The organism is Micromonospora sp. AMSO1212t, from assembly GCF_008868145.1.
Taxonomy (GTDB): Bacteria; Actinomycetota; Actinomycetes; order Mycobacteriales; family Micromonosporaceae; genus Micromonospora; species Micromonospora tulbaghiae.
This window is the reverse complement of record NZ_WBKS01000030.1, coordinates 1-49,703: the sequence shown is the minus strand read 5'-3', so window position 1 is coordinate 49,703 and position 49,703 is coordinate 1. Positions and strand designations below refer to the sequence as shown.

Sequence of the window (49,703 nt, the reverse complement as noted above, 5' to 3'; positions counted from 1 at the left end):
GGGGCGGGGTGTAGTGCTCCTCGTCCGACGCCTCGTCGGGCAGGTTGTTGCCGAACGTGTCCAGGCCGTCCAGCAGCGAGGGCTCGTCGTGCCGGTCCCGGCTCAGCGAGACGCCGGAGATGTCGGCCGCGTACGGCAGCCGGCGCACGTCGGTGGCGGTCGGGCCGGCCGGCTCCTCGGCGCGGCTGCCGGCGGCGGCGCCCGGCGCGGGCGGGTCGTCCACGTCCTCGGCGGCGGGCCAGGGGTGAGTGCCGGCGCTCGGCGCGGTGTGGAAACCGGCGACGATCTTCGCCCACTCGGCCTCGATGTCCGGCTCGTCGGAGCGCTGCTGGTCGCCGCCGCCCTCGTCGGCGAGCTGGGTCAGGTAGTCCCGGGCGGTGGTCAGGTGCGACCTGTCGACGTAGAGCCGATCGACCGGGCGGGCCGGGACGGTGGTGGTGCGGGTCACCGGGTTCAGGTCCGCCGAGGGCTGGAGGTAGGCCGCGATGCCACCGGCGGCGAGCACGTCGAGCAGGTGCTCGCCGACGCGTGGATCGACGTCGCCCGCGACCGCGTACTCGGCCGCGTCGAGCCCGTTGTCCCGTCGTCCCCGACGGGGCCCGCCCCCTGACAACGGACACCCCCTTCGCCGTTCGCTGCCCGTGCCCTGAATCGTGACACGCCGGAGCCCGGTTCCGGGAGTGCGTTGTGGCGTGCCGCTCGTCGTTCGTACCCTCTTCCCGGACTCCCGAGGGCGCCGCCGGCGTCCGCGGGGCCACGCGGCGACCCGTCCGCCGCCACCGACACGGGAAGGACGCCGGTGCTGTACTGGCTGCTGAAGTACGTCGTTCTCGGCCCACTGCTGAGGTTGATCTTCCGCCCGCGGGTCGAGGGACTGGAGCACGTTCCGGAGAGCGGCCCGGTGATCCTGGCCAGCAACCACCTCTCCTTCTCGGATTCGATTTTCACGCCGCTGATCGTCAAGCGAAAAGTCACCTTCATCGCGAAAGCCGAATACTTCACCGGTAAGGGCCTCAAAGGTCGGCTCACCAAGATGTTCTTCGTCGGCTCCGGCACGATCCCGGTCGACCGCTCCGGCGGGCGGGCCGCCCGGGCCGCCCTCGACACCCAGCTCTCGGTGCTGCGCGCCGGTGGCATCGCCGGGATCTACCCCGAGGGCACCCGGTCGCCGGACGGCCGGCTCTACCGGGGCAAGACCGGCGTGGCGCGACTGGCGCTGGAGAGCGGCGCCCCGGTCGTGCCGATGGCCATGCTCAACTCCGACGCGATCCAGCCCACCGGCCAGATCATCCCCAACCTGGGTCGGGTGCGGATCCGCTTCGGGCCGCCGCTCGACTTCTCCCGCTACGCCGGGATGGCCGGCGACCGGTTCGTCGAGCGGGCGGTCACCGACGAGATCATGTACGAGCTGATGGAGCTGTCCGGCCGCGAGTACGTCGACACGTACGCCCAGAAGGCCAAGAGCGCCCCGGCACGGCAGCCGCTCCCGGCCTGACCCTCAGCCCGCCCCGGCTATCCGCAGCAGCCCGCCGGCGGCGTGCCGGCCGGCGAACGCGCGTACCCGGTCCAGCGTCGCCGCCGCGGCCGCCGGGTCCGCCTCGGTCAGCGGCCCGACCGCCAGCGCGGCGGCGATCATCTGGTCGGTGACGTCGGTCATCTCCGCGTACCCCTCGGTTGCGGCGGTGAGCAGCCGGCCCGCCCGGGCGGGATCCCCGTCGTCCCGGGCCAGCGCCGCCTCGGCCGACCGCCCGGCCTCCCGCGCCCAGCGGGTCACCCGTGGCGCGTGGGCCAGCAGGTCGCGCACCAGTACCGCGGCGTCGCCGCCGAGCAGCGCCGCGACGTGACCGACCGCCGGCACCCACTCGGCGAACGGGATCATCGTGGTCTGCCGCCAGTCCTCGTCCAGCTCGGTCAGCAGCGCCACCGCCTCGTCCCGGCGGCCCTGCACCGCGCGGCAGAGCGCGGCGTGCGCCAGCGTGGAGCGCAGCACGCGCTGGAACCCGCTGCGCCGGGCCGCCACGAGCGCCTGGTCCACCAGGTCCTCGCCGGTGTCCGGGCCGGCCGGGTCGTCGCCGAGCGCCCGGATCCAGCCGGACACGGCCACGATGTGCAGGTCCCACTCGTCGGTCGGGCGCCGGGTCGACCCCTCGGCCATCCGCAGCGCCGCCGTCCAGTCCCCGCTGTAGTACGAGCGGGCCCACTGGTCGCTGAAGTTCACCGTCAGGGCGTGCTCGCCGGCCATGTCCAGCGAGCGCTGCTCGTCGACCAGGCGGGCCGAGCCGGTCAGGTCGCCCTCCTCCTGGAGCACCCAGGCCAGGTTGTGCACCGCGCGGCGGCGGCTGGTCAGCCGCTCCACCCGGCACTCCTCGGTCACGTCGGCCAGCTCGGCGTACGCCTCCTCGGCGCCGGCCTGGTAACGGACCACTGCGAGCGTGATCCGCGCGTTCGCCCGGGCCTCCCGCAGCCCCAGCCGCTCGGCCAGCTCGGCGGCGGTACGCGCGGCCACGCACGCCGGCTCGGTCTCCGCGTCGAGCATGTGCGCCCGGGCCAGCTCCAGCAGCACGCCCACCTTGTCCTCGCTGTCCGGCAGCGTGGCGTGCAGCCCGATCGCCCGGTCCAGGCAGCGCATCAACTCCGAGCGGTCGGCCCGCGCGAAGGCCGCCGTGGCCAGCAGCCGCCACGCCTTCGCCGCACCGGGGCGGTCGCCCGTGTCAGCCAGCCGGCCGGCCAGCGTGGTGAGCAGCGCCGTCCCGCCGCCGTCGAGGAAGCCGTCCCGGTCCCGGTAGAACGCCAGCTCGGCCTGGAACAGCTCGAGTGCCGGGTCCGGACCGCACTCCACGCTCAGCGCGCGGTCCACCAGCATGGCCGCCGTCTCCAGCGCGTGCAGGTCGTACGCCCGGCGTGCGGCCCGGTGCAGCGCGGACCGGGTCGCGGCGGCGTGCGGGGCCTGGTCCAGCCCGACCGTACGGGCGATCTCGTGCGCCGCCCAGCGATGGTTGGCCAGCACCTCGGCCAGGTCGTGCTGCCGGCCGTCGGCGAGCTGCTCCAGCCAGTCGGCGGTGCGCTGGTGCCGGGCGACCCGCTCGGCGCGGGGCAGCCGCTGATAGCAGACGTCCCGGACCAGCACGTGCCGGAACCGGTACTCCGCCTGACCGGGCATGGTCGAGACGGGCAGCTCGTAGACGAGGTCGCGGCGCTGGAGGTGGTGCAGTGCCCGCTCGACCCACTCCGTCGGGCGGCCGAGCGCCAGCGCCACCGGCGCCGCCCAGAACTGCACGCCGACCACCGAGGCGGCCTGGAGCACCGCGCGGTCGGCCGGGTCGAGCAGGTCCAGCCGGTTGGCGATGACCGCCTGCACGGTACGCGGCATCCCGGCTCCGCCGACCGGGTCGACGAGCGCGAGCGCGGCGGTCCGCTCGGCGAGGCCGCCGTCGAGCAGCATCCGCGCGTACTCCTGGGCGTAGAGCGGGTTGCCGTCGGCGAACTCGATCAGCGGCGCGCGCGACTCCTGCGGGAGCGTGGCCTGGCCGAGCAGCAGCGAGTAGAGCGTGTCGATGTCCCCGTCGTGCATCGGCGGCACCGAGATGGACATCGCCCCGCTGATCGTGCCGGTCCAGGCCGGGTGCCGCTCGCGCAGCTCCGGCCGGGCGGTCGCGACGACGAGCAGCGGCACGTTGCGGGCCGCCGCGCCGAGCTGCTCGACGAAGGACAGCATCGCCTCGTCGGCCCAGTGCATGTCCTCGAAGACGAGCACCGTGGGACCGGTCCCGGCCAGCGTGAGCAGGAAGCGCCGCCACGCCGCCTCGGTCTCGGCCGAGGTGAGCCGTTCGCCGGAGACGCCGACCAGCGGGCCCAGCGCCTCGGCCAGCCGTACCGCGTGCGGGTCGGCGAGGCGGCCGAGTCGCTCGCGCAGCCGGTCCCGGATGGTGGCCGGGTCGTCGGCGCCGGTCAGCCCGGCCCAGCTCCGGACGATGTCGGCCAGCGCCGCGTAGGTGACGTTCTCGCCGAACGGCGGGCACTGGCCGGTCAGCCAGGTGACCCGGTTGCCGGGCAGGCTGGCGGCGTGCCGGGCCAGCTCGCGCAGCAGCCGGCTCTTGCCGACCCCGGCCGGGCCGAAGACGGTGAGCAGCTGCGAGGTGCGCTCGGTCAGCGTGCGGTGCAACGCGCTGACCAGCAGGCCCCGCTCGTGGTCCCGGTCGACCATCGGGGTCAGCTCGGCGGTCTGCCCGTCGCGCCGGGGCCGCGCCCGTACGGCCAGCCAGATCCGGCTCACCGACGACCGGCCGCGCAACGTCACCGGCGGCTGGTCGTCGTACTCCATCTCGCGCCGGGTGGCCGCCCAGGTGCTCTCGTCGACCACCACGCCGCCGACCGGGGCCAGCCCCTGCAACCGGCTGGCGGTGTTCACCACGTCGCCGGTGACGAACGCCTGGCCGCCGTCGCGCGCCGCGGCCAGGTCGACCAGGGCCTCGCCGGTGGCGATGCCGACCCGGAACCCGAGCGGCGGGTGCGGTCCGGCCGGCTGCCGGGCCAGGCTGCGTTGCAGCTCCAGCCCGGCGCGTACGCAGCGCAGCGCGTCGTTGTCGGTGGCCACCGGCGCGCCGAACAATGCCATGACGGCGTCGCCGATGTACTTCTCCACCACGCCGCCGTACTGGTGCACCAGCCGGCGCACCGTGGCGAAGTAGACCTGTTGCAGGCTGCGGGCCTGCTCCGGGTCGGCCCGTTCGGCGTATGTCGTGAAGTCGACGATGTCGATGAAGAGCACGCTCACCTGGCGGCGGTCCTCCTGCACCGTTACCGCGTGGTCGCGCAGCGGCTGCCCGCAGTTGGTGCAGAAGTTGGCGCCGGTGTCGTTGGCGTGGCCGCAGCCTGGGCAGGCCGCCGCCAGCGGACGGCCGCACCCGCCGCAGAAACGGTCGTCCGGCCCGGCGGTCCGGGCGCAGTGTCCACAGGTGAGGTCGATGTCCGGCTCCGTACGCGTGAGGTCCCCAGTGTCCCGCGCGGCCGTGCAGTCGGGTACCCGACGGGTCGGCGGGACGTCACGGCTGTTCGGCCGGGTCTAGTGTCCCCTAGCAGGAAGTCCCGTCGACAGGGAGATTGCCGTGCACGTCCGGCTGTCCGCCTCATGGACCGATCCACGGGGGACGGTGTGGGCCGTCGGTGACACGGTCGACGTGGACGCTGTCACCCTCGCCGAACTGGAGGAAAAAGGCATGGTGGAGCAGCCCGCGGGTAGCGGATCGACCGAGACCACGACCACCACGACGACCCCGCCGAAGAAGACCGACCCGTCGAAGATCGGCCCGGGTCCGAGCGCGCCCCCGGCCGACACCAAGAGCGACTGACCGGGCGTACGACGAACGCGGCGGGGGCCGGCGGGACGACCGCCGGCCCCCGCCGTCGTCGTGTCAGCGGTCGTTCATGCCGGCCCGGCGGCGCAGCGCGGCCACGTCGGTGACCACGATGCGGCGTCCCTCGGTCCGCAGCCAGCCGCGGCTGGCGAACGAGCCGATGGCCTGGTTGACGCTCTGCCGGGAACCGCCGGCCATCTCGGCGAGCTGGCTCTGGTTCAGCTCGATGGTGATCATCGGGGCCTGGCTCTCGCCGGCCAGCCGGACCAGCGTCTTGGCCACGCGGCCGGGCAGGTCGAGGAAGACGTGATCGGCGTTCTGCTCGGTGAGCCGGCGGATCAGCTGACCCAGGGAGCGCATCACCGCGTCCAGGATGCGCGGGTTGGAGTGCACCAGTTCCATGAACGCGGGCCGGGACAGCGCCAGCGCGGCGCAGTCCTCGATCGCCTCGGCCGACGCCGAGCGGGTGGAGGCGTCCAACAGGGACACCTCGCCGAGCACGTCCGGGGGTCGGATCACCGACAGCACCGCGCGTTCACCGGTCGGCGCGGTGCGGAACACCGCCACCGCACCGCGGCGCAGCACGATCAGCGACTCGCCGGGGTCGTTCTCGACGAACAGCAGCTGGCCCTTGCGGTAGGTGCGCGGTACGGCTGCGGCGATGACACGCTGCCGCACCTCCGGCTCGAGCCCGGCGAACATCTCCACACCCGTGAGCGCGTCACCCGGCTCCGGCAGGCGAGACTCCACGGCTCAACCCCTCCCCGGTCAGAAGTCACGACTCGCACACCGGGTGAAGCTGTCACTCCCGGTACGAGGCAGCTCAACCGGTTCGGCGCCCGACGGCGGTACACATCAGATCATGACGGTCCCGTCGCGTGCTGTACACCCCCGGAAACACTTCCGTGACCATGCCCGGCCGTCGCCGGCACGCCCGCCGACCTCGGTGGACGCCCCGGCGACCGGCCCGTGCCGGTGATGGGCGAGGATGGGGGCGATGGTTTACCGCTATTTCTACGACTGCGAATTCATCGAGGACGGCCGCATCGTCGACCTGGTGTCGATCGGCGTCGTCGACGAGTACGGCCGCGAGTTCTACGCGGTCTCCACCGAGTTCGACGACTCCCGGGCGGTGCCCTGGGTGCGGCGCAACGTGCTGGACAAGCTGCCCTCGCCGGCCGACCGGGCCTGGCGCTCCCGGGAGCGCATCCGCGACGACCTGCACGAGTTCCTGCTGGAGCCGGTGCGGGACCGGCCGGGCGAGCAGCTGGAGCTGTGGGCCTGGTACGCCGCGTACGACCACGTCGTGCTGGCCCAGCTCTGGGGCGCGATGCCGGCGCTGCCCCGGGAGATCCCCCGCTTCACCAAGGAACTGCGCCAGCTCTGGGACGACCGGGGCCGCCCCCGGCTGCCGGACGCCGAGGCCGACCGGCACGACGCGCTCGTCGACGCCCGGCACAACCTGGCGCGGTGGCGGGCGATGACGGCGCGGGAGGTTTGACCGGTTCCGCCCAGGGCACGGGAGCGGCATCTGCGCCGATCCGAGACAGGAGTGCCCCATGAGCAATGAGCCGACCAACGCCGCGGACGCCCGCCGCCGGGTCACCGAGCTGATCCGGGACGCCCGGATCTGCCTGCTCACCACCACCGGCGTGGACGGGCGTCTGGTCAGCCGCCCGATGGGGCTGCAGGAGGCGGAGTGCGACGGCGACCTGTGGTTCTTCGCGTACGCCGACTCGGCGAAGGTGCGGCAGATCCGGGTGAACCCGCAGGTGAACGTCGGTTTCTCCGACCAGCGCCACCACGCCTGGGTGTCGGTCGCCGGCACCGCCACCGAGGAGTGGGACGCCGGCCGGGCGAAGGAGCTGTGGAACCCGCTGCTCAAGGCGTGGTTCCCGGACGGGCTGGACACGCCCGGGATCACGTTGATCAAGGTGCACGCCGGGTCGGCGGAGTACTGGGACTCGCCCGGCAGCACCGTGGTCAACCTGCTCGGCTTCGCCAAGGCGGCGGTGACCGGCAAGCCGCCGAAGGCGGGGGAGAACCACGAGGTCAGCTACTGACGGGTAGCCCGTCCGCCGTCCGGAACGGCCCGGGGTGCGGTGTCGGCGTACACCTGCGCCGACTACAGTGCGCAGTGACGGCCCGCCCCGGGCCGGCAACGGCGCCGATGGTCTGATCTGACACATATCCTGGGGCTTATCCGGGCTTCACCTGATGCTCCAGGAGGATGAGCAGATCATGCGTATCGGCGTGCTCACCGGCGGCGGCGACTGCCCAGGTCTCAATGCGGTGATTCGGGCGGTGGTCCGCAAGGGCGTCGCCACCTACGGTCACGAGTTCGTGGGCTTCCGGGACGGCTGGAAGGGCCCGCTCGAGGGCCTGACCAAGCCGCTCGGCATCGCCGAGGTGCGCGGCATCCTGCCCCGCGGCGGCACCATCCTCGGCTCGTCCCGCACCAACCCGTTCAAGATCGAGAACGGCGTGGAGCGGATCAAGGACAACCTTGCCGGCCAGGGCGTGGACGCGCTGATCGCGATCGGCGGCGAGGACACGCTCGGCGTCGCCACCAAGCTGCACGAGCTGGGCGTCAACGTCATCGGTGTGCCGAAGACGATCGACAACGACCTCGGTGCGACCGACTACACGTTCGGCTTCGACACCGCCGTCAACATCGCCATGGAGGCGATCGACCGGCTGCACACCACCGCGGAGAGCCACCACCGCACGCTCGTGGTCGAGGTCATGGGCCGGCACGCCGGCTGGATCGCGCTGCACGCCGGCCTCGCCGGCGGCGCCAACGTGATCCTGCTTCCGGAGCGGCAGTTCGACGTCGAGCAGGTCGCCGGCTACGTCGAGAAGCGCTTCCAGCACCAGTACGCCCCGATCGTCGTGGTCGCCGAGGGCGCGCAGCCGCTGGACGGCCAGATGGTCCTGCACAACCAGGAGCTGGACGCGTTCGGTCACGTCCGCCTCGGCGGCATCGGCCAGTGGCTGGCCGAGCAGCTGGAGGCGAAGACCGGCAAGGAGGCGCGCACCGTGGTGCTCGGCCACATCCAGCGCGGCGGCACCCCGACCGCGTTCGACCGGGTGCTGGCGACCCGGCTCGGCCTCCACGCGATCGACGCCGCGCACGAGGGCGACTGGGGCAAGATGGTCGCGATGCAGAGCACGGACATCGTCCGCGTCCCGCTCGCCGACGCCACCCGCGAGCTGAAGACCGTGCCGCTGGAGCGGTACGCCGAGGCCGAGGTCTTCTTCGGCAGCTGATCGACGGCGCACGGGCGTGGCGGGCCGGCGACCCGGCCCGCCACGCCGTGCCCACGTGACCCGGGAAGAGGGGTACGGCTGATGGCACGCCAGGTGCACACGGTCGCGGTGATCGGCGCCGGCAAGATCGGTGAGTTGATGCTCTCCGGGCTGCTGCGTTCCGGCTGGCCGGTGGAGCGGCTGCTCGCCACCGCCCGCCGGCCGGCGCGGGCTCGGGAGCTGGCCGACCGTTACGGCGTACGGGTGGTGGACAACCTCACCGCGGTGGCCGAGGCCGAGGTGCTCGCGGTGTCGGTCAAGCCGCAGGACGCCGCCGCGCTGCTGGACGAGATCGGCCCGAAGGTGCCGGCCGGCAAGCTGGTCATCTCGCTCTGCGCCGGCCTGCCGACCGCCTTCTTCAACCGCCGGCTGCCCGAGGGCACCCCGGTGGTCCGGGTCATGACGAACACCCCGGCGCTGGTCGACGAGGCGATGAGCGCGATCTCGGCGGGCGCGTACGCGACCGGTGAGCACCTGGCCCTGGCGGAGGAGATGTTCTCCCCGCTCGGCTCGACCGTCCGGGTGCCCGAGTCGCAGCAGGACGCGGTCACCGCGCTCTCCGGCTCCGGTCCGGCCTACTTCTACCTGCTGGTCGAGGCGATGATCGACGCGGGCATCCTGCTCGGCCTGCCGCGTCAGGTGGCGCACGAGCTGATCGTGCAGACCGCGATCGGTTCGGCGGTGATGCTGCGTGACTCCGGCGAGCACCCGGTGAAGCTGCGCGAGGCGGTCACCTCGCCTGCGGGCACCACCATCTCGGCGATCCGCGAGCTGGAGAACCACGGCGTACGCGCGGCCATGCTGGCAGCGCTGGAGGCGGCCCGGGACCGGGCCCGGCAACTCGCCGCCCAGGCCGACTGACGCTCAGCCGGGCCGCGACGCCGGTCCCGGCCGCCGGTGCCGGCGGAGAAGCAGGACCAGTACGGCCAGGGCGAGCGTCCCCCACAGCGGCACCCAGCGGGGCCGGTGCTGGGCGAGCGTGCCGACCGCGCCGCCGACGCTGTAGCTGACCAGGGCGAGCAGCCCGAGCAGGGTGCCCCGGCGGGCCCGGCCCCGGCCGGCGGTGGGGCCGAACAGCCAGCGGGCCGCCCGCTCACCGGTCTTCGTCGTGGTGTCCGACTGGTAGGTGATCGGCGTCGCGATGCCCGCGGTACGGGTCGCCACAGTGGTCAGGCTGCCCATGGCGATCGCGCCGGCCGCGGCGAGCAGCACCCGCGCGGCCGTGCCCTCCCGGCCGTACGCGAGCGTCAGGTTGAGCACCGTCCAGACGACCATGGCGGCCTCGGTGACCGCGATGTCGACGAGCGGCGCCGCCGTCGGCCGGGTCCGGCGGCGGAGCAGGTTCACCAGTCCGGCGGCGGTGGCGAACGCGACGATCGACGCCGCCGAGACCGGCCAGGTGGGATGCCCACCGGCCGGTCCCATGCCGAGGAAGATGGCGTTGCCGGACTGGTTGGCGACGAACGCGCCGTACCGCAGGAACGCGAACGCGTCCAGCGCGCCGGCGGTGACGACGGCGAGCACGAGCGCCGCGATCGGGTGGCGGAACTCGCGGTAGGAGTCCGCGGAGCCGTACGGCGCCGACCGGTTCACCCTTCCCCCGTCCGTGTGCAGGAGCGGCCGCGGAGTTTCGCCGTCGGGCCGCTGCGGCGAACCTACTATATGTCGCATATGTAGGTTTGCGACCGTTTCGCTGGGCGGTCGCCGACGGACGGGGTGACATGGCGGCGAGCGGACGCGCGGCCGACCGGCCGCCCCGCCACAACCTCGTGGCGATCCTGTCGATCGTCGTCCTCTCCGGCGCCTTCTTCGGCTACAACCAGGGCGTCATCAGCGGCGCGCTGCACGACATCCGGCGCACGTTCGACGTGGACACCTTCGAGGTGGAGGTGGCGGCGAGCTGGGTGACGCTCGGCGCACTGGCCGGCGCGCTCGCCGGCGGTCACCTCGCCGACCGGATCGGCCGGCGGGGCGCGCTGTGGGTGGCCGCCGGCGCGTACGTCGTCGGTACGATCGTGCAGGCGGCGGCCCCGACCATCGGCGCCCTGCTCGGCGCGCGGCTGCTCCTCGGGGTGGGCATCGGCGTGGCCTCGGTCGCCGGGCCGATGTTCGCGGCCGAGACGGCGCCGGAACGGATCCGCGGCGGCCTGCTCGCGGTCTACCAGTTCTCGACCACCTTCGCGATCTTCATCGGCTACCTGGCGGACGAGCTGTTCACCGGCGGCGAGTCGTGGCGGTACCTGCTCGGCGCCGCTGTCGTGCTGGGCGTGGCGCTGATCCTGGTCACCGTGGTGGTGCCGGACTCGGCGGTCTGGTACCTCAAGCGGGGCGACGGGCGCCGTGCCCGGGAGTCGTTGTGCCGGACAGTTCCCGAACACCGGGTGGGGCAGCGCCTGCACGAGATCGAGGAGAGCCTGCACGGTCGCAGGGCGAGCTGGCGGGAGCTGCTGTCCCCGCAGTGGCGGCGTCCGCTCGCGCTGGGTGTGGGGCTGGCGCTGTTCCAGCAGACGACCGGGATCAACGGCATCATCTACTACGCCGACTCGATCTTCGCGGCGGCCGGATTCCGTACCCCGGAGGCGCAGCTCTCCGCGACCACCTGGGCCATCGGCGCGGTGGACGCGGCGTTCGCGCTCGTCGCGGTGGGCCTGCTGGACCGCGTCGGCCGCCGGCCGCTGCTGCTGGTCGGCCTGGCCGGGATGGCCGTCTCGCTCGCCGTGGTGAGCGTCAGCTTCCTCGGCGCGGGTGCCGGGCGCGGCGACGGCGGGATCACCACCGCGGGCCTGTTCCTGCTAGTCGGCGTGATCTTCTTCGTCGCCTTCTACGCCGTGTCGATCGGCCCGGCCGCGTGGACCGTGATCAACGAGATCTATCCCGGCCCGATCCGCGGCCGGTGCGTGGCGATCGCGTCCGCGACCCACTGGGGCACCGAGTACCTGATCACGCAGTTCTTCCTGAGCCTGCTCGACGCGCTCGGCCGGTCGGGTGTGTTCGCGCTGTTCGCCGGCCTGTGCGTGCTCGGCTTCCTGTTCGTCCGGCGCTACCTGCCGGAGACCAGGGGCCGGACGCTGGAGCAGATCCAGCAGATGTGGGTCGCCGACTACGACAAGCGCAAGCGGGCGCACGCCGAGTCCTGAGATCTTGCTGAAAGCCTGCTTTCCCGGCAAACCCCTCCTAATGTGACGACATAGCCGAAAGTACGTGAAGGGGGGATCGCGACGTGCATCTCACGCCGAAGGAATTCGACAAGCTGACGATTCACTCGCTGGCGATGGTGGCCAACGCCCGCAAGGCGCGCGGGGTCAAGCTCAACCACCCCGAGGCCGTGGCGGTGATCTGCGCCGCGGCGCTCGAAGGCGCGCGTGAGGGCAAGACCGTCGAGGAGGTCATGAACGACGCGAGCCACGTGCTCACGGCGGACGACGTGATCCCCGGCGTGGCGGACATGATCCCGATGCTCCAGGTCGAAGCGGTCTTCACCGACGGGTCACGGCTGATCACCGTCCACTCACCCATCCAGTAGAGCAGCGACCGGAGGCCACGGTCTCCGGCAGAGCGGGGGCGACATGGCGAAGCAACACCCGGGACCGAACTCCAAGCACCTTCGGCCCATCGGCGGCTACAAGCTCAGCGACCAACCCCTGGAACTCAATGCCGGTCGGCCGGTGACCGAGGTGGTCGTGCACAACACCGGCGACCGGCCCATCCAGGTCGGTTCCCACTTCCACTTCTTCGAGGCCAACCGTTTCCTGGAGTTCGACCGCCCGGCGGCGTTCGGCAAGCGGCTGAACATCCCGGCCACCACCTCGATCCGGTTCGAGCCCGGCGACCGCAAGACCGTCCAGCTCGTCCCGTACGGCGGTTCCCAGCGGGTGTACGGCTTCAACGGCCTGGTCCAGGGCTGGACCGGGGACGGGCCGATCCCCGGCTACCGGCCGGACCGGGCCGAGGCGCTCCACCAGGCCCAGACGCGCGGCTTCAAGACCACGTCGCAGCAGCAGGACCAGGGCAAGGGTCAGGACCAAGGCAAGGGCAAGGGCAAGTAGCCCGGCCACTCTCAGACGCGCCAGAGCTGGAGCGATAACGCATGAGTCAGATCTCACGGCAGGAATACGCCGGAATGTACGGCCCGACCACGGGCGACCAGATCCGGCTGGGTGACACCGACCTCTACATCGAGATCGAGAAGGACCTGCGGGTCCTCGGTGACGAGGTCATGTACGGCGGCGGCAAGACCCTGCGCGACGGCATGGGCAGTGCCAGCCAGGCCACCAGCGCCGAGGGCGTGGTGGACCTGGTGATCACCAACGTGACAGTCGTCGACGCGCTGCTCGGCGTGGTCAAGGCGGACGTGGGGATCAAGGACGGCAGGATCGCCGGGATCGGCAAGGCCGGCAACCCCAACGTCATGGACGGGGTGACCCCCGGCCTGGTGACCGGTCCGGGCACCGACGCGATCTCCGGTGAGCACCTGATCCTGACCGCCGGTGGCATCGACGCGCACGTCCACCTGGTCACCCCGCAGCAGGTGTGGGCCGCGCTCAGCAACGGCGTCACCACCCTCTGGGGCGGCGGCACCGGGCCCACCGACAGCACCAACGGCGTCACCATCACGCCCGGCCCGTGGAACATCCAGAACATGATGCGGGCCTTCGAGGACCTGCCGATCAACATCGGCCTGCTGGGCAAGGGCAACAGCAGCGGCCGGGCGCCGCTCGTCGAGCAGATCATGGCCGGGGTGCCCAGCTTCAAGATCCACGAGGACTGGGGTGCGCCGCCCGCGGTGATCCGGTCCTGCCTGGCCGTCGCCGACGAGTACGACGTCCAGATCAGCATCCACACCGACACGCTCAACGAGAGCGGCTACATCGAGGACAGCATCGCCGCCTTCGAGGGCCGGACCATCCACACCTTTCACACCGAGGGTGCCGGAGGCGGGCACGCGCCGGACATCATCAAGGTGGCCGGCCAGATGAACGTCCTGCCCGCCTCGACCACGCCCACCGTGCCGTACGGCATCAACAGCCAGTCCGAGCTGTACGACATGATCATGGTCTGCCACAACTTCAACCCGAAGGTGCCCTCGGACGTCGCCTTCGTGGAGAGCCGGATCCGCACCGAGACCATCGCCGCCGAGGACGTGCTCCTCGACGAGGGCGTCATCTCGATGATGCAGAGCGACTCGCAGGCCATGGGCCGGGTGGGCGAGACCTGGCTGCGCACCGTCCAGCTCGCCGGGCAGATGAAGAACGTCCGCGGCAAGCTGGCCGAGGACTCCGACGCCAACGACAACTTCCGGGTCCTGCGCTACGTCGCCAAGATGACCATCAACCCGGCGATCACCCAGGGCGTCTCGCACGTCATCGGCTCGGTCAGCCCGGGCAAGCTCGCCGACCTCGTCCTCTGGGAGCCCGCGTTCTTCGGCACGAAGCCCAAGATGGTGCTCAAGGGCGGGATGATCGCCTGGTCGATCATGGGCGATCCGAACGCCTCGCTGCCCACGCCGCAGCCGGTCTACTACCGGCCCATGTTCGGCGCCACCGGTTCGCAGGTCGCCAAGAACTGCGTGACGTTCGTGTCCCGCGCCGCGCACGAGTCGGGTGTGGCCGAGCAGTTGGGCCTGCAACGGCAGGTCATCCCGGTCTACGGCTGCCGCAACCTGACCAAGCGCGACATGGTGCGCAACGACCGTACGCCGAAGCTCGAGGTCGACCCGGAGACCTTCGCCGTGAAGATGGACGGCGTGCACGCGACGGTGCCGGCGGCCAAGAACCTCCCCCTCAGCCAGCTCTACTTCTTCAGCTGACCCGGCACGGCGCCCGCTCCCGGCCGAGCCGGCGGCGGGGTCGCGTGAAAGGAGAACACATGCTCGTCGAAACGGTACTCGGCAACGTGAACGAGCCGACCTGGACCGAGCGGCTCCGGGAGGCCAAGGTCGACGACCTGGTCCTCGACCAGTGGGACGCCCAGAAGAGCCGGCTGCGCCGGACCACCAGCCTCGGCACCGAGCTGGCGCTGTCCCTGGCCCGCGGCGTACGGCTGCGCGACGGCGACGTGCTGGCCTGGGACGACGCCACAGCGACCGCCGTGGTGGCCCGGATCGCGCTCGGCGAGGTGATGGTGGTGCACCTCGACACGCTGCACGGCGAGTCGATGGACATGGTGATCCGCTCGGCCGTCGAACTGGGCCACGCGATCGGCAACCAGCACTGGCCGGCGGTCGTGAAGGGCACCAAGATGTACGTCCCGCTCACAGTGGACCGCAAGGTGATGGACTCGGTGATGCGCACGCACGCGTTCACCGGTCTCACCCACGAGTTCATTCCCGGCACCGAGATCATCGCGTACCTGGCCCCGCACGAGTCGCGGCGCCTGTTCGGCGGGGCCGACTCGACCCCGCACACGCACCTGCCCGCCGACCTGAACTGAGGGCCGGGGTGTCCACGGTGATCGAGGCCCTGAAGCTGCTCCAGTTCGGCGACTCGGTCTTCCCGGTCGGCGCCTTCTCCTTCTCCAACGGGCTGGAGACGGCGGTCGAGCAGGGCGCGGTGCACGACCGGACGACGTTGCAGGAGTTCGTGCGTACGGTCACCCGTGCCGCCGCCACCGGTGACGGGGTGGCGCTGCTCGTGGCGCACCGCGCCGCCCGCGCCGGTGACCTCGACCGGATCCGGGCGGCCGACGAGGCCGTACACCTGCGCAAGATCAATGAGGAGACGCGGACGATGACGGTCCGCATGGGGCGCAAGCTGGCCGAGGCCGCCGAACGGGTGGTGGGGGAGTCCCTGCTGCGCAAGCGGGTCGCGGAGAGCGGCGCCGGAGTCCCGGTCACCTACCCGGTCGCGCTCGGCGTGCTCTTCGCCGAACTCGGCGTGGCTGAGGCGGACGCGTTCGCCGCCCACCAGTACGGCGCGGCCTCCATGGTGCTCGGCGCGGCGGTCCGGCTGATGCGGGTGGACCACCTCGACACCCAGTCGATCCTCTTCGCGGTCAACGAGCGGGTCGGCGAGGACTACGAGGAGGTGCGGACCGCCGGGCTCGACGACATGCAGAGCTTCGCACCGCACCTCGACGTGCTTGCCGGCGCGCACCAGCACGCACACGTACGGATGTTCATGAGCTGAGCGCTCCCGCTCACCACCTGAAGGGCATTTTCACAAATGAAATCAGCGAGTCGGATCGGCGTCGGCGGCCCGGTGGGCAGCGGCAAGACGGCCATCATCGAGGCCGTCGTGCCCCGCCTGGTCGAGCAGGGCCTGCGCATCCTGGTCATCACCAACGACGTGGTCACCACCGAGGACGCCAAGCACGTCCGCCGCGCCCTGACCGGCGTGCTGGTGGAGGAACGCATCGTCGGCGTGGAGACGGGTGCCTGCCCGCACACCGCTGTTCGCGAGGACCCCAGCATGAACCTCGCCGCCGTGGAGGACATGGAGGCGCGGTTCCCGGACAGCGACGTCGTGCTGATCGAGAGCGGCGGCGACAACCTCACGCTCACCTTCAGCCCCGCGCTCGTCGACTACTTCATCTACGTGATCGACGTGGCGGCCGGCGACAAGATCCCGCGCAAGAACGGCCCGGGCATCTCCAAGTCCGACATCCTCGTGATCAACAAGACCGACCTGGCCCCGTACGTCGACGCCGACCTGGACGTGATGGCCCGCGACGCCGAGCTGATGCGCGGCGGCAAGCCGTTCGTGTTCACCAACTGCAAGACCGGCGAGGGCATCGACGCCCTGGTGGACCTGGTCCGCCGCAACGCGCTCTTCGACGCCGAAGTCCTCGCATGACCACTCTGGACTCCGTCCGGGAACTCGCGCCGTACCAGGACCAGCCGGCGCAGCTGCCGGCCGCCGCGAACGGCAAGGTGGGCATCCTCCGGCTGGGGTTCGAGCGGCGCGAGGACCGGACCATCCTGCGCGACGTCTACCGGCAGTCGCCGCTGCTGGTGCAGCGCGCGCTGTACTGGGACGAGGAGATGCCGGGCCTGCCCTGCGTCATGATCCTCACCACCTCCGGCGGCGTGCTCCAGGGCGACCGGCTGCGCATCGACGTCGACCTCGGGCCCGGCGCGCAGGCGCACCTGGTCACCCAGGCCGCCACCAAGATCCAGGAGATGGACGCCAACTACGGCACCCAGACCCAGAGCTTCACTCTGGCCGACGACGCCTACCTGGAGTTCCTGCCCGAGCCGGTGATCCCGTTCCGGCGCAGCCGGTTCGTCTCCGACACCGTGGTCCGGCTGCCGGAGACCGCGACAATGCTGTACGCCGAGGTGCTCCAGCCCGGCCGCAAGTACTACCGCGACGGCGAGATCTTCGCGTACGACCTGTTTTCCACCACGCTGCGTGCCGAACGGCCCGACGGACGGCCGCTGTTCGTCGAGAAGTTCGTGATCACTCCCGGCCGCTTCCCGGTGTCGCGGATCGGGATGATGGACCGCTTCCACGTCTTCGGCAACATCGTGCTGCTCACCGACCCGGACCGGGCGGCAAGGGTCTTCGAGCGCACCGCGACACCGGTGTGGGACGAGCGGACACCGCTGGCCACCGCTGTGAGCCGGCTGCCGAACGACGCCGGCCTGGTGTTCAAGGTGCTCGGGCAGGAGACCGAGCCGGTCCGCGCCGCGGTCCGCGCGTTCTGCGTGGCCGCCCGCGAAGAGGTGACCGGCTGCACCTTCCCGCCGGTCTTCAGCTGGCGTTGACCAGGAGGGCAGCGAGATGGCCGACATCGGACGTGGCTGGCGCCACCTGGCCGACCGGAACCCGGCGGCCGGGTTCGTCGACGCCTGCCTGCGCGGCGCCGCGCAGGTGGTGCTCCAGAACAATCCGCTCAGCGGCCTGCTCATCCTGATCGCGCTCGCCTGGGGCGCGTTCGAGAACGGGACACCACGGGTGTTCGGCGGCGGCGTGCTCGGCCTGGTCGTGGGCACCGCGACCGCGCTGGCGCTGCGGGTCGACATGTCCAGCTGGCGCAAGGGCCTGTTCGGGTTCAGCCCGCTGCTGACCGGGCTCGCGGTGCCCACGTTCCTCGACCAGCGCCCGCTGATGTGGCTCTACCTCGTGCTCGGCGCGATCGGCACGGTCGTGGTCACGCTCGCCCTCAACGCCGTCTTCAAGCGCTGGAACCTGACCGCGTACACGTTCCCGTTCGTGCTCACGACGTGGTTCCTGCTGATGGCGGCGTACCAGTTCGACAGGTTCACGGTGCTCACGAAGCTGACGCCGAAGTTCCCCGGTGAGGGATCGTCGGCCGGCGGCACGTTCGACTGGGGCCTCGTCCCGACGTTCTTCAAGGGCGTGTCCCAGGTCTACCTGATCGAGAGCTGGGTCACCGGCCTGCTCATCCTCGTCGCCCTGCTGATCAACTCCCGGTGGTCGGCGCTGTTCGCGGTGATCGGCGCCGTCGGCGCGACACTGCTGGCGCTCTGGTTCGGCGCCGACGGCGCGTCGCTGGACAAGGGGCTGTTCGCCTTCAACGCGGTGCTGACCGCGATCGTGGTGGGCACCGTCGCGCACCGTCCCGGCGCGCTGGTGACCGTCTACACGCTGTTCGGCATCGCGCTGACGCTGGTCGTGCAGATGGCGCTGACCACGATGCTCACGCCGCTGGGCATCCCGGTGCTGACCGGGCCGTTCAACATCGCCACCTGGCTGTTGCTGCTGCCGGACCGGCACTTCGCGCCGGTGCCCAACCACGAACGAGTGAAAGACACCGTGCTGCACACCGTCCGTGACTCCGTCCACCTGCGAGAGAAGGAGGGAAACCGTGTCCGCTCCGAACGCGGGTGACACCGCCTGGGTGCTCGTCTGCGCCGGCCTCGTCCTGTTCATGACGCCGGGACTCGCCGCGTTCTACGGCGGCATGGTCCGCACCCGCAACGTCCTGGCGATGCTGCAACAGAACATGATCGCGCTGGGCGTGGTCAGCCTGACCTGGGTGCTCGTCGGCTACACCATCGCCTTCGGCGACGACGCCGGCAGTGGGCTGTTCGGCAACCTGGAGCTGTTCGGGCTCACCGACCTGAAGGTGCCGCCCGCACCCAACCTGCACGTGGTCGACGGCCGGATCACCATCCCGACGCTGGCGTTCGTGCTGTTCCAGATGATGTTCGCGGTGATCACACCGGCACTCGTCACCGGCGCCACAGCGGGCCGGCTCAAGTTCGGCGGCTGGGTGCTGTTCCTCGCGGTCTGGTCGATAGTGGTCTACGCGCCGATCGCGCACTGGCTGTGGCACCCCGGCGGGTGGCTGGCGAAGTTCGGCACCCAGGACTGGGCCGGCGGGCTGGTCGTGCACGCCAGCGCCGGCGCCGCCGTCCTCGCCGTCCTGCTCGTCGTCGGTCGCCGCCGGGACTGGCCGCACACCGCCGCGCCACCGAACTCGATCCCGCTGACCATCGTCGGCGCGGGCATCCTCTGGTTCGGCTGGTTCGGCTTCAACGGCGGCGACGGCCTCCAGGCCAACGGCCTGGCCGCGCAGGCCGTCCTCAACACGCACCTCGCCGCCGCCGCGGCGATGCTCGTCTGGCTGGCGCTGGAACGCGTCACCGACGGGCACAGCACCGTCGTGGGCGCGGTCTCCGGCGCGGTCGCGGGCCTGGCCACGGTCACCCCGACCGCCGGGTACGTCAACGCGGCGTCGGCCGTCGCGATCGGCGCGCTGGCCGGCCTGGTCTGCCACTTCGCGCTGAAGCTGAAGTACCTGCTGCGCCTCGACGACGCGCTCGACGTGCTCGCCGTGCACTTCGTCGGCGGCATGCTCGGCACACTCCTGCTCGGCCTGTTCGGCAACCGCGGGGTCAACCCGCTCGGCGCCGACGGGCTGTTCCTCGGCGGCGGAGGCGGCCTGCTGTGGCGCCAGATCGTCGGCGTGGTGAGCGTGGTCGCGTTCTCCTTCGTCCTCACCTGGCTGATCGCCGCCGGAGTGCAGGCCCTGATCGGCCTGCGCGTGCCGCCGGCCGCCCAGGAGCGCCTCGACCAGGTGCAACAGGGCGCCGACGCGTACCACCTGGGCGGGGTCACCAGCCTGACCGCGCCGGCCGCGCCCCGGCGTCGTACCGCAGGGGCGCCAGCCGGCGAACCGGCCGTGCCGCCCGGTCAGCGGGTACGGGTGGTCACCGCGTTGCTGGAGCCGGACCCGGCGGCGAACAGCGCCGACCTGCGCGACGCCCTGCTGCGCGCGGGTGCGATCTCGGTCATCGTCAGCGACGCCGCCGTGGCGACGACCACACCGCAGGCGAGCCTGCTGCCGCGTGGCTACTGGCAGGACCAGCCCCTCGCCGCCCGGTTGCGTGTCACAGTGCTGGTCGGCGCCGACGGGGTGGGGGCGGTGCTGGACGAACTGGACCGGATGGGCGCGCGCCGGAGCGACACGTTCGTGCAGGAGGCGGAACGCGTCCAATCCTGATAGGTGGTCGGTCACTGCCTGATTGGGTCTTACGTCTCACTCCTTCGGTCAGGTTGCGCGTGCAGACCGCTGGGCGTACCGCCACTGTGGACTACGGGTGATTAAATCAAGCTGCGACGGCAGGCACCGAGGACGGTAGGGGTGTCTCCGATGGCTAATCGATTCATCGAGGAATGTCAGGAGTCTGCAACGAGCGTTTCGCATGCTGCGGCTTGTGGAAGTCGGGTGGCGCGTCGAGTCCCCAACGGACCGTCCGTCGACTTGCAAGACACACAGGTCGATCTTGCGCCTGCCCCGCAGTAGGAAGGGGGCGGCCTGATCTGGCTTCTCTGGCTTACATGATCCGTGCCTTTTGAAGTGGCAGGTGTCGACGAAGCCCTGCTGTGGTGATCGGCAGGCCGGTCGGAGCTCTTAAGTCTGCCGTCAGCCTGTTCAGGTGAACCATCTCCAGTGGAGTGGGGTTGATGGCGTGTGATCGACGGATCCTACGAATGTAGAGGTTGTAATGCCGCCAATGAGGCGAAGGCGAAATCCGGCCTCGTCGAATCAATCGCATTCATCCGATCGTCAGATTGCTAAGCTCGCACTGATTGGTACGGTAGCGGCAGCTGCGATTACTGCTGTATCTGCCGTCGTTGCGTCTATCGTCCCTCATCTACTGGCGGGCAACCAGCCGCAGGCTCCATCATCCGGGGTTTCGGCGTCCGGTGCACCGACTGCGACTCCTGACGTTTCGCCGCCGCTAACCGTTGCCGTTCAACAGTCTGACGAGTATTGCCGGGAGGGGTGGGTTCTGCCCGATGCTCCTCGTCCAATTCCTCAGTCCAACGACGGATGGATCGACTGGCCCGCCTGGGCGCGGCAGCAGGGAGCGGTGCGTGTCAACAGGCACGAAGTGCTGCTTACCATTCAAGGAGTCTCGGACGCCAAGGTTGTCATCGATCGCATCCGAGTGGTCGTGGTGGGTCTTCGCAGGGCGCCCCTCATCGGGACGCTTGTGGATATACAGTGCGGCGAGCCCTTCGAGTACAGATACCTGGAGGCCAATCTTGACAAGAATCCGCCGTCCGTAACGTCCAAGACAACGGGATCAATAGGTGGCGAACGCAATGCTCGGCTGGATCCCGCGAAGTTCCCCTATCAGGTCGCCATTGATGAGGCCGAGAGCTTTGTTGTCTCATCTGTGATTTCCAAGTATGACGTTGACTGGCGCGTCGAGGTGGATTGGTCTTCTCAGGGTCAGTCCGGCACGATTGAGGTCTACGATAACGGGCAGCCTTTCCGCACGACCAGTTCATCCAGCGTGAGTGCCACCTGTGCTTGGTGGGATAGCGGCCTCCTTGTCAAGGAGTCGTCCAAAAACTGCCAGACATGAGTGTGGTTCGATTGGAAGGCGAAACTCGAAGTTTCGAAAGACCGGGAAGTGTGGGGAATTTTCTGAAGTCTTTGAGGTCGGCGCGGACAGCGGTGACTTGGGTGTTATGACGGCTTTGGCGCCTTCGCCGTCCGTTGACGACCGAAGGCTCTCTGCGGATGGAGCCAGAGGAGGCCACTACGAGACCCGTGACCGGTGGAGCAGCTGTCTGGTGGATGGGTGGAGGCTGACTTCCCACGGGTTTGCGTGGCCAGCCGCCTACCTTCCTTCAGGGTCTCCGAGGGTTCCACCGGCCGGTGGAAGGTTGGGCCACCGGTAGTGGTGGACGGTCGTACGATCACCGATGATCGAACAACTCGTTGACTGTCTTCATGTCGATGAGCTGGCCGGCACCGACGAAACGCCGTGCCACGAGAATGCCCGCCTCGTGTGCGGCCGGACCGCCGTGGCTGGCCGACGCATCGGTGACCATCCATGGCGTCAGGCCGCGCTCGAAAGCGTCCACCGCTGACTTGAGGACGCAACTCTCGGTGGCCACCCCGCAGAACACGAGATCGGTCCAGCCCTCCCGAGCGGCCAGGTCCGCACCCTCGCTCGTGAAATACGAGTAAGTGGGCTTGTCGAGAACGTGTGCCCGAGCAGCATGTCGGCTCAGTTCAGGCACGATCTCTGTCTCGGGCGAGTGCTGCATTCGCGTCCAGTGGATCAGCCTTTCGAAAGGGCTGCCCGGATAGTTGTAGTAGCGCGTGAAGACGATCGGTCTGCCCGTGGCCTCCCACCGTTCAACCAGTTCCACAACCTTCGGGATGACATGTCGGCTCCGGTCGTTGATGAAGCCGTTCTGCATATCGATGACGATCAGGGCCGCCCGCTTGCCGCTCATACCCCGACTCTGCCAACCGTCGTCTCTGCTTCGCGAAGCGCCGCCTGGGCCTGCGTCAGACGCTCGGGTAGGCCGCTGGTTGTCACGGCTGCCTGACGCATCATGCAGTGCTGCGCGGTCTCCTGCACTCGTGCGGTGGTGAGTCGCGAGTGGGCAGCTCTCAGGAACCGCCAGCCGAACCCGTGAGGCACCACCGGGTCTCGCCCGTTCTCCACCACTCGCTGGACCTGCCGGCAGTAGGCCCAGAGCATCTGCACGTCGATCTCAAGCGAGACCAGTTCGTCGGCGGTAAGGGCTCGTTCCGGCGAGATTGCGTGATAGGCGAGTCCGGACCAGGTCGCGAAGCCGACGGATACCCCGGCGATTCCGAACGGAACAGCAGTGGGCTGGTCGAACCCCTTGGTCAACAACGTCCGCTCGACGTTCTCGGGAACAGGTTGTGGCCGGGGTGCTGCATGACGGTTCACCAGCACTGACGGGAGACTCAACAAACGGACGGCGTTGCTCAGCTCTTCGCGACGGCATCCCATTTCTCCGGGAAGGTACATCGACATCACATACTCCGGCGCTGCTGCTCGCTGGTCGGGCTGATCCGACAGCAGGCACTCGAGCCGGCGGGCCGCCCACGGTAGGTCGTCCTCGTAGCTGGCGTACCGCCAGGCGGCGAGTTCCGCCAGCCTCCTGAAGGTGAGTTCCTGCTGGAGGTGCAGCACCACCACGCCGCAGGCGAAGACGTGCGCTGTGCACTGCCCGTCTGGATGCGGCACATCGGTCGTCCATACGTGCAGCCACTCGTGCGGGCGGGGCTTCACCCGCGGCAAAGTGGCCAACTCCCGTACCGCAGCCCCGCCGACGTGCGCCGGGATGAACTTGTGGGACTGGATGCGATAGCCGGAAGTCACCGAAGCAGCAGAGCCGGGAGACTCGTTGCCCGTCGCCTGGCAGAACCTGGCTACCGCCTCATCGCTGGCTCTGACCAGAGCGGTGTCGAGAGCGGCCTGCATCTCCGGTCGAGGTTGCACCGCATCCCGGCCGGCCTCCCACTTCGAGACGGTGCGCTCGCTGACACCGAGGTGTTCGGCGAAGTCGCGGATGCTCATTCGCAGCGCGTGCCGCAGCATCCGGGTTTCCCGCCCGGTCCACTTCTGCACGGTCGTCATTGGCTCGCCTCCGAGTGCGTCGAGACCGGCCGCCAGCAGCTTAGCGGCTCGACTTCAGAGCGGGTACAGCGCAAGTGCAGAGCGTAGTCGTACCCCGTGAGCCGCAAGCTGGCGAGGGTGGACGCATGGCCCGGGGCGGGTGCTGCGCTCCGGTGGGGCGTCACCCGAGCGCGTCCCCCCCCCCGCCCGCCCCGGTGCCGCTCCGACTCTCGACGGAAGGGCTCTTCATGGCGGTGGTGCTGGACGATTTCCCGGTGTTCACCCCGGTCAGCGACGAGGACGTGGCGCTGGCCGTGCGCGCGGTGGCGGTGCATGTGCCGGAGCAGTGGCCGACGGGTCCACTGTGCCGCAGTGAGCGGGTTCCGCATCCGTGCCGGCTGGCCCGCTGGGGCCGCAGCACGCTACGGGCGGCCGGGCTCACCGAGGTGCGCGTGGACGAGCTGGTCGCCGCCGGTGACCCGGGCGCCTGGCCGTGGGCGTGACCGGGCTCGGGGCGTACCCGACGGAGAGCTGGCCCGGGTCGGCGGCGGTGCGCGAGGCGGTGGCCCGGTGGCTGCGGCTGGTGACGGCGGACGGCGAGCTGGCGCCATACCTCGTCGGGGTTGATCAGGCCCGGCTCGCTGGACACCTGGCGCTCACTCTCACGGTGGCGCTCGGCGTACCGGCGGGCGATATCGCCCGGCCGGTGGCCGGGGCGTGGCGCGGCCTGGGCCTGACCGAGGCGCAGCACCGCCGCGTGGTCGATTACCTGGCCGGGGTGCTCTGGGCGCTCGACGTGCCGGCGGGCTCGGTGACAGCGGCCCGGCGGGCCTTCTCGGACGAGACCGGCTCGTGACCGCCGCCCTGGTCGCGTCGTGGTCCGTCACCATGCGGTACGCCCGCGAGGCAGCCGACCACTTCTGGTGCGCGGTCGAGGACCGCTGCCCCGGGATGCTGCCGGAGCGAGAGGCGGTGGTGTTCCTCGCCGCGTTCGGCCGGCTGGTCAGCGGTGGCGACGACCCGGCCGGGCGGGCGGCACTGTTGACCGTCCTCGGCCGCGCCTGCCGCCGCTACCGGCTGGTGCCGCACCTACTCACCGTCGAGGCCGCGCTCGTCGCGACGGTGACCCGGCAGGTGAGGTGGACACCGGAGCTGGCGGCGGCTTGGGCTGGGGCCGCCCGGCGGGCCACGGCGGCGGTGAGCCGTGCGGTCGACCAGGCCGACGACGGCCCGCCCTGGTGGCCGGCGCAGGTCATCGACCACGACCGGGCGGCCGACGGCGTCGCCGTGGTGACCGTGCGCCCCTGGCGCCGTCTGGCGTTCCGGCCCGGTCAGGCGCTGCCCGTCTGCACCGAACGCTGGCCCGGCCGGTGGCGTTGGTACTCGCCGGCCAACGCTCCGCGCGCCGACGGCACAGTCGAACTCCACGTCCGTGCCGTCGCCGCCGTCTCCCGCACGCTCGTGCACCGGGTACGGCCCGATGATCGGATCTGGCTCGGTCCGCCCCGGTCGACCGGCCTGACCCTCGATCCGGCGTCGAATGCGGACCTGCTGCTCGTCGCCGGGGGCACCGGGCTGGCGCCGCTGCGCGCCCTGGTCGAGCAGGTCGCCGCCGCGCCGGCCGGTCGCCGGGTCACAGTGGTCGTCGGCGCCCGCACCTTCGCCGACCTCTACGACCCGATCAGCCTGGACAAGCTCCAGAGCGGCTACGACTGGCTGACCGTCGTACCCGCGTTCTCGCACGATCCGGTGGCGGAGGCGGGAGAGCAGGGCGACGCGCTCACCGTCGCGCTGGACCACTGGCGGCCCGGTCAGGAGGTCTACCTGTGCGGGCCACCGTTGATGGTGGCCGGGTCGCGGCTGCGGCTGCTCGCCGGCGGGGTGCCGGCCGAGCGGATCCACCTGCCGGACGGGTTCGGCGTCTGATGGGCGTCTACCGCAGCCGCAACGCGCTGGCCGGCCCGCTCACCGCGGACCGGCTCAGCGCCGTCGAGCTGCCCCGCACGTCACTGGGCCGGCGCGGTTACCGGACCGACGACGTCGACGCGCTGTTGCATCGGCTCGTCCACGAACTGGGGGAGCGGACCCGGCTGCTCGACGACGCCCGGGGCGAGAACGACCGCATCAAGCGGGCCCTGCGCGCCTGGCAGGCCGAGGTGCGGGAGGCTGCCAGCGTCGTCTGGTCTCCCGCGGCCACTCCACACTCACCGTCTCGTCCCGCCCCTGACGGTCGACGTGCGGGTGAGCGGTGACCCGGACGACACCGGTCGTGCCGCATACTGGCCCGGTGTTCACTCTCGCCCAGGCGCGACACCTGGTGGCCACGCTGCGGCCGCGCGTCGACGAGCTGATCCGGCTGCGGGCCGACCTGGCCGAGCTGCGGGTCGATCTGGCCGATCACGGTGTCAGCGCGCTCGGCGGGCTGGCCGAGGTGAAGGCGCTGGAGGCGCGCCTGCATCTCGTGGTGGACGAGTTCCACCAGCACGACATTGCGGTCAAGGGGATCGCCCCGGTGCTGCTCGACTTCCCCGGTGAGCGCGACGGCCGGGCGGTGCTCTGGTGCTGGCTGGAGGGGGACACCGACATCCGGTGGTACCACCGGGTCGAGTGCGGGTTCGCCGGCCGCCGTCCGGTCTGAGCCGGCCCGTGGGTGACGCGCGCCGGGCGGTGCCGTCCGACGCCGATGAGCTGGTGCGGCTGCGCGGGCTGATGCTCGCCGGCATGAGCGGGGTGCCGACGCCGCCGGGCCGCTGGCAGGACGTCGCCCGGGACAATCTGCGCACCTGGCTGGCCGAACCGGATCCCTGGCTCGCCGCCTTCGTGGTCGACGCGCCGGACGGCGCGTCGCTGGCGGCCTGCGCGGTGGGCGCTGTGGAACGGCGGCTCGGCGGGCCGGACGACCCGAGCGGCCTGGTCGGGTACGTCTTCAACGTCAGCACCGACCCGGCGTACCGGCGGCGCGGCCACAGCCGAGCCTGCCTGACCGCCCTGCTGGCCTGGTTCCGGGACCGGGGTGTGCGCCGGGTCGATCTGCGAGCCTCGGCGGCCGGTCGCCCGCTCTACCGTGCCCTGGGCTTCCGGGAGACCGCCGACCCGGCGATGCGCCTGACGTTCCCGGCGGAACAATCCTTCATCCCGGTCCGCGAAACCGGCAACGATTTGTAGGCGTAAGTCGCTATGCGCGCCCGACCGCAAATCGGTGATCTTCCATGCGCCGTGATCTTATTGATATCTATCTCTCACCACCACTTCACGCCCCCAGGAGTGCGACGTGCGGAGATCCCGTCTTGCCACCCTCGCCCTGACCCTGGCCGCCTCGGTCGGGGTCACCCTGTCTCTGGCCGCCCCCGCCCAGGCGGCCCCGTCCGACCGCTACGTCGCGCTCGGCGACTCGTACGCCTCCGGCGTCGGCGCCGACAGCTACACATCCGAGAGCGGTAACTGTCTACGCAGCACGAACGCCTACCCGGCGCTCTACAACACCAACATCAAGCCCGCGTCGTACCGGTCGGTCGCCTGCTCCGGCGCCACCACGGCGGACGTCATCAACAGCCAGCTCTCCGCGCTCTCCTCGACCACCACGCTTGTCAGCGTGACGGTCGGCGGCAACGACGTCGGCTTCGCCAACATCATGAGCACCTGCGTGCTCCAGGGGGAGACCCAGTGCGTGGCGGCCGTGCAGTCCGCCATGAACGTGGCCCGCACCTCGATGCCGGGCCGGCTCGCCAACGTCTACAACGGCATCAAGAGCCGGTCGCCCTCGGCCCGCGTCGTGGTGGTCGGCTACCCGGTCTTCTACCAGCTCGGCACCACCTGCGTCGGTCTCAGCGCCACGTCCCGGGCGAAGATCAACGAGGGCATCAACCTGCTCGACGACATCACCCGCACGGCCGCCGTCTCGGCCGGCTTCACCTTCGCCGACGTGCGTTCCATCTTCGTCGGCCACCAGCTGTGCAGCTACGGGACGAAGTGGCTGCACGCGCTGAACGTGCTGAGCCTGAGCAAGTCGTACCACCCGACGGCGGCCGGGCAGTCCGGCGGCTACTACCCGGTCTTCCGGTCCGCCGCCGGCTGACCCGGTCCGCGGCAGCGGCACGCCTCCCGTGGGGGCGTGCCGCTTCGCCGTGCCCGGCGACGGGTGCGCCCGTCAGGCCGGGAGGGCCTTCTCGATCGCCGCGCGCAGCTCGGGGTCCTCGGGCGTGACCTGCGGGCCGAACCGCGCGGCCGGCGTGCCGTCCGGCGCGACGAGGAACTTCTCGAAGTTCCAGCGCACGTCGCCGGTGTGCCCCTCGGCGTCCGGCGTGGACACCAGTTCCGCGTAGAGCGGGTGCCGGTCCGGCCCGTTGACGTCGACCTTCTCCGTCAGCGGGAACGTCACGCCGTAGTTGACCTGGCAGAACTCCTCGATCTCGGCGGCACTGCCCGGCTCCTGGCCGGCGAACTGGTTGCACGGCACCCCGAGCACCGTCAGCCCGCGTCCGGCGTACGTGTCGGCGAGTTCCTGAAGGCCCGCGTACTGCGGGGTGAGGCCGCAGCGGGAGGCCACATTGACCACGAGCAGGGCGCGGCCGCGGTAGCGGCCAAGGTCGGCCGGGCCGCCGGTGAGGGCGTCGATCTGGACGTCGAAAACGGTCATGGGACGAGGCTACGGGCCCTCGCGCCCACCGTCCCGCGTCACCCGTGAAATCGACGCATCTACATCTTGACGAAGTGGTGACGGCGTGAGTAGCGTCTCAGCAATCAATTTGGAAAGTTTCCTAACTATTGGAGGGACGCCGTATGAAGAGATCGCTCCGCCGGGCCCTGTGGGCCACCGGCGCCGTGGTCGCGCTCGCGGTCGCCGCGGTGCCCATGACCACCGCGTCGGCCGCCGGCAGCGTCACCGCCACGTTCGCCAAGGTGCAGGACTGGGGGACCGGCCACGAGGGGCGGGTGACCGTCACCAACGGCACCAGCTCCACCGTCAACGGCTGGCGCATCGAGTTCACGCTGCCCTCCGGCACCTCGATCAGCAGCTCCTGGGACGCCGACATCACCCGCAGCGGTGACCGCTACGTGGCGGTCAACAAGAGCTGGGCATCGACGCTCGCCCCCGGCGCCAGCTTCAGCTGGGGCTACAACGGCACCGGCGCGTACAAGGCGCCGGTGAGCTGCACGATCAACGGCGGCTCCTGCACCGGCGGCGGCACGCCGACGACCACCGCGCCCACCACGGCGCCGCCCACCACCGCGCCGCCCACGACCGCGCCGCCGACGACCGCCCCGCCGACCACCCAGCCGCCCACCACGCCGCCGCCCGGTGGCAAGAAGGTTGTCGGCTACTTCGCCGAGTGGGGCGTCTACGCCCGCAACTACCACGTCAAGAACATCCACACCAGCGGCTCGGCCGCGAAGCTGACCCACATCCTGTACGCCTTCGGCAACACCACCGGCGGCCGGTGCAGCATCGGGGACAGCTACGCCGACTACGAGAAGGCGTACACCGCGGCGGACAGCGTCGACGGCGTCGCCGACACCTGGGACCAGCCGCTGCGCGGCAGCTTCAACCAGCTGCGCAAGCTGAAGAAGATGTACCCGAACCTGAAGGTGCTCTGGTCCTTCGGCGGCTGGACCTGGTCCGGCGGCTTCACCCAGGCCGCGCAGAACCCGGCCGCGTTCGCCGACTCCTGCTACTCCCTGGTCAAGGACCCGCGCTGGGCGGACGTCTTCGACGGCATCGACGTCGACTGGGAGTACCCGAACGCCTGCGGCCTCCAGTGCGACACCAGCGGCCCGAACGCGTTCAAGAACGTGGTCTCGGCGCTGCGGAGCAAGTTCGGCTCCAGCTTCCTGGTCACCGCGGCGATCACCGCCGACGGCAGCAACGGCGGCAAGATCGACGCCACCGACTACGCCGGCGCCGCGAACAACCTCAACTGGCTGATGCCGATGACGTACGACTACTTCGGCGCCTTCAACGCCCAGGGGCCGACCGCGCCGCACTCGCCGCTCTACTCGTACTCGGGCATCCCGCAGCAGGGCTTCTGGTCGGACGCGGCGATCCAGAAGCTGAAGTCCAAGGGCGTTCCGTCCAGCAAGCTGCTGCTCGGCGTCGGCTTCTACGGACGCGGCTGGACCGGCGTGACCCAGGCCGCACCCGGCGGCAGCGCCACCGGCGCGGCCCCCGGCACCTACGAGGCCGGCATCGAGGACTACAAGGTGCTCAAGAACAGCTGCCCGGCCACCGGGACGGTCGGCGGCACCGCGTACGCCAAGTGCGGCAGCAACTGGTGGAGCTACGACACCCCGTCGACCATCGGCGGGAAGATGAGCTACGCCAACAGCCAGGGCCTCGGTGGCGCGTTCTTCTGGGAGCTCTCCGGCGACACCAGCAACGGTGAGCTGATCGGCGCCATCAAGGGCGGTCTCGGCTGAGCCGAGGGCCGACGCACCACCCACCCGGCGGGGAGGGGCCGTACCGGCCCCTCCCCGCCCGCGTGCCGTCCTGGCCGAGCGCGCCGATCCGGGTCAGGATGGGGAGTCACCCGGCCGCCCGGGCCGGATGTGGCACACTCGCCGCTCGACGAGTCCACGCGACGGGAGGACAGATGGGTCGCAGCCACCGGGACCGGTTCGCCGGGCTCGCCCTCCTCGCGCTCCTGCCGGCGGCTCTGGCCGCCTGCGGCTCGGGCGGCCAGAGCGGCGACACCCCGCCCAGCGGGAAGGCGCCGGCCGAGGAGGCGGCGGCCAAGAGCCGGGAACGCGTACAGGCGTACCTGGACGCGCTGACCGCCCGCGACGCCGCCGCCGGCCGCAGCCAGCTCTGCGCGCCCATGCACGCCGCCTTCGACTCCGCCGCCACCGGCCCGAACGGCGACTTCGCCGACCACTTCACGGTGCCCGAGGCGACGATCACCGAGGTCCGCTCCGGCCCGAACGGCCAGGAGGTCAGCGCCTCGATCACGGTTGCCGCCGGCTCGCGCAAGGCCGCCCGGTCGCTGCTGTTCACCGTCACCCGCAACGGCGCGGACTGGTGCATCTCCGGCGAGGCACCCGGCGAGCGCGCGGTCGAGCCGACCGCCGACCCGGCGGAGCCGGCGCCGCCGGCGATGGCACCCTCGCCGGTGTCCTCCCAGTGACCGGAACCATCCCCCTCGGCGGCGAGTGATCGCGACGGTCGCCGTACGCTTTCCTTCATGCGCCATGAGTGGCATCAGCTGAGTCATCCCGCCGTGGGTAGCCCTGGTCTGCAGACCAGCCGCCCGACCGCCGACTCCGCCGAGGACGCGGCCCTCGGCCTCGACCGCTGGCGGGAGCTGCCGCGCGCGCAGACCCCGCCCTGGGACGACCCGGCCCAGGTCGCCGAGGTCTGCCGGGTGCTGGACACGGTGCCCTCCGTGGTCGCGCCCTACGAGGTCGACCAGTTGCGGCAGCGGCTCGCGCTGGTCTGCGAGGGCAAGGCGTTCCTCCTCCAGGGCGGTGACTGCGCGGAGACCTTCGCCGACAACACCGAGAGCCACCTGCTCGCCAACGCCCGCACGCTGCTCCAGATGGCCATCGTGCTCACCTACGGCGCGTCGCTGCCGGTGGTCAAGGTCGCCCGGGTCGCCGGCCAGTACACCAAGCCCCGGTCCCTGCCGACCGACGCCCGCGGCCTGCCCGCCTACCGCGGTGACATGATCAATGCCCTGGAGGCCACGCCGGAGGCGCGGGTCGCCGACCCGCAGCGCATGATCCGGGCGTACGCCAACTCGGCCGCCGCGATGAACATGCTCCGCGCGTACCTGGCCGGCGGGCTGGCCGACCTGCACGCCGTGCACGACTGGAACAAGGACTTCGTCCGGCGGTCCCCGGCCGGCGAGCGCTACGACGCGATCGCCCGCGAGATCGACCGGGCGCTGGCCTTCATCCGGGCCTGCGGGATGACCGACGACGAGGCGCTGCGCACCGTCACGCTGCACTGCTCGCACGAGGCGCTGGCGCTGGAGTACGACCGGGCGCTGACCCGGATCTCCAACGGCAAGGCGTACGGCCTGTCCGGGCACTTCCTCTGGATCGGTGAGCGGACCCGGCAGATCGACGGCGCGCACATCGACTTCATCTCCCGCATCGCCAACCCGATCGGCGTCAAGCTCGGCCCGACGACCACCCCGGACGAGGCGATCGAGCTCTGCGAGAAGCTCAACCCGGACAACATCCCCGGCCGGCTCACGCTGATCAGCCGGATGGGCAACCACCGGGTCCGGGACGCGCTGCCGCCGATCGTCGCGAAGGTCACCGCCGCCGGCGCGAAGGTGGTCTGGCAGTGCGACCCGATGCACGGCAACACGCACGAGTCCTCCAACGGCTACAAGACCCGGCACTTCGACCGGATCGTCGACGAGGTGCTCGGCTACTTCGAGGTGCACCGGGGCCTGGACACCCACCCGGGCGGCCTGCACGTCGAGCTGACCGGCGAGGACGTCACCGAGTGCCTGGGCGGCGCCCAGGGCATCGAGGACCTCGACCTGCCCGACCGGTACGAGACCGCCTGCGACCCGCGGCTCAACACCCAGCAGTCGCTGGAGTTGGCGTTCCTGGTGGCGGAGATGCTCCGTGGCTGACGCGAGGAGTGAGCTTGCGAGCCCCGCAGTCGGCAGCCGAAGGAGGCACAGTGGCTGACGCGAGGAGTGAGCTTGCGAGCCCCGCAGTCGGCAGCCGAAGGAGGCACAGTGGCTGACGCGAGGAATCTGATCGATCTGCGGACGGACACCGTGACCCGGCCGACGCCGGGGATGCGGGAGGCGATGGCCGCAGCCGAGGTGGGCGACGACGTCTACGGCGAGGACCCCACGGTCACCGCGCTGGAGGCGGAGGTCGCCGCGCTGTTCGGGCACGAGGCGGCGCTGTTCGCCCCGAGCGGCTCGATGGCCAACCAGATCGCGCTCCAGTTGCACGTGCCGCCCGGCGACGAGCTGCTCTGCGACGCCGACGCGCACGTGGTCACGTACGAGGTCGGCGCCGCCGCCGCGTACGGCGGAATCTCCTCGCGGACCTGGCCGGCGGTGGGCGCGGAGCTGGACCCCGACGTGGTCGCCGGGATGATCCGGCCGGACGGCTACTTCGCGGTGCCCACGCGGGCGATCGCCGTGGAGCAGACCCACAACCGGGGCGGCGGCGGGGTGATCCCGCTGCCGACGCTGCGCCGGATGCGGGAGGTCGCCGACGAGCACGGGGTGGCCCTGCACTGCGACGGCGCGCGGATCTGGCACGCGCACGTCGCCGACGGGGTGCCGCTGGCCGGGTACGGCGTGCTGTTCGACACGCTCTCGGTCTGCCTCTCCAAGGGCCTCGGCGCGCCGGTCGGCTCGCTGATCGTGGGCAGCGCGGAGAAGATCGCCCGGGCGCGGTTCCTGCGCAAGCGGATGGGCGGCGGCATGCGGCAGGTCGGCATTCTCGCCGCCGCGGGCCGGTACGCGCTGGCGCACCACGTCGCGCGGCTGGCCGACGACCACGTCAAGGCGGCCCGGCTGGCCGAGGCGGTCGCCCCGCACGGGGTGCTCGCGTCGGTGGTGCGGACCAACATCGTGCCGCTGGACCTGACCAAGCACCCGCTGGACGCGCACGCGCTGGCGGCGGCCGCGCGGGCGGAGGGGCTGCTGATCTCGGTGCTCGGCCCGCGTACCGCCCGGCTGGTCACCCACCTGGACGTCACCGACGCGCAGATCGACCGCGCCGCCGCCATCCTGAACACCGCCCTGCGCGCCTGACCCACCCCGCCCGCACCCCGCCCGAGTCGACGGTGATCAAGGAGTTCGTGTCCGAATCCGCGCCGGAGCGGGACACGAACTCCTTGATCACCGGAGTGACGCGGGGGAGGGACAGGGCGGGAGCGGACCCTCAGGGGTGGAGGCGCTTCAGGGTGGCTATGTCGGCGGCGTGGCCGATGTGCTTCTCCGTGGGGGTCTCCACCAGCACGGGCACCCCAGCGGTCGCCGGGTGGCGCATCAGCTCGGCGAACGCGGGCTCGCCGATGCTGCCCTTGCCGATGTTCTCGTGCCGGTCCCGCGTGGAGCCGCACAGGTCCTTCGAGTCGTTCGCGTGCACCAGCCGAAGCCGGTCCGCACCCACGGTGGCGACCAGCGTGTCGAGCGTGGCGGTCATGCCGCCCTCGGCGGCCAGGTCGTGACCAGCCGCCCAGGCGTGACAGGTGTCGAAGCAGACCCCGAGCATCGGGTGCCGGTCGACGGCGTCCAGGTAGGGGCCGAGGTGCTCGACCCGGGACGCCAGTGACCGGCCGCCTCCGGCGCTCGGCTCCACCAGCAGCATCGGCCCGCCGGTGGCCGCGATCTCGTCGAGCAGCGGCAGCAGCGCCTCCCGGACCTGCCGCAGGGCCGCCTCGTCGTGGCCGGCGTCGACCGAACTGCCGGCGTGGAACACCACGCCCTCGGCGCCGATCGCCCGGCCCCGCCGCAGCGCGTGGGCCAGCGTCTCCGCCGACCGGGTCACCGTCGCCGGCGTGGGGGAGCCGAGGTTGACCAGCAGCGACGCGTGGATGAACACGGGCAGCCCGCGCTCGCCGCACCCGTCGCGGAACAACGCGTCCTGCGCCGGGTCACCGGCCGGCAGCGCCCAGCCGCGCGAGTTCGAGACGTAGACCTGCACCACCTCGGACTCGGCCGCGTCCGCGTACGGCAGGGCCGCCCGGGCCAGGCCGCCGGAGGTGGGGGTGTGCGACCCCACCCGCCGGCGCCCGTCACATGCGTTCACAGGCACGTCACCGTGACCGTCGTACCCGGCGGCACAGGCGTGTTCTCGGCCGGGTTCTGCAGCCGGGCGATGCCGTTCGGGTTGAGCTGGATGTTGACCGGGAAGCCCTGGCTCTCCAGCGTCTGCTTGGCCTGCTGGCAGGGCATGTCGATCACCCGGGGGACGGCCACCTGCGGCGGGCCCTTGCTGATCTCCAGCTTGACCTGGGCGCCCTTCTCCACGCCGGTGCCGTCGGCCGGGCTCTGGCCGAGGATCTCGTCCTTCGGCTTGTCGGAGTCCTTGACGTTCTCCACCGGCTTCAGCCCGAGCTGCGCGAGGATGGTGCGCGCCTCGGTGAGGCTCTTGCCGACCAGGTTGGGCACTGAAACCGGGGCGCGACCCTTGCTGAGGATCACCGTCACCTTCGCCCCGGGCTTGACCACGGTGCCCACCTTCGGGTCGGTGGCCAGCACCACACCCGCGGGCAGCGTGTCGTCGTACCGGGAAGAGCCCTTGGCCACGACCAGGTTGGCGCCCTCCAGCTCGGCCTGGGCCAGCGCGTAGTCCTTGCCCACCACGTCCGGCACCGGCAGCCGTTCCGGACCGAGCGACAGGGTCAGCGTGATCGTGCCGCCCTTGACGATCCGCGCGGCCGAGCCGGGAGACTGCCCGAGCACGGTGTCCTTGGGGACCTGCTCGTCGTGGCGCGGGGTGGCGTACTTCAGGGCGAAGCCGCCACGCTGGGCCTGCGCCTCCGCGTCGGCCTTGGTCAGGCTCACCATCTGCGGCGCGACCGTGTAGCGGCCCACGCCGAACCACCAGCCACCCACCGCGGCGACCAGGCCGAGGACCACGACCGCCGCGGCGACGGCCAGCCGTCCGCGGGGCGAGCCCATGATCCGCGTACGCAGGGCGGCGAACCCGGTACCCGGGCCGTCCTCCTCGACGGCGCGGCGCCGGTGCGGGCGCGGCGCGGCGCCGCTCTCGGGCAGCCGGGCCCACGACGGGCGCTCGACCGGCTGGAGCGCGGCCACCACCTGGGTCGGCTGGCTCAGGACCGCGGTGTCGTCGCTGAGTTGCCGCAGCACTGTGGTGTGCGCGTGCGGGTTGCCCAGTTCCTCGCGGGCCGCCTGCACCTCGCCCAGCATTGCCGCGGCGTCGGCCGGGCGGCCGGCCGGATCGCGCCGGGTGGCCCGGGCGACGAGCGCGTCGAGAGCCGGCGGCAGCGTCGGCACCAGCGTCGACGGCGCCGGTACGTCCCGGTCGACGTGCTGCCACGCGACCTCCACCGGACGGTCGCCGTCGTAGGGCACCCGGCCGGTGAGCATCTCGAACAGCACGATGCCGGCGGAGTAGACGTCGGTGCGCGGGTCGGCGTGGCCCTGGGTGACCAGCTCCGGCGCCACGTACGCCACTGTCGCCATGAGCTGGTTGCCGTTCTCGTCCTCGGCGCTGGCCTCGACGGCCCGGGCCAGCCCGAAGTCGGCCACCTTGACCACGCTGTCGACCAGGTTGCGGCTGCCGCCGGTGGGCACCTCGGCGACGAGCACGTTCTCCGGCTTGACGTCGCGGTGCACCAGGCCGGCCCGGTGCGCGGCGGCGAGCGCGGCGAGCACCTGCTCGGTGATCGCGAGCGCCTCGTCCGGGTTCAGCCGGCGGCGCTCGGCGAGCACGTCGCGCAGCGTGCGACCGCGGACGTACTCCATCACCAGGTACGGCAGGCCGGCGTGGATGCCCTGGTCGTAGACGGCCACCACGTTCGGGTGGGTGAGCCGGGCGATCGTCTTGGCCTCGTCGGTGAAGCGTTCGACGAAGCCGGCCATCCGGGCCTTGGCCTGCGGCGCCTGGGTCGGGTGAATGATCTTGACCGCCACGGTGCGCTCCAGGCGCTCGTCGGTGGCGGTGTACACGGTCGCCATGCCGCCTCGGGCGACGCGCCCGCGAATGCGGTAGCGCCCCTCGATCAGCGAGCCCAGCAACGTGTCGGCGACCTGTGTGTCCATCGGCAGGCAGTCTATGTGTCGGAAGGATGAAGGTAGAACAGGATGCTACCGCCGGGTTGCGACACGGGGGGACCGCCGCGCTCCGGGCGGCGGTACGGGGTGCCGTGCACCGGCTCCGGCGGGCACGTGGCAGGGTGGTCGGGTGACCGATTCCGTACCCGCCGAGACCGGCCCCGACCTGGCCGGACCGGCCGACCCGGCCGGCTGGCTGACGCTGCCCGACGTGGCCGAGCACCTGGACCTGTCGATCAGCAAGGTGCACCAGATGATCCGTGACCGTGAGCTGATCGCGGTGCGCCGCGACGGCGTCCGCCGGATCCCGGCCGACCTGGTGGCCAACCACACCGTGCTCAAGCACCTGCCCGGCGTGCTCAACCTGCTCGCCGACGCCGGGTACGACGACGAGGAGGCGCTGCGCTGGCTCTACCGGGAGGACCCCAGTCTTCCCGGTACCCCCGCCGTGGCCCTCGGCGGCGACCTGGCCCGAGAGGTCAAACGCCGAGCCCAGGCCGTCGCCTTCTAGCGCCCTAACCCCGCCCACCCCATCCCTGAGCCCGCTGATCATGAAGTTGGCGGCACGATCGGAGATCGACTACGCCGCCAACTTCATGATCGACGCCCCCAAGGGTGACGGGCGGTCAGGCGGGGCGGCGAGTGGCGGCTATGGCCAGGTCGACCAGGGCCTGGCGGGCCTCGGTGTCCAGGTCGACAGCGGTGAGCGCGGCCAGGGCGCTCTCGGTGAGCGCGGCGATGTGCCGCTCGGCCCGATCCAGGGCGCCGCTGGTGGTGATCAGATCGCGCAGCCGGTCCACGCCGGCCGCGTCCAGGTCCGGTACGCCGAGCCCGGCCAGCAGCGCCTCCCGGCCGGCCGGGTCGAGCGTCTCCAGCGCCGCCGCCACCAGGTACGTCCGCTTGCCCTCGCGCAGGTCGTCGCCGGCCGGCTTGCCGGTGCGCTCCGGGTCGCCGAACACCCCCAGCACGTCGTCGCGGAGCTGGAACGCCTCACCCAGCGGCAGCCCGTACGCCGAGTACGCGGCGTGCACCTCGGGCGGTGCGCCGGCCAGCGCTGCGCCGAGCAGCAGCGGGCGCTCGACCGTGTACTTCGCCGACTTGTACCGGGCCACCTTCGCGGCCCGGTCCAGGGAGGTGTCCCCGGTGGCCTGGGTCAGCACGTCCAGGTACTGCCCGACGGTCACCTCGGTGCGCATCTCGTCGAAGACCGGCCGGGCCCGGGCCACGGTGGCCGGCGGCAGGCCGGAGGAGTGCAGCAGCTCGTCGGACCAGACCAGGCACAGGTCGCCCAGCAGGATCGCCGCGGCGTCGCCGAAGGAGTCCGCGTCGCCGCCCCAGCCGGCCGCGCGGTGCCGGGCGGCGAACCGCCTGTGCATCGCCGGCTCGCCGCGCCGGGTGTCCGACCGGTCCATCAGGTCGTCGTGGATCAGCGCGCTGGCCTGCACGAACTCCAGCGCCGCCAGGGTGGCGACGACCTGGTCGGAGTCGACCCCGCCGGCGCCCCGGTAACCCCAGTAGCCGAACGCCGGGCGCAGCCGCTTGCCGCCACCCAGCACGAACGCCTCGATCGCCTCGGCGACGGGCAGCAGGCCGTCGTCGACGGCGGTCAGCCAGCCGCGCTGGCCGGCGAGGAACTCGGTGAGCGCCTTGTCGATCCGCTGGCGCAGGCCGGCGCGGTCGACGGGGGAAACGGGAGCAGCGTGGGTCACGCCACGACGCTAGCGGTTCGCGCCCGGTCTCGTCGTGCCCGGCGTCCCGGCGTGCCTCGTGGCTCACCGGGACGGACGGTCGCGCAGGTGGCGCGGCACACCGGACGGCAGGTACGGGCGGGCCGCGGTGAGCGCTCGCGCGTACCCGCGGGTGGCCGGACCGGGCGGAGCGTGCGCCAGGCCGCGGCGGAACGCGGTGAGCTGGCCGACGGCCCGGGGGGAACCGGACCGGACCGCGTCGAGCAGCGCCTCGCCGGCCACCGCGCACGCCTCGGGCACCGCGCCGAGGCCCAGGTGCCCGCGGGCCAGCCAGCCGCCGTACACGGCCGACCGGCGCGGGCGGCCCCGCGCGCCGGCCACAGGTGTCAGCAGCGGCACGGCGGCGGCCGGACGGCCCAGCGCGACGAGCGTGCGCCCGGTCATCGCCGCCAGTTCGTCCGCGTCGAGCCAGTAGAGCCAGGGCGGCTCCCGGCCGGGCTCCGGTGTGCCGGCCCGGTCCGCCCCGGCCAGCGCCTGCCCGGCGGCGCGGGGACGCCCGGCGAGCGCGGCGGCGAGCGCCACCCGGTGCAGCAGCAGCGCCCGCAGGCCGGGCGGGGCGCCGGCCCGGCCGGCGGCGTACCCGATCCGGGCCAGGACCAGCGCGCCGGCCGGGTCGCCGGCGTCGGCCAGCAGGTGACTGGCCGACGCGAGCACATGCCCGGCCAGCGGCGGCTGCCCGGCGGCCACCGCCGCCCGCAGGGCCAGCCGGTACGCGACCAGGCCCCCGCCGAGGTCGCCCGCGTCGGCGGCCAGCCAGCCGGCGAGCTGCGCCGACTCGGCGAGCGTGGGCAGCATCGCGCGCCGGCCGGCGGGTCCGGCGCGCCGGTAGCCGCGGACGACCCGCCGCAGCCGGCGGGCGCCGTGCCCGGCGAGGTCGCCGCCGCCGAGCAGGTCGTCCCAGCGCCGCAGCGTGTCGAGCGCCACCCCGTCCGCCGGGTGACCACGACCGGTCCCGCCGCCCGCGGGTTCGTCGTCCGGACCGCGCGGGACGTGGACGCCGAGCGACCCGGGCTCGTCCGCGGCGGGCGTGCGCGGATCGTGGCGGCCGGGCCGGTGCTCGTCGTCCCGTCCGCCACGGCCGGGCAGCGGCGGCGGGGCGGCGGCGAACGGGCCGGCCAGCGTGCGGCCGCCCGGGTCGGCGGCCCAGCGGTACGCGAGCGTGAGCAGGGCCAGCCGGGCGCGGGATCCGGCCGGGCCGACCGTCGAGGGCGCCACGCCCAGCCGGCGGCTGCGGGCGGCGGCCTCGGCGAGCAACTGGCCCGGCACCCCCAGGACCGCCGCCAGCCAGGCGGCCCAGAAGTCGCCGGGAAGCCGCAGCTGGCGTTCCCAGCGGGACACCTCGTTCCGCGTCAGCGTGGGCACGCCGGAGGCGGCGCAGAGCTCGGCGGCCATCCGCTGCTGGCTCCAGCCACGGGCGGCCCGCAACTCGGCCAGCAGCGGCCCGAGCAGGCGCGGGCCCGGCGGCGGGGACGGGATCATCGGAACCTCCGGGGCGACGGCGCGGATGGCGACGCGGACGCCCGGCCAGGTGGTGGCGCCGGCGCGTCGCCGTCGTGGCGACCCCCGCGCGGGCCCCCGGGACGGCCGTCGGCCGCCCCACCGCGCTGCCGTCTTTCTACCCCCGGGGTACGACGTCGCGCCCGGGCAGGTGTTCGCGGGCTGGGAAGATTCCCGGTGCGGCGTGCCGTCCCGGTTACAGTCGGTCCGTGGCGCTCGGTCTTCCCTCGGTCCTTCCCAATCCCCAGCCGGCCATCGGGGAGCTGATCCGTGACGGCCGTCCCACGTTCTCCTTCGAGTTCTTCCCGCCGAAGACCCAGGCCGGGGAGAAGCTGCTCTGGCAGGCCATCCGCGAGCTGGAGTCGCTGCGTCCCTCGTTCGTGTCGATCACCTACGGCGCGGGCGGCTCGACCCGCGACACCACCGTGGCGGTGACCGAGCGGATCGCCACCGAGACGACGCTGCTGCCGATGGCGCACCTGACCGCGGTGAACCACTCGGTGGCCGAGCTGCGGCACGTGATCGGCCGGCTGGCCTCGGTCGGGGTGCGCAACGTGCTGGCCGTGCGGGGTGACCCGCCGGGCGACCCGGGCGGCGAGTGGATCGCCCACCCCGAGGGCGTCCGGTACGCCGAGGACCTGGTCCGGCTGGTCCGCGACAGCGGCGACTTCAGCGTCGGCGTGGCCGCGTTCCCGTACAAGCACCCGCGCTCGCCGGACGTGGACAGCGACACCGCGCACTTCGTCCGCAAGTGCCGGGCCGGCGCCGAGTTCGCGATCACCCAGATGTTCTTCGACGCCGACGAGTACCTGCGCCTGCGCGATCGGGTGGCCGCGGCGGGCTGCGACACGCCGATCCTGGCCGGGGTGATGCCGGTGACCCAGATCGGCACGATCGAACGGTCGGTGCAGCTGTCCGGCGCGCCGTTCCCGCCGGCGCTGGCGCAGCGGTTCGAGCGGGTGGCCGACGACCCGGAGGCGGTCCGCCGCCTCGGCGTCGAGCAGGCGAGCGAGATGTGCGAGAAGCTGCTCGACGAGGGCGTGCCGGGGATCCACTTCATCACGCTCAACCGGTCCACGGCGACCCGGGAGGTGTGGCAGCGGCTGCGCGCCGCCGCACGGGTGTGACCACCCGCCACACGACACCCGCGCCGTGCTTCTACGGTTGACCCGTGGTGGGCACACAGCTGAACTGGGACCAGTACGCGACCGCGTGGGCGCGGCTGCACGGCGGCTTCGATCCGCGTACCGCCGCGCCGGTGGTGCGCGCATGGCTGCGCTTCGCCTACCACGTGGGCTACGTGCTGGGCCGGCTGCGCGTCGGCCCGACCCCGGTGACCGTGTTCGGGGTGCTGCTCTGCTTCTGCGTACCCCTGTTCGTGGAGCGGCCCGGCAACGGGCCGTTCCTGGGCGCGTTGTTCGTGCTGCTGGCGGCCGTGGCCGACAGCGTCGACGGCGCGGTGGCGGTGGCCACCGGGCGCACCACCCGCCTGGGCTACGTGTACGACTCGGTGGCCGACCGGCTCGGCGAGGTGGCCTGGCTGGTCGCGTTCTGGCTGCTCGGCGCGCCGGGCGCGCTCGTCGCGGCGGCCGGTGGCCTGTCCTGGCTGCACGAGTACGTGCGGGCGCGCGCGGTGTCGGCCGGGATGCGGGAGATCGGCGCGGTGACGGTGGGGGAGCGGCCGACCCGGGTCTGCGTGGCCCTGGTCGGGCTGCTGGTCGCCGGGCTCACCGGGCTGATCGACGCCGACCTGACCGCCGGCACCATCACCATGGCCACCACGGTCTGGGTGCTGCTCGCCGGGTTCGGCCTCGGCCAGCTGCTCTCCGCCGTCCGCCGCGCCCTGGTCGACGCCGGCTGACGACGCCACGCGTGCCGGGCGGGGGTCCCCGCCCGGCACCTCACCAGGCCGGGCCGACCGCCTCGGCGACGATCTCCGCGGACAGCGTCACCATGGGCAGGCCGCCGCCCGGGTGGCTGGAGCCGCCGACCAGCCAGAGCCCGGCGACGGGCCCCCGGTTGGCCGGGCGCAGCAGCCCGCCCGCCGTGCCGTAGATCGCCCCGCCCGGCGCGCCGGTGGCCGCGTCCAGGTCGGCCGGGGTACGGATCTCCCGGAACACCAGCCGGTCCCGCACGTCGGCCCCGCGCTCGGCCAGCACGTCGAGGATCCGGTCCGCGTACGCCTCGGCCAGGCCGGGCCGCCGCCAGTTCACGGCGCTCGCGGCGGTGCCGTGCCGGGGCGCGTTGACCAGCACGAACCACGCCTCGTGGCCGTCCGGCCGGACCGCCGGGTCGTCGGCGGCGGTGACGAACACCGTCGGGTCGGGCGCCGGGCGGGCCCGCACCCCGCGACCCGGGTCACCGAACACGGCGTCGAACTCGGCGTCGTAGTCGCGGGGGAAGAAGACGTTGTGGTGGGCCAGCCCGGAGTCGCCGCGTACGCCCAGCAGCAGCACGAACCCGGCCAGGCTGCGGTCGGCGAGCGCGGCCAGCCGGCGCGGATCGGGCAGCAGGTCCCGGTAGACGGTGAGCGCGTCCACGTTCGCCACCACCACGTCGGCGGGGATCGGCGCGGCGGCCCCGGCCACGCGTACCCCGTGCACCCGCCCGCCCGCGGCGTCGATCCGGGTGACGGTGGCGTCGGTGCGCACCACCACGCCCAGGTCCAGGCAGCGCGACAGCAGCGCGTCGGCGAGCGTGCCCAGCCCACCGCGCAGGTACCAGCCGCCGTACGCCAGCTCGGCGTAGGGGACGGCGACGAGCGCGGCCGGGGCGCGGCGCGGGTCCGCGCCGGTGTACGTGGCGTACCGGTCCAGCAGCATCCGCAGCCGCGGGTCGGACAGGTGGCGGCGGCCCAGCCCGCGCAGACTGCGGCCGGGGCCGATGGCGGCCAGGTCGCCCAGCCGCCAGGCCAGCGCCGCCAGGTCACGGGGCGAGTCGACGGTACGGCGCAGGATGTCCCGGTGCGAGGCCGCCCACACCCGGTCGGCACGGCGCCACAGCCCCCGCCAGTCGGCGGCGGACCGGTCGCCGAACGCGGCGCCGATCCGGGCGGCGAACTCGTCCGGGTCGGCGCAGGAGTCGAGCGTGGGACCGCCGCCGGGGAAGACGTGCCGCACGATCGGGTCCAGCGGGACCAGGTCGAGGTATTCGTCGAGCTTCGCCCCGGTCGCCTCGAACAGGTCGTGGAAGACCTGCGGCAGCGTGAACAGGCTCGGCCCGGTGTCGAAGTGCCACACCCCCTCCGGGGTGTGATGGGCGTACCGGCCGAGCTTGCCCCCGACCGTGCCGGCCCGTTCGAGGACGGTGACCTCGTGCCCGGTGACCGCGAGCCGGGCGGCGGCGGCGAGCCCGCCCACCCCGGCGCCGATGACCACGATGCGCGCCATGGCGTGCCCCTCCTACGTGACCGGGCGACCCCGCCAGGTGAGCCGGCGTCGCTTCCGCAGATGGTACGACCGGACGGTCAGCCAACCGAGGACCACGACCGACACGGGGTGGCCCAGCGCGTCGGGCCACGCCCGCCCGCCGGTGGCGCGGGCACTGACCACCCGCCCGGCGACCCCGGCCAGGTGGGCCAGGAACGCCACAGCGGCCACCGCCGGCGCGCCCGCGAGCAGCGCCCCGGCGGCCAGCAGCGGCGGCGCGACGTAGAGCGCGAACAGCAGCGCCAGCACGGCCGCCGCGGCGGTGGGGTGCCCGAACGTCGCCCACAGCGACTTGGTGTAGCCGTCGCGCAGCTGCGGCCAGGTGTCGTACATCCGGCAGGACGCCAGCCGGGATCCGTCGGCCAGCGCGATCCGCCCGCCGGCCCGCTTCACCGCCCGGGCCAGCTCGATGTCCTCCAGCACCTTGTCGGCCACCGCCGCGTGCCCGCCGGCCCGCAGGTAGCCGGCCCGGTCCACGACCAGGAACTGCCCGCCCGCCGCGGCCAGCGAGGGCCGCCGCGAGCGTTCCATCGCGCGCAGCGGCAGGAACGTCAGCCACAACCACTGCAACAGCGGCTGCACCAGCCGGTCGGCCGCCGTCCGCACCACGATCCGGGGGTACGGCGACAGCAGCGCCGCGTCCGCCGCGCGCAACTCGGTCACCGCCGCCGCCACCGCGTACGGGGTGAGCACCACGTCGGCGTCGACGAAGGCCAGCACGGCCGGTTCCGGGCCGGTACGGGTGGCGAGCTGCCAGCAGGCGTGCGGCTTGCCCAGCCAGCCGGGCGGCGGGGCGACGCCGGTGAGCAGCGTGACCCGTGGATCGTCACCGCACACCGCGCGGACCACGTCGGCGGTGCCGTCGGTCGAGCCGTCGTCGAGCACCACGATCCGCAGGTCCGGCACGCCGCGCTGGGCCAGCAGCGCGCGCAGGCAGGGGGTGACCCGCTCGGCCTCGTCGCGCAACGGCAGCAGCACCGCCACCGGCTCGGTCACCTCGGCCGGGCCGTCAGTGGGGCGGCGCAGCCAGGCGTACGCGTTGACGAGCGTGTGCCCGGTGAGCGCGGCGACCGCCACGGCCGCCGCGAGGGCGGCGATCATGCCGGGGCGTCGACGCGCGGCGCCGGCTCCGGCGCGCCGGCCCGGTCCTGGCGGGCCCGCCACAGCGTCACCGCCAGCGGCACCGCCGCCACCGCCATCCCGGCCGCGCCCCACAGCGCCGACGCGGGCAGCCGCAGGAACACCGCGTGCGCCAGCACGCTGGAGGCGTACGTCCAGAGGTAGAGCGCGAACATCGGGGCGTCCCGGCCGTCGACCCGGTCCACCGACGGCCCGGCGAGCGGGCGCAGCGCGACGGCGAGCAGCACCGCGAAGCCCAGCCAGCCCAGGTAGTTGCTGACCGGGATGCCGGGTAGCCCGGGCAGCGCCGGGGTGGCGTCGAGCCAGGTCCAGTAGCCCTCGGCCACCATCTGCGGGTCGAGGAACAGGTCCCAGGCGGCCAGCCCGACCGCGGAGAGCGCGATCCGGGCGAGGCGGGAGCGGACCAGCCGGACCGCGGTGAGCCACGCCGGCCAGGCCATCCAGGTCCAGGCGAGCGGAATGATCAACGGCACCCCGGCCAGCTTCGGGCCCAGTTCGCCGGAGTAGTCGTAGGTGCCGAACGGGAACCCGGTGGCCACGCCGATCGCCTCCACCGCGAACCCGCCGCCGGTGACGACCGCGACCAGCGCGACGGCGGTACGGGCGCCGCGGGTGAGCAGCGCGTGGCCGACCGAGAGCAGCCAGCCGAGGACCACAGTGGCCACCGTCAGGCCGGCCCGGGTCGCGCCGCCGGTGAGCGGGTAGCAGATCTGGGCGAGCACCAGCACGGCCAGCAGCGCCCAGGGCAGCCGCGCGGCTCTCATGACCCGTCCGGCGGGGGCAGCGGCAGGTCCCGGCCGAGCACGCCGAACGGCCGTTCGTCGCCGGGGAAGTGGAAGTGGCGCAGGACGTCGACGAAGCCGAACCGGCGGTACAGCCGCCAGGCCCGGGACTTCTCCTCGTCGGCCTCCGGGGTGGACAGCAGCGTGGTGTCGCCCTCGGCGACGGCGAGCAGCGCGCGCAACTGGCGTGCGCCCAGGCCGTGCCCCTGCGCGGGCGGGCGGACGTGCAGCTCGACCACCTCGAACGGGTGGGTCAGCCAGCGCTGCCGGTCCTGCGCGTTCAGCGCCCGGTGCACCTGGTCGTGCCACCACTGCCCGGTGGCGCCCCGGTAGCCGTACCCGAAACCGGCCAGGTGTCCCTCGCTGGTCAGGCTGGCGACGGCGCGGAAGCCGGGCCGGCGGACGTGGGTGGCGATGTAGCCGCGGCGGGCCTCCAGCAGGTCGGGCCGGTAGCCCATCGCCTCGCCGTAGACGGCGACCACGTCGTCCAGCCGCCGGACCAGGTCGTCCGGTGTCCACCGCACCAGCCTCATGCGTACCCTCTCGATGTTTCCGGGTCGCCGTCGGCGGCGGCCCAGCCGAGCACCGTACGGTCGCCGACCACGTCGCCCACCGCGAACCGCGCGAACAGTTCCTCCGCGTACCAGCCCTCGGTGGGGGTACGGGTGATCGCGGCGCGGTGCTCCGGGGAACGGTACGCGAACGCGACCAGGTCCGCCGGGTCGCGCCACACGCTCACCGTGCCCTGCCAGCCCAGCGGCGCCTCACCGACGCCGAAGCGGGCGAGCAGGCCGGGCGCGGTGTGCAGTTCGGCGGCGACCGGCGGGATCGCGCGCCAGAACGTGGCCGCCCGGCGGGCCCGCAGCCGGGCCCGGGTCAGCGCCAGCACCGGCCCGGTGACCCGTCCGCCCGACGGCGCGCCGAACGGCTCCCGGCCGGACCACCGGCCGCGGCTGGTCAGCGGGCGCAGGTCCACCCGTACCGCGGCGTGGGCGATCCGGGCCCAGGAGCGGGCGACCGGGGAGGCGTCGAAGCCGTCCGCGTCGGCGGGGGAGTCCCAGACCACGAGCGCGGCCCACCGGGTCAGGTCGGCGTCGCCGGGGCCGAAGCCGGTGCCGGTCCCGGTGCCGAGCAGCTTGGCGAAGCGCACGCCGGGCAGCCGGCGCAGCCGTGCCGGGTGGGTGGCCATCCGGGCCGGCACACCGGGTACGGCCCGGCGGGGCACACGCCACACGTGCAGCGTGACGAGTCCGGGGTTCACGCCACCTCGGCCGGGGTGCCGGCGGTGATCCGCAGCAGTTCCGCGTACGTGGTGGGGAACACCGCCCGGGGCACGCCGCCGGCCGCCCACACCTCGTCGTACCCGGCCAGTGCGGTGTCGACGACGGTACGCAGCGGCGCGGGGTGGCCGACCGGGGCGACGCCGCCGATCACCTGCCCGGTGTGCCGCTTGACGAACTCCGGGCTGGCCCGGCGCAGGTGGGTCACGCCCAGCGTGGCGGCCAGCCCGGCGGTGTCCACCCGGTGCGCGCCGGAGGTGAGCACCAGCAGCGGCGCGTCGTCCGCGTCGAAGATCAGCGAGTTGGCGATGGCGCCGACGGCGACGCCGAGCGCCTCGGCCGCCGCGGCCGCGGTGTGCACCGCCTCGGGCAGCAGCCGGACGAGGCTGGCCTCGCCCGATCCGCTCCGCGCGCCCGCGTCGTCGAGCGCGCGCTGCACCGCCTGCACGTTCGGGTGTGGCTGCATGTACCCATTCTTCCCCCACCCCGGTACGGCCCCGCCGGGGGCCGTCGCCCTCCCGTGCGTCCCCGGCGCGTCACACGTTGCGTTTTCGTCGGTGGGGAGGTGTACTGTCAGGGTAGTTAGAACGAGTGTTCGATTCCGGCTCGAAGTTCGATCGGCCCGAAGTTCGGCTCAGTCCGAACGGCAAGCGGCTCAGCTCCCCGGCTGGCCCGGCCTGATCCGAGCCGGTCGCGCACCCGTCGAACGCTCCGGAAGCGGTGTTTCGCGGCACCGGCTTCCGGGAGGTGCGGCACCGCGGGCCGCACCGGGTCTCGGACAGTCGCGAGTCCGGGCCCGTCAGGCAGGTCGTCGCCCGCCGCCCACGACCCCCGGGCGGCGGGCGACGGACCCGCCGGCACGCCGGCCGGGTGTGGGTGTGGGGAAGCGTCCACATCCGGCCGGCCGCCACCTGAAAGGGTGCGTCTTCCTCCGCACCGACCGCTCCGGGCGACCGGGCGACGTTCCCCGTCGCGCGACCGCCCGCCCCGGCCACACGCGGAGGAGAGACCCATGCCGACCAGTCCGGCCCAGGCGCCCACGGTGCCCGCGCACGTGCTGCCGCACCGCACCCCCGCCCAGTTGCTCGCGGTGGCCCGCGACGGGCTGGCCGAGGCCGCCCGCACCCGTCCCGACGGCCTCCGGTACGCCGCCGCCCACCTCGCGGCGCTGCGCGCCGCCGCCGCCGTGCTCGCCGCCCGGGCCCGTCCCGCACCCACCCGCCGGCACCGGATCACCAGCGTCTGGGTGCTGCTCGCCACCGTCGCCCCCGATCTGGACGAGTGGGCCGCCTACTTCGCCGCCGGCGCGAGCAAGCGGGCCGCCGCCGAGGCCGGCATCCCCCGCGTGGTCACCGCCCGGGAGGCCGACGACCTGCTGCGCGCCGCCGAGGAGTTCGTGACGGTGGTGGAGACCGCGCTCGGCCTGGCACACCAGCCGGCGCTCGACGGCCTGCCCCGCCCGCTGCGGCTCGGCGCCTCCGACTCCCCGCCCCGGCCCGGAGCAGCCGCCGCCTGATTCGTGGCGCCCGGCCACCACCGGCGGGACCCCGGGTGGCCGGGCGCCGCACCCACGGCACACGCGTGCCGCGCACGACACGATCCACAGCACCATCCACGGGTGAGGCCCGTGGCGAAACACGACGGGGGGTTGGTCCGATGGCGGGCCGCATGGTGGTCGGTTCCGCCGCCCTGGCCGATCTGGTCCGGCCGGCGAGCGCGCCCGACCCGGCCGGCGGCCACCGGGTGCTTCCCGTCCGGGCCGAGCTGACCGGGCTGCTGCCCAACCGCGGCCTGCGGCGCGGCAGCACCGTCGCGGTCGGCGCCGGCCAGCCCCGCCGCAGCGGCGCCACCTCGCTGATCCTCGCGCTGCTCGCCGAGGCGTCCCGGGCCGGCTCGTGGTGCGCCGTGGTCGGCGTACCCACCTTCGGGGCCGGCGCGGCGGCCGAGGCGGGCATCGCCCTGGACCGGCTGGCCCTGGTGCCCGACCCCGGGCCGGAGTGGCCCACAGTGGTCGCCGCGCTCATCGACGGGGTCGACGTGGTGGTCACCGCCGTGCCGGCCACCGTCTCCGCGTCGGTCGCCACCCGGCTGGCCGCCCGCGCCCGGCAGCGCGGAAGCGTGCTCGTCCCGTACGGCAGGTGGGACGGCGCGGACGTCACGCTCCAGGTGGTCCGGGGCGTCTGGCAGGGGCTCGGCCCCGGTCGCGGGCGGCTGCGCCGCCGCGAGGTGACCGTCTCGGCCCGGGGCCGGGGTGCCGCCGCCCGTCCCAAGGAGATCAAGGTGTGGCTGCCCGGCGACGAGCTGACCCGGGTGATCCCCCGCCCGGCCGGGCTCGGCGCCCCGTCCGCCGCGCCGTCGCGCCGGTTGCGTGTGGTCGCCCCACCCGCCCGTACGCTCGCCGCGGCCGGTCCGGCGTGAGCGGCGTACCGCAGCGGACGCTGCTGCTCTGGTGCCCGGACTGGCCGGTCCTCGCCGCCGAGATCGTCGACGGGGTGCCCGCCACCGACCCGGTCGTGGTGCTGCACGCCAACCGGGTGATCGCCTGCTCCGAGCGGGCCCGCGCCGAGGGGATCCGGCGCGGTCTGCGCCGCCGCGAGGCGCAGGGGCGCTGCCCGCACCTCACAGTGGTCGACCACGACCCCGGCCGGGACGTGCGCGCGTTCGAGCCGGTGGTGGCCGCCGTGGAGGAGGTGGTCGCCGGCGTCGAGGTGATCCGGCCCGGCGCCTGCGCCACGCCGGCCCGGGGGCCGAGCCGCTACCTCGGCGGCGAGGAGGCGGCGGCCGAGCGGATCGTGGAGCACGTCGCGCAGAGCTGCGCGGTGGAGAGCCAGGTCGGCATCGCCGACGGGGTGTTCGCGGCCGGGCTGGCCGCCCGGGAGGGCCGGATCGTGGCCCCCGGCGGCACCCGCGAGTTCCTGGCCGCCCGGCCGGTCGAGGCGCTCGGCCGGCCCGCCCTGGCCGACCTGCTGCGCCGGCTCGGCGTCCGCACCCTCGGCGAGTTCGCGGCGCTGCCGGCCGGGGACGTGCTGGCCCGGTTCGGTTTCGACGGGGCGCTGGCGCACCGGCTCGCCGGCGGCCGGGACGACCGCCCGCTGGCGGTCCGGCAGCCGCCCGCCGACCTCACCGTCACCGCCGACCACGACGAGCCGATCGACCGGGTCGACGCCGCCGCGTTCGCCGCCCGGACGCTCGCCGAGCGGCTGCACGAGCGGCTGGCCGGGTACGGGCTGGCCTGCACCCGCCTCGGCATCGAGGCGGTCACCGCGCACGGCCAGGAGCTGCACCGGGTCTGGCGGCACGACGGCCTGCTCACCGCGGCGGCCATCGCCGACCGGGTTCGCTGGCAGCTCGACGGCTGGCTCTCCGGCAGCAACGGCCGGGGCGGGACGCGTCCGGCCCGGCCCACCGCCGGGATCGTCCGGCTGCGACTGGTGCCCGACGGAGTGCTCGCCCAGGCGGGCCTGCAACCCGGGCTGTGGGGGGAGACCGGCGAGGAGCGGGAGCGGGCACACCGCGCGCTGAGCCGGGTACAGGGCATCCTCGGCCCCGAGGCGGTGGTCACCGCGGTGCTCGGTGGCGGGCGTTCCCCGGCCGACCAGGTGCGCCTGGTGCCGTGGGGGGACGAGCGGGTGCCCGC

General features: G+C 72.9%; 51 protein-coding genes. 34 read left to right on the top strand and 17 right to left on the bottom strand.

The window, feature by feature from the left end:
* A partial coding sequence (locus tag F8279_RS11085; protein ID WP_151499876.1) for a DUF308 domain-containing protein occupies positions 1 to 613 on the bottom strand: 613 nt, incomplete at its 3' end.
* A 186-nt stretch (positions 614 to 799) separates the two neighbouring features.
* On the opposite strand from F8279_RS11085, the gene F8279_RS11080 reads away from it, so the two are divergent.
* On the top strand, positions 800 to 1,495 hold the full coding sequence (locus tag F8279_RS11080; RefSeq protein ID WP_151499875.1) for a 1-acyl-sn-glycerol-3-phosphate acyltransferase: 696 nt from the start codon (positions 800 to 802) through the stop codon (positions 1,493 to 1,495).
* Positions 1,496 to 1,498: 3 nt separating this feature from the next.
* Here the strand turns inward: F8279_RS11080 and F8279_RS11075 are convergent, their stop codons facing one another.
* Positions 1,499 to 4,966 carry an adenylate/guanylate cyclase domain-containing protein gene (locus F8279_RS11075; protein ID WP_151499874.1) on the bottom strand — a complete coding sequence of 1,156 codons (3,468 nt, stop codon included), beginning with the start codon at positions 4,964 to 4,966 and terminating at the stop codon, positions 1,499 to 1,501.
* A 139-nt stretch (positions 4,967 to 5,105) separates the two neighbouring features.
* On the opposite strand from F8279_RS11075, the gene F8279_RS11070 reads away from it, so the two are divergent.
* Positions 5,106 to 5,348, top strand: coding sequence for a hypothetical protein (locus F8279_RS11070; RefSeq protein ID WP_073831519.1), 243 nt, complete (start codon positions 5,106 to 5,108; stop codon positions 5,346 to 5,348).
* A gap of 63 nt (positions 5,349 to 5,411) precedes the next feature.
* Here the strand turns inward: F8279_RS11070 and F8279_RS11065 are convergent, their stop codons facing one another.
* Positions 5,412 to 6,104 (bottom strand): Crp/Fnr family transcriptional regulator, encoded by a 693-nt coding sequence (locus F8279_RS11065; RefSeq protein ID WP_013287664.1) that lies wholly within the window; start codon positions 6,102 to 6,104, stop codon positions 5,412 to 5,414.
* 247 nt (positions 6,105 to 6,351) lie between these two features.
* Here F8279_RS11065 and F8279_RS11060 point away from each other — a divergent pair, with 247 nt between their 5' ends.
* The 4 genes from F8279_RS11060 (at position 6,352) to proC (ending at position 9,524) form a co-directional block, all read left to right on the top strand.
* Positions 6,352 to 6,855 carry a polyadenylate-specific 3'-exoribonuclease AS gene (locus tag F8279_RS11060; protein WP_091420952.1) on the top strand — a complete coding sequence of 168 codons (504 nt, stop codon included), beginning with the start codon at positions 6,352 to 6,354 and terminating at the stop codon, positions 6,853 to 6,855.
* Between the two features lie 58 nt (positions 6,856 to 6,913).
* Positions 6,914 to 7,417 carry a pyridoxamine 5'-phosphate oxidase family protein gene (locus F8279_RS11055; RefSeq protein WP_151499873.1) on the top strand — a complete coding sequence of 168 codons (504 nt, stop codon included), beginning with the start codon at positions 6,914 to 6,916 and terminating at the stop codon, positions 7,415 to 7,417.
* A 178-nt stretch (positions 7,418 to 7,595) separates the two neighbouring features.
* Entirely contained in the window at positions 7,596 to 8,624 is a 1,029-nt protein-coding gene (locus F8279_RS11050; protein WP_091421978.1) for a 6-phosphofructokinase, read from the top strand.
* A gap of 81 nt (positions 8,625 to 8,705) precedes the next feature.
* Positions 8,706 to 9,524 carry a pyrroline-5-carboxylate reductase gene (gene proC, locus F8279_RS11045; protein ID WP_091420946.1) on the top strand — a complete coding sequence of 273 codons (819 nt, stop codon included), beginning with the start codon at positions 8,706 to 8,708 and terminating at the stop codon, positions 9,522 to 9,524.
* Positions 9,525 to 9,527: 3 nt separating this feature from the next.
* Here proC and F8279_RS11040 read toward each other — a convergent pair whose 3' ends face one another.
* Positions 9,528 to 10,256 (bottom strand): YoaK family protein, encoded by a 729-nt coding sequence (locus F8279_RS11040; RefSeq protein WP_225853224.1) that lies wholly within the window; start codon positions 10,254 to 10,256, stop codon positions 9,528 to 9,530.
* A gap of 128 nt (positions 10,257 to 10,384) precedes the next feature.
* On the opposite strand from F8279_RS11040, the gene F8279_RS11035 reads away from it, so the two are divergent.
* The 11 genes from F8279_RS11035 (at position 10,385) to F8279_RS10985 (ending at position 21,447) form a co-directional block, all read left to right on the top strand.
* Positions 10,385 to 11,800, top strand: coding sequence for a sugar porter family MFS transporter (locus tag F8279_RS11035; RefSeq protein ID WP_151499871.1), 1,416 nt, complete (start codon positions 10,385 to 10,387; stop codon positions 11,798 to 11,800).
* Positions 11,801 to 11,883: 83 nt separating this feature from the next.
* Positions 11,884 to 12,186: an urease subunit gamma gene (locus F8279_RS11030; protein WP_013287657.1), complete on the top strand. Its 303-nt coding sequence runs from the start codon at positions 11,884 to 11,886 to the stop codon at positions 12,184 to 12,186.
* Between the two features lie 43 nt (positions 12,187 to 12,229).
* Positions 12,230 to 12,709, top strand: coding sequence for an urease subunit beta (locus F8279_RS11025; protein ID WP_151499870.1), 480 nt, complete (start codon positions 12,230 to 12,232; stop codon positions 12,707 to 12,709).
* A 41-nt stretch (positions 12,710 to 12,750) separates the two neighbouring features.
* Positions 12,751 to 14,469: an urease subunit alpha gene (locus F8279_RS11020; RefSeq protein ID WP_151499869.1), complete on the top strand. Its 1,719-nt coding sequence runs from the start codon at positions 12,751 to 12,753 to the stop codon at positions 14,467 to 14,469.
* Between the two features lie 59 nt (positions 14,470 to 14,528).
* The gene (gene ureE, locus F8279_RS11015) at positions 14,529 to 15,092 is read left to right on the top strand and encodes an urease accessory protein UreE (RefSeq protein ID WP_151499868.1); all 564 of its coding nucleotides are present in this window, start codon (positions 14,529 to 14,531) and stop codon (positions 15,090 to 15,092) included.
* 17 nt (positions 15,093 to 15,109) lie between these two features.
* Positions 15,110 to 15,787: an urease accessory protein UreF gene (locus F8279_RS11010; protein WP_225853223.1), complete on the top strand. Its 678-nt coding sequence runs from the start codon at positions 15,110 to 15,112 to the stop codon at positions 15,785 to 15,787.
* A 36-nt stretch (positions 15,788 to 15,823) separates the two neighbouring features.
* Positions 15,824 to 16,453, top strand: coding sequence for an urease accessory protein UreG (gene ureG, locus F8279_RS11005; RefSeq protein ID WP_091420925.1), 630 nt, complete (start codon positions 15,824 to 15,826; stop codon positions 16,451 to 16,453).
* Positions 16,450 to 17,367: an urease accessory protein UreD gene (locus F8279_RS11000; protein ID WP_151499866.1), complete on the top strand. Its 918-nt coding sequence runs from the start codon at positions 16,450 to 16,452 to the stop codon at positions 17,365 to 17,367. Before ureG ends, F8279_RS11000 begins: the two co-directional genes overlap by 4 nt.
* Before the next feature lie 16 nt (positions 17,368 to 17,383).
* On the top strand, positions 17,384 to 18,454 hold the full coding sequence (yut, locus tag F8279_RS10995) for an urea transporter (RefSeq protein ID WP_151499865.1): 1,071 nt from the start codon (positions 17,384 to 17,386) through the stop codon (positions 18,452 to 18,454).
* On the top strand, positions 18,432 to 20,072 hold the full coding sequence (locus F8279_RS10990; RefSeq protein ID WP_151499864.1) for an ammonium transporter: 1,641 nt from the start codon (positions 18,432 to 18,434) through the stop codon (positions 20,070 to 20,072). Before yut ends, F8279_RS10990 begins: the two co-directional genes overlap by 23 nt.
* A gap of 874 nt (positions 20,073 to 20,946) precedes the next feature.
* Positions 20,947 to 21,447, top strand: a complete 501-nt coding sequence (locus F8279_RS10985) for a hypothetical protein (protein ID WP_151499863.1) — start codon at positions 20,947 to 20,949, stop codon at positions 21,445 to 21,447.
* Positions 21,448 to 21,784: 337 nt separating this feature from the next.
* On the opposite strand, the gene F8279_RS10980 is transcribed toward F8279_RS10985, so the two are convergent.
* Both F8279_RS10980 and F8279_RS10975 read right to left on the bottom strand, forming a co-directional pair.
* Positions 21,785 to 22,330 carry an isochorismatase family cysteine hydrolase gene (locus F8279_RS10980; RefSeq protein ID WP_151499862.1) on the bottom strand — a complete coding sequence of 182 codons (546 nt, stop codon included), beginning with the start codon at positions 22,328 to 22,330 and terminating at the stop codon, positions 21,785 to 21,787.
* Entirely contained in the window at positions 22,327 to 23,490 is a 1,164-nt protein-coding gene (locus F8279_RS10975; protein ID WP_151499861.1) for a DNA-binding transcriptional regulator, read from the bottom strand. Before F8279_RS10975 ends, F8279_RS10980 begins: the two co-directional genes overlap by 4 nt.
* Before the next feature lie 227 nt (positions 23,491 to 23,717).
* On the opposite strand from F8279_RS10975, the gene F8279_RS10970 reads away from it, so the two are divergent.
* The 7 genes from F8279_RS10970 (at position 23,718) to F8279_RS10940 (ending at position 27,544) form a co-directional block, all read left to right on the top strand.
* Positions 23,718 to 23,972 (top strand): hypothetical protein, encoded by a 255-nt coding sequence (locus F8279_RS10970; RefSeq protein ID WP_151499860.1) that lies wholly within the window; start codon positions 23,718 to 23,720, stop codon positions 23,970 to 23,972.
* Positions 23,969 to 24,325, top strand: coding sequence for a hypothetical protein (locus F8279_RS10965; RefSeq protein ID WP_151499879.1), 357 nt, complete (start codon positions 23,969 to 23,971; stop codon positions 24,323 to 24,325). The genes F8279_RS10970 and F8279_RS10965 overlap by 4 nt, the downstream gene beginning before the upstream one ends.
* Positions 24,322 to 25,395, top strand: coding sequence for an oxidoreductase (locus tag F8279_RS10960; protein WP_225853222.1), 1,074 nt, complete (start codon positions 24,322 to 24,324; stop codon positions 25,393 to 25,395). Before F8279_RS10965 ends, F8279_RS10960 begins: the two co-directional genes overlap by 4 nt.
* Positions 25,395 to 25,721 carry a DivIVA domain-containing protein gene (locus F8279_RS10955; protein ID WP_151499859.1) on the top strand — a complete coding sequence of 109 codons (327 nt, stop codon included), beginning with the start codon at positions 25,395 to 25,397 and terminating at the stop codon, positions 25,719 to 25,721. Before F8279_RS10960 ends, F8279_RS10955 begins: the two co-directional genes overlap by 1 nt.
* A gap of 35 nt (positions 25,722 to 25,756) precedes the next feature.
* Positions 25,757 to 26,107 carry a DUF2203 domain-containing protein gene (locus F8279_RS10950; RefSeq protein WP_036342567.1) on the top strand — a complete coding sequence of 117 codons (351 nt, stop codon included), beginning with the start codon at positions 25,757 to 25,759 and terminating at the stop codon, positions 26,105 to 26,107.
* Positions 26,108 to 26,115: 8 nt separating this feature from the next.
* Complete coding sequence (locus tag F8279_RS10945) at positions 26,116 to 26,634, top strand: GNAT family N-acetyltransferase (protein ID WP_151499858.1); 519 nt, start codon at positions 26,116 to 26,118, stop codon at positions 26,632 to 26,634.
* 106 nt (positions 26,635 to 26,740) lie between these two features.
* Positions 26,741 to 27,544 (top strand): SGNH/GDSL hydrolase family protein, encoded by an 804-nt coding sequence (locus F8279_RS10940; protein ID WP_091420901.1) that lies wholly within the window; start codon positions 26,741 to 26,743, stop codon positions 27,542 to 27,544.
* A 72-nt stretch (positions 27,545 to 27,616) separates the two neighbouring features.
* Here the strand turns inward: F8279_RS10940 and F8279_RS10935 are convergent, their stop codons facing one another.
* Positions 27,617 to 28,105 carry a glutathione peroxidase gene (locus F8279_RS10935; protein WP_151499857.1) on the bottom strand — a complete coding sequence of 163 codons (489 nt, stop codon included), beginning with the start codon at positions 28,103 to 28,105 and terminating at the stop codon, positions 27,617 to 27,619.
* 143 nt (positions 28,106 to 28,248) lie between these two features.
* Between F8279_RS10935 and F8279_RS10930 the strand changes: the two genes are divergently transcribed.
* From F8279_RS10930 to F8279_RS10915, 4 genes are all read left to right on the top strand, one after another.
* The gene (locus F8279_RS10930) at positions 28,249 to 29,883 is read left to right on the top strand and encodes a glycosyl hydrolase family 18 protein (RefSeq protein WP_151499856.1); all 1,635 of its coding nucleotides are present in this window, start codon (positions 28,249 to 28,251) and stop codon (positions 29,881 to 29,883) included.
* 173 nt (positions 29,884 to 30,056) lie between these two features.
* Positions 30,057 to 30,587, top strand: a complete 531-nt coding sequence (locus tag F8279_RS10925; protein ID WP_151499855.1) for a hypothetical protein — start codon at positions 30,057 to 30,059, stop codon at positions 30,585 to 30,587.
* A gap of 57 nt (positions 30,588 to 30,644) precedes the next feature.
* Positions 30,645 to 32,051 (top strand): class II 3-deoxy-7-phosphoheptulonate synthase, encoded by a 1,407-nt coding sequence (locus tag F8279_RS10920; protein WP_091420887.1) that lies wholly within the window; start codon positions 30,645 to 30,647, stop codon positions 32,049 to 32,051.
* Positions 32,052 to 32,177: 126 nt separating this feature from the next.
* Positions 32,178 to 33,197: a low specificity L-threonine aldolase gene (locus tag F8279_RS10915; protein WP_151499877.1), complete on the top strand. Its 1,020-nt coding sequence runs from the start codon at positions 32,178 to 32,180 to the stop codon at positions 33,195 to 33,197.
* 130 nt (positions 33,198 to 33,327) lie between these two features.
* Here F8279_RS10915 and F8279_RS10910 read toward each other — a convergent pair whose 3' ends face one another.
* Positions 33,328 to 34,197: a deoxyribonuclease IV gene (locus F8279_RS10910; RefSeq protein ID WP_192580676.1), complete on the bottom strand. Its 870-nt coding sequence runs from the start codon at positions 34,195 to 34,197 to the stop codon at positions 33,328 to 33,330.
* On the bottom strand, positions 34,194 to 36,179 hold the full coding sequence (locus tag F8279_RS10905) for a Stk1 family PASTA domain-containing Ser/Thr kinase (protein WP_151499853.1): 1,986 nt from the start codon (positions 36,177 to 36,179) through the stop codon (positions 34,194 to 34,196). The genes F8279_RS10910 and F8279_RS10905 overlap by 4 nt, the downstream gene beginning before the upstream one ends.
* 142 nt (positions 36,180 to 36,321) lie before the next feature.
* Here F8279_RS10905 and F8279_RS10900 point away from each other — a divergent pair, with 142 nt between their 5' ends.
* Positions 36,322 to 36,702, top strand: coding sequence for an Rv2175c family DNA-binding protein (locus tag F8279_RS10900; RefSeq protein WP_091420880.1), 381 nt, complete (start codon positions 36,322 to 36,324; stop codon positions 36,700 to 36,702).
* 115 nt (positions 36,703 to 36,817) lie between these two features.
* Here F8279_RS10900 and F8279_RS10895 read toward each other — a convergent pair whose 3' ends face one another.
* Positions 36,818 to 37,900 carry a polyprenyl synthetase family protein gene (locus F8279_RS10895; protein WP_151499852.1) on the bottom strand — a complete coding sequence of 361 codons (1,083 nt, stop codon included), beginning with the start codon at positions 37,898 to 37,900 and terminating at the stop codon, positions 36,818 to 36,820.
* Positions 37,901 to 37,963: 63 nt separating this feature from the next.
* On the bottom strand, positions 37,964 to 39,418 hold the full coding sequence (locus F8279_RS10890; protein WP_151499851.1) for a helix-turn-helix transcriptional regulator: 1,455 nt from the start codon (positions 39,416 to 39,418) through the stop codon (positions 37,964 to 37,966).
* 227 nt (positions 39,419 to 39,645) lie between these two features.
* Between F8279_RS10890 and metF the strand changes: the two genes are divergently transcribed.
* On the top strand, positions 39,646 to 40,563 hold the full coding sequence (gene metF / locus F8279_RS10885; RefSeq protein ID WP_091420872.1) for a methylenetetrahydrofolate reductase [NAD(P)H]: 918 nt from the start codon (positions 39,646 to 39,648) through the stop codon (positions 40,561 to 40,563).
* A gap of 44 nt (positions 40,564 to 40,607) precedes the next feature.
* A complete protein-coding gene (locus F8279_RS10880) occupies positions 40,608 to 41,297 on the top strand; it encodes a CDP-alcohol phosphatidyltransferase family protein (RefSeq protein WP_013287633.1) in 690 nt (229 codons plus the stop codon).
* 40 nt (positions 41,298 to 41,337) lie between these two features.
* On the opposite strand, the gene F8279_RS10875 is transcribed toward F8279_RS10880, so the two are convergent.
* From F8279_RS10875 to F8279_RS10850, 6 genes are read right to left on the bottom strand one after another with little or no spacing between them, the layout of a single operon-like run.
* Complete coding sequence (locus F8279_RS10875; RefSeq protein WP_151499850.1) at positions 41,338 to 42,825, bottom strand: NAD(P)/FAD-dependent oxidoreductase; 1,488 nt, start codon at positions 42,823 to 42,825, stop codon at positions 41,338 to 41,340.
* A gap of 12 nt (positions 42,826 to 42,837) precedes the next feature.
* Positions 42,838 to 43,965: a glycosyltransferase family 2 protein gene (locus F8279_RS10870; RefSeq protein ID WP_151499849.1), complete on the bottom strand. Its 1,128-nt coding sequence runs from the start codon at positions 43,963 to 43,965 to the stop codon at positions 42,838 to 42,840.
* Positions 43,962 to 44,768, bottom strand: a complete 807-nt coding sequence (locus F8279_RS10865; protein ID WP_151499848.1) for a carotenoid biosynthesis protein — start codon at positions 44,766 to 44,768, stop codon at positions 43,962 to 43,964. The genes F8279_RS10870 and F8279_RS10865 overlap by 4 nt, the downstream gene beginning before the upstream one ends.
* Entirely contained in the window at positions 44,765 to 45,319 is a 555-nt protein-coding gene (locus F8279_RS10860; RefSeq protein ID WP_151499847.1) for a GNAT family N-acetyltransferase, read from the bottom strand. Before F8279_RS10860 ends, F8279_RS10865 begins: the two co-directional genes overlap by 4 nt.
* Complete coding sequence (locus tag F8279_RS10855) at positions 45,316 to 46,047, bottom strand: monooxygenase (RefSeq protein WP_120568806.1); 732 nt, start codon at positions 46,045 to 46,047, stop codon at positions 45,316 to 45,318. Before F8279_RS10855 ends, F8279_RS10860 begins: the two co-directional genes overlap by 4 nt.
* Positions 46,044 to 46,532 (bottom strand): YbaK/EbsC family protein, encoded by a 489-nt coding sequence (locus F8279_RS10850; RefSeq protein WP_091420853.1) that lies wholly within the window; start codon positions 46,530 to 46,532, stop codon positions 46,044 to 46,046. Before F8279_RS10850 ends, F8279_RS10855 begins: the two co-directional genes overlap by 4 nt.
* A 546-nt stretch (positions 46,533 to 47,078) precedes the next feature.
* Here F8279_RS10850 and F8279_RS10845 point away from each other — a divergent pair.
* From F8279_RS10845 to F8279_RS10835, 3 genes are all read left to right on the top strand, one after another.
* A complete protein-coding gene (locus F8279_RS10845) occupies positions 47,079 to 47,582 on the top strand; it encodes an SAV_6107 family HEPN domain-containing protein (RefSeq protein WP_151499846.1) in 504 nt (167 codons plus the stop codon).
* Between the two features lie 140 nt (positions 47,583 to 47,722).
* Complete coding sequence (locus F8279_RS10840; protein ID WP_091420848.1) at positions 47,723 to 48,484, top strand: hypothetical protein; 762 nt, start codon at positions 47,723 to 47,725, stop codon at positions 48,482 to 48,484.
* On the top strand, positions 48,481 to 49,703 hold a 1,223-nt coding region (locus F8279_RS10835; protein ID WP_151499845.1), incomplete at its 3' end, for a DNA polymerase Y family protein. The genes F8279_RS10840 and F8279_RS10835, both read left to right, overlap by 4 nt.

What these genes read in the sequence shown, in the direction of transcription:
- F8279_RS11060 (WP_091420952.1), top strand. Translation starts at nt 6,352, where the DNA reads ATGGTTTACCGCTATTTCTACGACTGCGAATTCATCGAGGACGGCCGC.
- F8279_RS11055 (WP_151499873.1), top strand. Translation starts at nt 6,914, where the DNA reads ATGAGCAATGAGCCGACCAACGCCGCGGACGCCCGCCGCCGGGTCACC.
- F8279_RS11050 (WP_091421978.1), top strand. Translation starts at nt 7,596, where the DNA reads ATGCGTATCGGCGTGCTCACCGGCGGCGGCGACTGCCCAGGTCTCAAT.
- proC (WP_091420946.1), top strand. Translation starts at nt 8,706, where the DNA reads ATGGCACGCCAGGTGCACACGGTCGCGGTGATCGGCGCCGGCAAGATC.
- F8279_RS11035 (WP_151499871.1), top strand. Translation starts at nt 10,385, where the DNA reads ATGGCGGCGAGCGGACGCGCGGCCGACCGGCCGCCCCGCCACAACCTC.
- F8279_RS11025 (WP_151499870.1), top strand. Translation starts at nt 12,230, where the DNA reads ATGGCGAAGCAACACCCGGGACCGAACTCCAAGCACCTTCGGCCCATC.
- F8279_RS11020 (WP_151499869.1), top strand. Translation starts at nt 12,751, where the DNA reads ATGAGTCAGATCTCACGGCAGGAATACGCCGGAATGTACGGCCCGACC.
- ureE (WP_151499868.1), top strand. Translation starts at nt 14,529, where the DNA reads ATGCTCGTCGAAACGGTACTCGGCAACGTGAACGAGCCGACCTGGACC.
- ureG (WP_091420925.1), top strand. Translation starts at nt 15,824, where the DNA reads ATGAAATCAGCGAGTCGGATCGGCGTCGGCGGCCCGGTGGGCAGCGGC.
- F8279_RS11000 (WP_151499866.1), top strand. Translation starts at nt 16,450, where the DNA reads ATGACCACTCTGGACTCCGTCCGGGAACTCGCGCCGTACCAGGACCAG.
- yut (WP_151499865.1), top strand. Translation starts at nt 17,384, where the DNA reads ATGGCCGACATCGGACGTGGCTGGCGCCACCTGGCCGACCGGAACCCG.
- F8279_RS10980 (WP_151499862.1), bottom strand. Translation starts at nt 22,330, where the DNA reads ATGAGCGGCAAGCGGGCGGCCCTGATCGTCATCGATATGCAGAACGGC.
- F8279_RS10975 (WP_151499861.1), bottom strand. Translation starts at nt 23,490, where the DNA reads ATGACGACCGTGCAGAAGTGGACCGGGCGGGAAACCCGGATGCTGCGG.
- F8279_RS10970 (WP_151499860.1), top strand. Translation starts at nt 23,718, where the DNA reads ATGGCGGTGGTGCTGGACGATTTCCCGGTGTTCACCCCGGTCAGCGAC.
- F8279_RS10955 (WP_151499859.1), top strand. Translation starts at nt 25,395, where the DNA reads ATGGGCGTCTACCGCAGCCGCAACGCGCTGGCCGGCCCGCTCACCGCG.
- F8279_RS10935 (WP_151499857.1), bottom strand. Translation starts at nt 28,105, where the DNA reads ATGACCGTTTTCGACGTCCAGATCGACGCCCTCACCGGCGGCCCGGCC.
- F8279_RS10930 (WP_151499856.1), top strand. Translation starts at nt 28,249, where the DNA reads ATGAAGAGATCGCTCCGCCGGGCCCTGTGGGCCACCGGCGCCGTGGTC.
- F8279_RS10925 (WP_151499855.1), top strand. Translation starts at nt 30,057, where the DNA reads ATGGGTCGCAGCCACCGGGACCGGTTCGCCGGGCTCGCCCTCCTCGCG.
- F8279_RS10920 (WP_091420887.1), top strand. Translation starts at nt 30,645, where the DNA reads ATGCGCCATGAGTGGCATCAGCTGAGTCATCCCGCCGTGGGTAGCCCT.
- F8279_RS10905 (WP_151499853.1), bottom strand. Translation starts at nt 36,179, where the DNA reads ATGGACACACAGGTCGCCGACACGTTGCTGGGCTCGCTGATCGAGGGG.
- F8279_RS10890 (WP_151499851.1), bottom strand. Translation starts at nt 39,418, where the DNA reads ATGATCCCGTCCCCGCCGCCGGGCCCGCGCCTGCTCGGGCCGCTGCTG.
- F8279_RS10875 (WP_151499850.1), bottom strand. Translation starts at nt 42,825, where the DNA reads ATGGCGCGCATCGTGGTCATCGGCGCCGGGGTGGGCGGGCTCGCCGCC.
- F8279_RS10870 (WP_151499849.1), bottom strand. Translation starts at nt 43,965, where the DNA reads ATGATCGCCGCCCTCGCGGCGGCCGTGGCGGTCGCCGCGCTCACCGGG.
- F8279_RS10865 (WP_151499848.1), bottom strand. Translation starts at nt 44,768, where the DNA reads ATGAGAGCCGCGCGGCTGCCCTGGGCGCTGCTGGCCGTGCTGGTGCTC.
- F8279_RS10860 (WP_151499847.1), bottom strand. Translation starts at nt 45,319, where the DNA reads ATGAGGCTGGTGCGGTGGACACCGGACGACCTGGTCCGGCGGCTGGAC.
- F8279_RS10850 (WP_091420853.1), bottom strand. Translation starts at nt 46,532, where the DNA reads ATGCAGCCACACCCGAACGTGCAGGCGGTGCAGCGCGCGCTCGACGAC.
- F8279_RS10845 (WP_151499846.1), top strand. Translation starts at nt 47,079, where the DNA reads ATGCCGACCAGTCCGGCCCAGGCGCCCACGGTGCCCGCGCACGTGCTG.
- F8279_RS10840 (WP_091420848.1), top strand. Translation starts at nt 47,723, where the DNA reads ATGGCGGGCCGCATGGTGGTCGGTTCCGCCGCCCTGGCCGATCTGGTC.